Source organism: Aeromonas sp. 159, from assembly GCF_963862045.1.
GTDB classification, from domain to species: Bacteria; Pseudomonadota; Gammaproteobacteria; order Enterobacterales; family Aeromonadaceae; genus Aeromonas; species Aeromonas veronii.
This window is the reverse complement of record NZ_CAWLMI010000025.1, coordinates 1-54,869: the sequence shown is the minus strand read 5'-3', so window position 1 is coordinate 54,869 and position 54,869 is coordinate 1. Positions and strand designations below refer to the sequence as shown.

Annotated in this window: 62 protein-coding genes (1 of these 62 running past the window's edge); 30 read left to right on the top strand and 32 right to left on the bottom strand. The window is 56.0% G+C overall.

The genetic code is table 11. The annotated features are described in order from the left end of the window. A protein-coding gene (locus tag AACR14_RS05250; RefSeq protein ID WP_019445409.1) for a GPO family capsid scaffolding protein crosses the window boundary here: on the bottom strand, positions 1-319 show its 5' end (the start). 485 nt of this gene lie to the left of the window's left edge; the window shows 319 of its 804 coding nt (coding positions 1-319); the start codon lies at positions 317-319; the stop codon falls past the left edge of the window. A gap of 149 nt (positions 320-468) precedes the next feature. Here AACR14_RS05250 and AACR14_RS05245 point away from each other — a divergent pair, with 149 nt between their 5' ends. The 4 genes from AACR14_RS05245 to AACR14_RS05230 all read left to right on the top strand — a co-directional run bounded on the left by AACR14_RS05245 (position 469) and on the right by AACR14_RS05230 (position 7,478). Beyond that, positions 469-2,235 carry a terminase ATPase subunit family protein gene (locus AACR14_RS05245; protein ID WP_019445408.1) on the top strand — a complete coding sequence of 589 codons (1,767 nt, stop codon included), beginning with the start codon at positions 469-471 and terminating at the stop codon, positions 2,233-2,235. Further along, positions 2,235-3,239: a phage portal protein gene (locus tag AACR14_RS05240; RefSeq protein ID WP_019445407.1), complete on the top strand. Its 1,005-nt coding sequence runs from the start codon at positions 2,235-2,237 to the stop codon at positions 3,237-3,239. The genes AACR14_RS05245 and AACR14_RS05240 overlap by 1 nt, the downstream gene beginning before the upstream one ends. A gap of 901 nt (positions 3,240-4,140) precedes the next feature. Next, positions 4,141-5,391 carry a hypothetical protein gene (locus AACR14_RS05235; protein WP_202801608.1) on the top strand — a complete coding sequence of 417 codons (1,251 nt, stop codon included), beginning with the start codon at positions 4,141-4,143 and terminating at the stop codon, positions 5,389-5,391. A 419-nt stretch (positions 5,392-5,810) separates the two neighbouring features. Beyond that, positions 5,811-7,478 (top strand): caspase family protein, encoded by a 1,668-nt coding sequence (locus tag AACR14_RS05230; RefSeq protein ID WP_019445404.1) that lies wholly within the window; start codon positions 5,811-5,813, stop codon positions 7,476-7,478. Between the two features lie 257 nt (positions 7,479-7,735). On the opposite strand, the gene AACR14_RS05225 is transcribed toward AACR14_RS05230, so the two are convergent. The 14 genes from AACR14_RS05225 to AACR14_RS05160 all read right to left on the bottom strand — a co-directional run bounded on the left by AACR14_RS05225 (position 7,736) and on the right by AACR14_RS05160 (position 13,684). Continuing rightward, positions 7,736-7,945: a hypothetical protein gene (locus AACR14_RS05225; RefSeq protein ID WP_019445403.1), complete on the bottom strand. Its 210-nt coding sequence runs from the start codon at positions 7,943-7,945 to the stop codon at positions 7,736-7,738. A gap of 101 nt (positions 7,946-8,046) precedes the next feature. Beyond that, positions 8,047-10,314, bottom strand: a complete 2,268-nt coding sequence (locus AACR14_RS05220; RefSeq protein WP_019445401.1) for a replication endonuclease — start codon at positions 10,312-10,314, stop codon at positions 8,047-8,049. Further along, positions 10,311-10,568: a hypothetical protein gene (locus tag AACR14_RS05215; RefSeq protein ID WP_019445400.1), complete on the bottom strand. Its 258-nt coding sequence runs from the start codon at positions 10,566-10,568 to the stop codon at positions 10,311-10,313. The genes AACR14_RS05220 and AACR14_RS05215 overlap by 4 nt, the downstream gene beginning before the upstream one ends. Further along, a complete protein-coding gene (locus tag AACR14_RS05210; protein WP_019445399.1) occupies positions 10,565-10,876 on the bottom strand; it encodes a hypothetical protein in 312 nt (103 codons plus the stop codon). Before AACR14_RS05210 ends, AACR14_RS05215 begins: the two co-directional genes overlap by 4 nt. After that, complete coding sequence (locus AACR14_RS05205) at positions 10,854-11,054, bottom strand: hypothetical protein (RefSeq protein ID WP_019445398.1); 201 nt, start codon at positions 11,052-11,054, stop codon at positions 10,854-10,856. Before AACR14_RS05205 ends, AACR14_RS05210 begins: the two co-directional genes overlap by 23 nt. Next, positions 11,051-11,257 carry a hypothetical protein gene (locus AACR14_RS05200; RefSeq protein WP_019445397.1) on the bottom strand — a complete coding sequence of 69 codons (207 nt, stop codon included), beginning with the start codon at positions 11,255-11,257 and terminating at the stop codon, positions 11,051-11,053. Before AACR14_RS05200 ends, AACR14_RS05205 begins: the two co-directional genes overlap by 4 nt. After that, positions 11,254-11,454 carry a hypothetical protein gene (locus AACR14_RS05195; protein WP_019445396.1) on the bottom strand — a complete coding sequence of 67 codons (201 nt, stop codon included), beginning with the start codon at positions 11,452-11,454 and terminating at the stop codon, positions 11,254-11,256. Before AACR14_RS05195 ends, AACR14_RS05200 begins: the two co-directional genes overlap by 4 nt. Then, positions 11,451-11,711, bottom strand: a complete 261-nt coding sequence (locus AACR14_RS05190; RefSeq protein WP_019445395.1) for a helix-turn-helix domain-containing protein — start codon at positions 11,709-11,711, stop codon at positions 11,451-11,453. Before AACR14_RS05190 ends, AACR14_RS05195 begins: the two co-directional genes overlap by 4 nt. A gap of 2 nt (positions 11,712-11,713) precedes the next feature. After that, the gene (locus AACR14_RS05185; RefSeq protein WP_005352007.1) at positions 11,714-11,902 is read right to left on the bottom strand and encodes a hypothetical protein; all 189 of its coding nucleotides are present in this window, start codon (positions 11,900-11,902) and stop codon (positions 11,714-11,716) included. A gap of 65 nt (positions 11,903-11,967) precedes the next feature. Next, positions 11,968-12,420: a hypothetical protein gene (locus tag AACR14_RS05180; RefSeq protein ID WP_019445394.1), complete on the bottom strand. Its 453-nt coding sequence runs from the start codon at positions 12,418-12,420 to the stop codon at positions 11,968-11,970. A gap of 49 nt (positions 12,421-12,469) precedes the next feature. Further along, positions 12,470-12,694, bottom strand: a complete 225-nt coding sequence (locus tag AACR14_RS05175) for an ogr/Delta-like zinc finger family protein (protein ID WP_019445393.1) — start codon at positions 12,692-12,694, stop codon at positions 12,470-12,472. 8 nt (positions 12,695-12,702) lie between these two features. After that, positions 12,703-13,212, bottom strand: a complete 510-nt coding sequence (locus AACR14_RS05170) for a phage regulatory CII family protein (protein WP_019445392.1) — start codon at positions 13,210-13,212, stop codon at positions 12,703-12,705. Beyond that, entirely contained in the window at positions 13,205-13,474 is a 270-nt protein-coding gene (locus AACR14_RS05165) for a hypothetical protein (RefSeq protein WP_019445391.1), read from the bottom strand. The genes AACR14_RS05170 and AACR14_RS05165 overlap by 8 nt, the downstream gene beginning before the upstream one ends. A 21-nt stretch (positions 13,475-13,495) precedes the next feature. Continuing rightward, positions 13,496-13,684, bottom strand: a complete 189-nt coding sequence (locus AACR14_RS05160; RefSeq protein ID WP_019445390.1) for a Cro/CI family transcriptional regulator — start codon at positions 13,682-13,684, stop codon at positions 13,496-13,498. Between the two features lie 118 nt (positions 13,685-13,802). Between AACR14_RS05160 and AACR14_RS05155 the strand changes: the two genes are divergently transcribed. Continuing rightward, positions 13,803-14,498, top strand: coding sequence for a LexA family protein (locus AACR14_RS05155; protein WP_019445389.1), 696 nt, complete (start codon positions 13,803-13,805; stop codon positions 14,496-14,498). Positions 14,499-14,535: 37 nt separating this feature from the next. Then, a complete protein-coding gene (locus AACR14_RS05150) occupies positions 14,536-14,862 on the top strand; it encodes a DUF1889 family protein (RefSeq protein WP_019445388.1) in 327 nt (108 codons plus the stop codon). On the opposite strand, the gene AACR14_RS05145 is transcribed toward AACR14_RS05150, so the two are convergent. Beyond that, entirely contained in the window at positions 14,859-15,110 is a 252-nt protein-coding gene (locus AACR14_RS05145) for a hypothetical protein (RefSeq protein ID WP_019445387.1), read from the bottom strand. The genes AACR14_RS05150 and AACR14_RS05145 overlap by 4 nt on opposite strands. Before the next feature lie 81 nt (positions 15,111-15,191). Between AACR14_RS05145 and AACR14_RS05140 the strand changes: the two genes are divergently transcribed. After that, a complete protein-coding gene (locus AACR14_RS05140; protein ID WP_019445386.1) occupies positions 15,192-16,100 on the top strand; it encodes a hypothetical protein in 909 nt (302 codons plus the stop codon). A gap of 217 nt (positions 16,101-16,317) precedes the next feature. Here AACR14_RS05140 and AACR14_RS05135 read toward each other — a convergent pair whose 3' ends face one another. Beyond that, positions 16,318-16,560 (bottom strand): hypothetical protein, encoded by a 243-nt coding sequence (locus AACR14_RS05135; RefSeq protein ID WP_019445385.1) that lies wholly within the window; start codon positions 16,558-16,560, stop codon positions 16,318-16,320. Here AACR14_RS05135 and AACR14_RS05130 point away from each other — a divergent pair, their 5' ends adjacent. From AACR14_RS05130 to AACR14_RS05120, 3 genes are all read left to right on the top strand, one after another. After that, the gene (locus tag AACR14_RS05130; RefSeq protein ID WP_019445384.1) at positions 16,561-17,016 is read left to right on the top strand and encodes a hypothetical protein; all 456 of its coding nucleotides are present in this window, start codon (positions 16,561-16,563) and stop codon (positions 17,014-17,016) included. Next, a complete protein-coding gene (locus tag AACR14_RS05125) occupies positions 17,013-18,059 on the top strand; it encodes a site-specific integrase (RefSeq protein ID WP_019445383.1) in 1,047 nt (348 codons plus the stop codon). The genes AACR14_RS05130 and AACR14_RS05125 overlap by 4 nt, the downstream gene beginning before the upstream one ends. A gap of 137 nt (positions 18,060-18,196) precedes the next feature. Further along, complete coding sequence (locus tag AACR14_RS05120) at positions 18,197-19,087, top strand: HNH endonuclease (RefSeq protein WP_202801607.1); 891 nt, start codon at positions 18,197-18,199, stop codon at positions 19,085-19,087. A gap of 486 nt (positions 19,088-19,573) precedes the next feature. On the opposite strand, the gene AACR14_RS05115 is transcribed toward AACR14_RS05120, so the two are convergent. Further along, positions 19,574-20,644, bottom strand: coding sequence for a permease (locus tag AACR14_RS05115; protein ID WP_019445381.1), 1,071 nt, complete (start codon positions 20,642-20,644; stop codon positions 19,574-19,576). A gap of 106 nt (positions 20,645-20,750) precedes the next feature. Here AACR14_RS05115 and AACR14_RS05110 point away from each other — a divergent pair, with 106 nt between their 5' ends. Then, positions 20,751-21,077, top strand: coding sequence for an ArsR/SmtB family transcription factor (locus AACR14_RS05110; protein WP_019445380.1), 327 nt, complete (start codon positions 20,751-20,753; stop codon positions 21,075-21,077). Positions 21,078-21,177: 100 nt separating this feature from the next. Here AACR14_RS05110 and AACR14_RS05105 read toward each other — a convergent pair whose 3' ends face one another. Next, positions 21,178-22,560 carry an amino acid permease gene (locus tag AACR14_RS05105; RefSeq protein WP_019445379.1) on the bottom strand — a complete coding sequence of 461 codons (1,383 nt, stop codon included), beginning with the start codon at positions 22,558-22,560 and terminating at the stop codon, positions 21,178-21,180. A 343-nt stretch (positions 22,561-22,903) separates the two neighbouring features. On the opposite strand from AACR14_RS05105, the gene AACR14_RS05100 reads away from it, so the two are divergent. Beyond that, positions 22,904-23,242 carry a hypothetical protein gene (locus AACR14_RS05100; protein ID WP_236285407.1) on the top strand — a complete coding sequence of 113 codons (339 nt, stop codon included), beginning with the start codon at positions 22,904-22,906 and terminating at the stop codon, positions 23,240-23,242. 239 nt (positions 23,243-23,481) lie between these two features. Here AACR14_RS05100 and ppsR read toward each other — a convergent pair whose 3' ends face one another. Then, entirely contained in the window at positions 23,482-24,294 is an 813-nt protein-coding gene (gene ppsR / locus AACR14_RS05095) for a posphoenolpyruvate synthetase regulatory kinase/phosphorylase PpsR (protein WP_005344832.1), read from the bottom strand. 347 nt (positions 24,295-24,641) lie between these two features. On the opposite strand from ppsR, the gene ppsA reads away from it, so the two are divergent. Next, positions 24,642-27,014 carry a phosphoenolpyruvate synthase gene (gene ppsA / locus AACR14_RS05090; RefSeq protein WP_019445377.1) on the top strand — a complete coding sequence of 791 codons (2,373 nt, stop codon included), beginning with the start codon at positions 24,642-24,644 and terminating at the stop codon, positions 27,012-27,014. Between the two features lie 67 nt (positions 27,015-27,081). Here the strand turns inward: ppsA and AACR14_RS05085 are convergent, their stop codons facing one another. Further along, positions 27,082-27,540, bottom strand: a complete 459-nt coding sequence (locus tag AACR14_RS05085; protein WP_019445376.1) for a serine protease chaperone — start codon at positions 27,538-27,540, stop codon at positions 27,082-27,084. Between the two features lie 18 nt (positions 27,541-27,558). Further along, positions 27,559-29,433: a serine protease Asp gene (gene asp / locus AACR14_RS05080; RefSeq protein ID WP_019445375.1), complete on the bottom strand. Its 1,875-nt coding sequence runs from the start codon at positions 29,431-29,433 to the stop codon at positions 27,559-27,561. 604 nt (positions 29,434-30,037) lie between these two features. Here asp and AACR14_RS05075 point away from each other — a divergent pair. Beyond that, the gene (locus tag AACR14_RS05075) at positions 30,038-30,823 is read left to right on the top strand and encodes a MetQ/NlpA family ABC transporter substrate-binding protein (RefSeq protein ID WP_050547825.1); all 786 of its coding nucleotides are present in this window, start codon (positions 30,038-30,040) and stop codon (positions 30,821-30,823) included. A gap of 85 nt (positions 30,824-30,908) precedes the next feature. Here the strand turns inward: AACR14_RS05075 and AACR14_RS05070 are convergent, their stop codons facing one another. Beyond that, positions 30,909-32,759 carry a DUF3413 domain-containing protein gene (locus AACR14_RS05070; protein ID WP_019445373.1) on the bottom strand — a complete coding sequence of 617 codons (1,851 nt, stop codon included), beginning with the start codon at positions 32,757-32,759 and terminating at the stop codon, positions 30,909-30,911. Positions 32,760-32,806: 47 nt separating this feature from the next. Then, on the bottom strand, positions 32,807-33,034 hold the full coding sequence (locus AACR14_RS05065) for a YejL family protein (RefSeq protein ID WP_005333874.1): 228 nt from the start codon (positions 33,032-33,034) through the stop codon (positions 32,807-32,809). A 73-nt stretch (positions 33,035-33,107) separates the two neighbouring features. Between AACR14_RS05065 and yejK the strand changes: the two genes are divergently transcribed. The 5 genes from yejK (at position 33,108) to AACR14_RS05040 (ending at position 39,583) form a co-directional block, all read left to right on the top strand. Continuing rightward, on the top strand, positions 33,108-34,157 hold the full coding sequence (gene yejK, locus AACR14_RS05060) for a nucleoid-associated protein YejK (RefSeq protein ID WP_019445372.1): 1,050 nt from the start codon (positions 33,108-33,110) through the stop codon (positions 34,155-34,157). Positions 34,158-34,565: 408 nt separating this feature from the next. Next, positions 34,566-35,747 (top strand): maltose/maltodextrin ABC transporter substrate-binding protein MalE, encoded by a 1,182-nt coding sequence (gene malE, locus AACR14_RS05055; RefSeq protein WP_005333871.1) that lies wholly within the window; start codon positions 34,566-34,568, stop codon positions 35,745-35,747. A gap of 75 nt (positions 35,748-35,822) precedes the next feature. Next, on the top strand, positions 35,823-37,475 hold the full coding sequence (malF, locus tag AACR14_RS05050) for a maltose ABC transporter permease MalF (protein ID WP_019445371.1): 1,653 nt from the start codon (positions 35,823-35,825) through the stop codon (positions 37,473-37,475). A gap of 12 nt (positions 37,476-37,487) precedes the next feature. Continuing rightward, positions 37,488-38,378, top strand: coding sequence for a maltose ABC transporter permease MalG (malG, locus tag AACR14_RS05045; protein WP_005333868.1), 891 nt, complete (start codon positions 37,488-37,490; stop codon positions 38,376-38,378). 68 nt (positions 38,379-38,446) lie between these two features. Then, complete coding sequence (locus tag AACR14_RS05040; protein WP_019445370.1) at positions 38,447-39,583, top strand: ABC transporter ATP-binding protein; 1,137 nt, start codon at positions 38,447-38,449, stop codon at positions 39,581-39,583. 112 nt (positions 39,584-39,695) lie between these two features. Here AACR14_RS05040 and ppk2 read toward each other — a convergent pair whose 3' ends face one another. Next, on the bottom strand, positions 39,696-40,511 hold the full coding sequence (ppk2, locus tag AACR14_RS05035; protein WP_005361444.1) for a polyphosphate kinase 2: 816 nt from the start codon (positions 40,509-40,511) through the stop codon (positions 39,696-39,698). 128 nt (positions 40,512-40,639) lie between these two features. Between ppk2 and AACR14_RS05030 the strand changes: the two genes are divergently transcribed. Continuing rightward, complete coding sequence (locus AACR14_RS05030; protein WP_019445369.1) at positions 40,640-41,440, top strand: alpha/beta fold hydrolase; 801 nt, start codon at positions 40,640-40,642, stop codon at positions 41,438-41,440. 111 nt (positions 41,441-41,551) lie between these two features. Here AACR14_RS05030 and AACR14_RS05025 read toward each other — a convergent pair whose 3' ends face one another. Genes AACR14_RS05025 through AACR14_RS05015 form a run of 3 tightly spaced genes read right to left on the bottom strand, consistent with a single transcriptional unit; the run spans position 41,552 to position 43,723 of the window. Beyond that, positions 41,552-42,358: a MipA/OmpV family protein gene (locus AACR14_RS05025; RefSeq protein WP_019445368.1), complete on the bottom strand. Its 807-nt coding sequence runs from the start codon at positions 42,356-42,358 to the stop codon at positions 41,552-41,554. Positions 42,359-42,393: 35 nt separating this feature from the next. Next, positions 42,394-43,464 carry an AI-2E family transporter gene (locus AACR14_RS05020; RefSeq protein ID WP_005352935.1) on the bottom strand — a complete coding sequence of 357 codons (1,071 nt, stop codon included), beginning with the start codon at positions 43,462-43,464 and terminating at the stop codon, positions 42,394-42,396. Positions 43,465-43,489: 25 nt separating this feature from the next. Next, positions 43,490-43,723, bottom strand: coding sequence for a sulfurtransferase TusA family protein (locus AACR14_RS05015; RefSeq protein WP_019445367.1), 234 nt, complete (start codon positions 43,721-43,723; stop codon positions 43,490-43,492). A gap of 121 nt (positions 43,724-43,844) precedes the next feature. Here AACR14_RS05015 and AACR14_RS05010 point away from each other — a divergent pair, with 121 nt between their 5' ends. Next, entirely contained in the window at positions 43,845-45,299 is a 1,455-nt protein-coding gene (locus AACR14_RS05010; protein WP_005333848.1) for a beta-barrel assembly-enhancing protease, read from the top strand. A gap of 101 nt (positions 45,300-45,400) precedes the next feature. Here the strand turns inward: AACR14_RS05010 and AACR14_RS05005 are convergent, their stop codons facing one another. After that, positions 45,401-45,883, bottom strand: a complete 483-nt coding sequence (locus AACR14_RS05005) for a TlpA disulfide reductase family protein (RefSeq protein WP_019445366.1) — start codon at positions 45,881-45,883, stop codon at positions 45,401-45,403. A gap of 60 nt (positions 45,884-45,943) precedes the next feature. On the opposite strand from AACR14_RS05005, the gene arsC reads away from it, so the two are divergent. Both arsC and AACR14_RS04995 read left to right on the top strand, forming a co-directional pair. Next, on the top strand, positions 45,944-46,294 hold the full coding sequence (arsC, locus tag AACR14_RS05000) for an arsenate reductase (glutaredoxin) (RefSeq protein ID WP_019445365.1): 351 nt from the start codon (positions 45,944-45,946) through the stop codon (positions 46,292-46,294). After that, positions 46,291-46,674, top strand: coding sequence for a DUF2069 domain-containing protein (locus AACR14_RS04995; RefSeq protein WP_019445364.1), 384 nt, complete (start codon positions 46,291-46,293; stop codon positions 46,672-46,674). Before arsC ends, AACR14_RS04995 begins: the two co-directional genes overlap by 4 nt. Positions 46,675-46,731: 57 nt before the next feature. Here the strand turns inward: AACR14_RS04995 and AACR14_RS04990 are convergent, their stop codons facing one another. After that, a complete protein-coding gene (locus AACR14_RS04990; protein ID WP_019445363.1) occupies positions 46,732-47,340 on the bottom strand; it encodes an acyl carrier protein phosphodiesterase in 609 nt (202 codons plus the stop codon). 83 nt (positions 47,341-47,423) lie between these two features. Further along, complete coding sequence (locus tag AACR14_RS04985) at positions 47,424-47,729, bottom strand: hypothetical protein (RefSeq protein WP_019445362.1); 306 nt, start codon at positions 47,727-47,729, stop codon at positions 47,424-47,426. Here AACR14_RS04985 and AACR14_RS04980 point away from each other — a divergent pair. Together AACR14_RS04980 and iadA are read left to right on the top strand one after the other, a co-directional pair. Next, entirely contained in the window at positions 47,728-48,510 is a 783-nt protein-coding gene (locus AACR14_RS04980; RefSeq protein WP_019445361.1) for an ABC transporter substrate-binding protein, read from the top strand. The two genes, AACR14_RS04985 and AACR14_RS04980, sit on opposite strands and share 2 nt — an antisense overlap. Positions 48,511-48,576: 66 nt before the next feature. After that, positions 48,577-49,707 (top strand): beta-aspartyl-peptidase, encoded by a 1,131-nt coding sequence (iadA, locus tag AACR14_RS04975; protein ID WP_019445360.1) that lies wholly within the window; start codon positions 48,577-48,579, stop codon positions 49,705-49,707. Between the two features lie 103 nt (positions 49,708-49,810). Here the strand turns inward: iadA and AACR14_RS04970 are convergent, their stop codons facing one another. Then, positions 49,811-50,713 carry a lysine exporter LysO family protein gene (locus tag AACR14_RS04970; protein ID WP_019445359.1) on the bottom strand — a complete coding sequence of 301 codons (903 nt, stop codon included), beginning with the start codon at positions 50,711-50,713 and terminating at the stop codon, positions 49,811-49,813. Between the two features lie 533 nt (positions 50,714-51,246). Here AACR14_RS04970 and AACR14_RS04965 point away from each other — a divergent pair. The 5 genes from AACR14_RS04965 to AACR14_RS04945 form a co-directional block, all read left to right on the top strand. Beyond that, positions 51,247-52,017: an ABC transporter ATP-binding protein gene (locus tag AACR14_RS04965; RefSeq protein ID WP_005337310.1), complete on the top strand. Its 771-nt coding sequence runs from the start codon at positions 51,247-51,249 to the stop codon at positions 52,015-52,017. 49 nt (positions 52,018-52,066) lie between these two features. Continuing rightward, on the top strand, positions 52,067-52,840 hold the full coding sequence (locus AACR14_RS04960) for an ABC transporter substrate-binding protein (RefSeq protein ID WP_005337307.1): 774 nt from the start codon (positions 52,067-52,069) through the stop codon (positions 52,838-52,840). Between the two features lie 211 nt (positions 52,841-53,051). Further along, complete coding sequence (locus AACR14_RS04955) at positions 53,052-53,792, top strand: ABC transporter permease (RefSeq protein ID WP_005352911.1); 741 nt, start codon at positions 53,052-53,054, stop codon at positions 53,790-53,792. Positions 53,793-53,795: 3 nt separating this feature from the next. Further along, positions 53,796-54,488: an ABC transporter permease gene (locus tag AACR14_RS04950; protein WP_005337302.1), complete on the top strand. Its 693-nt coding sequence runs from the start codon at positions 53,796-53,798 to the stop codon at positions 54,486-54,488. Positions 54,489-54,664: 176 nt separating this feature from the next. Beyond that, positions 54,665-54,869: pseudouridine synthase (locus tag AACR14_RS04945; protein ID WP_237714691.1), on the top strand; the 205-nt coding region annotated here is incomplete at its 3' end.

Genomic DNA, 54,869 nt, shown 5'->3' with positions numbered 1-54,869 from the left:
GGATCTCGATGGAGGTGTAGACCTTCTGGCGCTTCTTGTTCAGCGCGATCAGCTCCGGCGTCGGGTCAATCTGGACGAACAGGGCCAGCCGCTGTTCCCCCTCGATGGTGACCTCTTCGGTCTTGGCGGCGGTGATGTCGCCGTACATCTTGAACAAGCCGTTGGGGTCGAGGCCCCGGATATGCTCCATATTGACCCGTGCGCCATAGGTGGCCTGGTTGTAGCGCTGGGCCATCTGCTCAATCCATTCGCGGGTGATGGCGCGACCGTCGGTGGTGCCCCCCTCAACCGCAACACGGAAGAATTTGGACTTAGGCATGTGCTGGGATCCCTTTGGTAATTGGGTAGTGATGTCGCGGTTATGGTCTGGGTGAGCGGCGGGATCGTGCAATCCGGGGCCAGTGTGTGGTGGCGCTACACACTGGCAGTGGGGCGTTTGGGGTAGTAGCGGCTGGGTAGACTGGTGCCATGACAACAGCACCCATCATCTTTCCCCATCTCGACCCCAGACGGCAGGCCATGTACCTGTTCTTTCAGGGGTACCCGCTGCGTGCCATTGCCGAGTTGCTGCAAACGCCGGAGGGTACCGTCTCGACCTGGAAGAAACGCGACGGCTGGGAGGACATCAAACCGATAGACCGGGTGGATAGCGCCATCGAGGCGCGCATGATCCAGTTGGTGATGAAGGAGACCAAGAGCGGCGGCGACTTCAAGGAGATTGATCTGCTGGGTCGCCAGCTTGAGCGTATCGCCCGGGTCAACAAGTACAGCAACGGCGGCAACGAGGCCGACCTCAACCCCAAGGTGGCCAACCGCAACAAGGGGCCGAAGAAGGCCCCCGAGCGCAACGTGGTGGAGCCCGAGCAGCAAGAACGGCTCATCGAGCGGTTTGAGTCGACCATGTTCGATTACCAGCGGGTCTGGTATCAGGCCGGGCAGGAGTACCGGATCCGCGACCTGCTCAAGTCGCGCCAGATCGGGGCGACTTACTTCTTTGCCTTCGAGGCGTTCATTGATGCCCTGGTGACCGGGCGCAACCAGATTTTCCTGTCAGCCAGCAAGGCGCAGGCCCATATGTTCAAGCAGTACATCATCCAGTTCGCCAAGGAGGAGGGGGTTGAACTGAAAGGTGACCCCATAGTGCTGCCGAACGGGGCACATCTCTACTTCCTCGGTACCAACGCCCGCACCGCCCAGAGCTACCACGGCAACATCTACATGGATGAGTACTTCTGGATCCACGGCTTTCTGGAGTTCCGCAAGGTGGCGTCCGGTATGGCGATGCACAAGAAGTGGCGCCAGACCTACATCTCCACCCCTTCCAGCCTTTCTCATCCCGCTTATGGATTCTGGTCTGGCGCCAACTTTAACCGCGGTAAGGCCAAGGCCGACCGGGTCGAGATTGACCTGAGCCACGCCAACCTGTCTGCCGGCAAGTTGTGCGCCGATGGGCAATGGCGGCAGATCGTCACGGTGGAAGATGCGGTGCGCGGCGGTTGCAACCTGTTCGACCTGGATCAGCTGCGCAGTGAGTATTCCGAGGATGAATACCGCAACCTGCTGATGTGCGAGTTCATAGATGACACCGAGAGCCTGTTTCCGTTGGCGACGCTGCAGCGCTGCATGGTCGACAGCTGGCTGGTGTGGGAGGACTACAAGCCCCACACCTTGCGGCCGCTGGCCAACCGGGCAGTGTGGATCGGCTATGACCCGGCCAAGGGGGGTAAAGGTGACAGCGCCGGCTGCGCGGTGCTGGCCCCGCCACTGGTGCCGGGTGGCAAGTTTCGGGTGTTGGAGCGCCACCGCTGGCAGGGGATGGACTTTGACGCCCAGGCCAAATCCATTCGTGCCATCTGCGATCGCTACAACGTGGCCTATATCGGCATCGACACCACCGGGATCGGGGAGGGGGTTTATCAGCTGGTGAAGCAGTTTTTCCCTGCAGTCACCGCCATCCAGTACAACCCCAACGTGAAGATGCGGATGGTGATGAAGGCGCAAGATGTGATGAACAAGGGGCGGCTGGAGTTTGACAGCGGCTGGACCGACTTGGCCCAGGCGTTTATGAGCATCCGCCGCGCCGTGACCCAAAGCGGCAAGCTGCCCACCTTCGAGGCCAGCAGATCTGATGAGACTAGCCACGCCGATATTGCCTGGGCAACCATGCAAGCTCTGTTACACGAGCCCCTTGAGGGGCAGACCGGCACCAATTACGGCTTTATGGAGATTTACTGATGAGTGAGCAGATCAACTCGCCTGCCGGTGTGCAGGCGTTTACGTTTGGGGAGGCTATCCCGGTGTTGTCCCAGCGGGAGGTGTTCGATTACCTCGAGTCGATGCACAACGGCCGCTGGTATGAGCATCCCCTGAGCCTGCACGGGCTGGCGCGGGTCTATCGGGCAGCGGTGCATCACGCCTCGGCCATCCAGGTGAAGCGCAATATCTTGCGCGGCTGTTTCATCCCTCATCCCAAACTGAGCCTGGCCACCTTCACCGGGCTGGTGATGGATTACGAGATCTTCGGCAACGCTCACCTGCAGCGGGTGCGCAACCGGCTGGGTGGCACGCTGCGCTATGACCAGATGCCGGCAAAGTACACCCGCCGCTCTCTCGACCTTAACCGCTACTGGTGGGTGCCAAGGCCTGGGGATGAGGTGGAGTTGCCCGCCGGTGATGTGGGGCATGTGATGGAGGCGGACGTTAACCAGGAGATTTATGGCATCCCCGACTATGTGGCCAGCCTGAACTCGGCACTGCTCAACGAGTCGGCCACCCTGTTTCGCCGTCGCTACTACGAGAACGGCAGCCATGCGGGGTTCATTCTGCACATCAGCGATGCTCTGCAGAACGAGGGCGACATCACCGCGCTCAAGACGGCGCTGCAAAACAGCAAGGGGCCGGGCAACTTCCGTAACCTGCTGCTCTACACCCCGGGTGGCAAGGCTGATTCGGTGAAGCTGATCCCGGTGGCCGAGATTGCGGCCAAGGATGATTTCCTGTCTATCAAGGGGGTGAGCCGGGATGACCAGCTGGCGGCCCACCGGGTGCCGCCGCAGCTGATGGGGGTGGTGCCGAACAATACGGGCGGGTTTGGGGATGTGACCAAAGCGGCCCAGGTGTTTGACGTCAACGAGATCGACAGCATGAAGGCGAACTTTGCGCAGTTCAACGAGTGGGCAGGGGAGGAGATCATCCGATTCACTTCTTATCGACTGTCAGATCTGACAGTGCAAAGCTGAAAACCTTGGCTATCTTCAAATTGGAATTCCTCCAAATTCCTCCATGATTTAATTCAAAGCCCCCTATCCAGGGGGCTTTGTTTTGGCTGAGCTCCCATCCTGCCAGAGCGTACCAGTCGCGCTACAGGCCAGCGTCGGCCAACCCTTCGTCCATCACACTCCCGAGATCCTTCACGCGCACCTGCGAGCATTGAGCGGAGCCTCGAAAGGCCCCTCAACACCCAGCGCGCGCAATCGGGACCCCGCCTCGCCTGCGCGCTTTATGTGTTGAAAATCATGCGGGTGAACGGCAGGTGGAGGGGAATGGCACCCTTCGCCAGCATTGGCCGCGCGCGGGATGCAGGATCCTTTATGCGATCCTTCATTATCTGTCAGATCCTTTCAGGCCCGAAGGGGGGGTATTGTTCAGTTGTGTAACTATAGTTGCCTATTGCCCATTCGAACCCGCTCACTCCAAAGGCAGCCAATGTGCCTGATGATTGTTCTATTTTCAAACAGGTAAAAGCAACACGCTAGGAACTGAAATCCCGTGCGGTAGCCCATTAATGATAGTGGGGTTCGTTAGAGTGCTTATTGATGCGTTGCGGAGCCATTAGGGTATGTAGTAATATTCGGCGCATGGATTATGCAGAATAGGTATTAAAATTCAATTAATATACGCAATAATAATTTATGCTGGATATGCACGAATAAATATAAGTTTTATATTATTTTTAACTAAAGCAGGATTATGGTAAAAATGATTACATATACACACAATAAAATTTATAAGTTAAAACACGACACGTTAACTAGAATTCAATCTTGTATGGGGGAGTTCTGTAAGGAAATTAAACATTCAAGCCTCAGTGAGGACTCGAAAATTAAAGGGCGATGTATCAGATTTTCTGTTGAAAAAGACATGTTAGGTAGTTTGACTATATTGGATGTTGAATTCAAATTTACGGATAAGGAGATGGTGTCAATAAAGGTTGATGTATTAAAGTCAGAAATTGATATAAATGAAATTCATTTGAAGTATTTTGTCTTGGAGTTTATGGATCAAGTTTTAAGAGGTCAAATAAATGAAGAGCTAAAACTTTATACGGTAAGGACATATAATAAGATTTTTAATTCACATCCTATTAGAGGTGAATTTCTTATAAATGGCAAGTATAAGTTTTTGATTAAGCCGTATATATGGACAAGCAAGGAGGAACCATTTACGGAACAAGTCGTGATGTATGATATTGAAGTGCATGCTGTTAATATAGAACATGCAAGAAGTTTGGCTTATAATTTTACATTAGATGTTAATGCTTATTTGTCTGTTTTATTAGATGTTGGCTTTGAGATGATTACATCAGAGTTTCGTATTTTCACAACCAAGAACGCTCAAGGCGGTTTTGATATAAATAGATATAGAACTGGCTATATTGACTATGAGTTAAAATTAATGGTTAAGGATAATCATTATGGGCTTAAGTCAATGTTAGATACAGAGCATGTAAACTCGTTTAGTTCTGGGAAAATGTCTCTAGAATTTGCCATGGAAAAGCCTGATGGGGGGTATGTTTTTTTTGACTCAATGATATACGATACGTACTCCAATAACGATTTTCTTGATGATTTATTTTCTAAGCATAAAATAAAGAAAAATAAAGAAACAAGTAAAGAAAGGCCCATGCACATACCTATTGATTATATGCCACATTATCCAGGTGAAGAGATCAAAATACCGAGTGATATTAGAAAATACTTCATAGGAATTGCTAGATTGGGTGAAGATGAGAGACAAGCTTTCGATGCATGTTGCAGAATGTACAATATATCTTTAACTTCTGGTAATGGTATTGCTACTCGGGATGAGTCCTACAAAGTTTGTGCCATAGAGGCGCTTGCCAAGTCTGAAAAATTAAGTTTTTCTGATTTTTTGATGAAATATTCCAACGAAGGTTTCGATAAAAAATTGTCAGATTATTTTTATACGGTCAGGTCAAGCCATTTCCACAGTGGAAAGTTTGCATTTGATGAATTCAATATCAACTTGCAACGTGAGGTCTCATTTTCATTTAAAGAAAAAAATGCGGACTACATTAACTTTAATAAATACATTAGAATTGCATTGGTTAATTGGATTGGGCGTAATTTGTTGTGTAATGAAAGTGTTTAAGAATGGTTTTTTGTGACGCAGCATTGCTAATGCTAAATAGTTATGGCTGAATAGAGGGGTACTGCTCTTGTATAGCCTCTATGAGTGTCAAAATTTCTGCGTTAGTCGTAGGTATGATTGGTAGGGGGGGGGGCTAGGCTCCCCAATCACAATGAGGCTGTTTTTTCGGCCAATCCCCAAGTTTAGGTAAATGGGATAATACAATGAAAATCAACGTGGTTTGATTTTTTTAGCTATTTATGGGTGTAACTGATGACATCTTAGTCGGCTCGAAGTGAAGTAATGTGCGAACTTCTGTACGGCGGTTTATAACTTACTGTCAGCTTGGCTCTTTCACTATGGCAACGTCCTTCGATATCGATTTTAGTAAAGAATGGCGCTAACGTGCCATAAATATATTTATAAATTGAGAGGTTCATTTGAAAAAAGCATTCGTTATTGGTAATGACTCCTACCAGGATAATAAAGATAAACTAAGCAATGCTATAAATGACGCTAAAGCTATAAAAGATATTCTATCATATAAAGGTTTTGATGTGTTTTATTATGGCGACCTGAGTGAGAATGATTTTATTCGTGCTTTTAGTGACTTTGTTGATACTGTTTGCGAGGGGGATGATATTATTTTTTTCTTCGCCGGTCACGCAATTGAAGATAGAGATACCAACTATTTGTTTTCAATCGACTACAAGGTTTCATTTAACTTGGAATCGTCATTGACAATAGACAAAATTCAGAATGATTTTTTTGAAAAAAATAAATCAGGTTTTAAGTTAATAGTGGTTGATGCATGTAGAAATAATCCTGTTTGTGCAGTGTCACCTATTCCAAAAAAAAATAAAGCAAATAACAATACATTGATTGCATTCTCTACATCATCAGGAAATACTGCCAAGGATGGGAAAGGTAATAATAGCATCTATACTTATCATTTGATTAATAACATTAAAAAATATGGGTTATCAATAAGTGATGTTTTTTCTAAAACTAGGGACAGTGTTATGAAGTTAACGGATTTTTCCCAGATCCCATGGGAATATAGCTCGTTATTAGAAAGTGATGGTGGATTTACATTTGATAACATCTCCATCCCAAACCAATTAAAGCGAATAACTAGAAATAAATTTGATGTTTCATACTCGGCAACTTACATTGATGGTGTTTTTTATATAGTGGGTGATTCGAATGAAATATATTTATTTGGCGAGGGTGGAACGATTTCAAAATCGATAAAAATACATCCTGATGAAGGTTTTAGAAGTGTTGAAAAAATTGCATCCAATAGCCACGCTCTTGCTTTTGTCAGTGACTCTGGATGCTTTGGATATATTAATCTGACTAGTAATAAATTTATTTCATATAAGTTTGAGGAAGCACTGTTTGCAGTTTCTATTAATGACGATGATGTCGCAATATTGGGGGGGGCATCTGACAAGTTAAAATTCATAGACATTAATAGGGGTCTGAATTTTGAGATGGACCTTGGTGAAGAAGTTCTCAGTCTGATGTTTAAGGATTCAGAGTCACTGAAGTATGCAGCATCAAAATTGACAATCATGACATCTTGTTTCTCGAAAAAAGATAAAAATATTTTCGCATTTGGTGGCTCTGCAAGTGTGTTTGGCATTATTGATGTAGAGCAAAAAAAATGCTTGTTTGCTAATAAAGATAACAGCTGCTTCACTTACACATATTGTGTAGATTTCTCTCATGATGGTAAATATATTGTTTCTAGCCATGAATCTGGTAAGGTTAATTTATGGTGTGCTGAGACCTATAAGATGCTTTATACATTTAAGATTAATGAATGTATAAATAAAAAAGAATTTTTTGAGTTTGAGCATGAAAAAATCTGTAATCATATGCATCATGTCCGTTTTCTACCAAACTCAAAGGCATTTGCTGTTTCAACATCGGAAAGTCAAGTTATATTCTTTGACTTTTGCAAGAAGGTAATAATAGATAAGGTTGATTTAAACATTGAGCCTCTTCATGTTTATTCTTTCGAATTTACCTCGTCTGGTAAGGAGATGGTCATTTCAATCGGTAGTAAACACTATTTACTAACCACAAAAACAGACCAGTAATGTATTATTCAATCGCATGAAATAAATGGTGGAATAGTGATTCCAAACGTCGAGCATTTAAGCTCAAGGTTGAGCTTTGTATTTACGGCACAATGGTTAGTGTAGTGATCAACCACATGCCTGGTGCAGTGCTGGATTGTACCTTGGGTTGAGCTGTTCGGCTGTCCTCGGGTTAGTGCGGTCAGTGGAACTGCCTGGCGCAATCCAGAAGGTGCGGCCGGTGATGGTGCAGCTGATGGTGCCGTTTTGGTCGATGGTCACTGGGGGAGCCCTTTCACGATATGGCTACGGCCAACAGGGCAGCCATCCGTTGAGAGCTGCGGCACGGTGGGGCGGTTGGCTCTGGCCTGATACGGGGTCGGCACCTCGTCGGCGATGGCCGGCAGGGCCAACGATGCGGGGCGCGGATGGCGGCGGCGCAGGATGGCGTAGGCCACGACCTGCTGTTTGCCCTGGAGCAGCACCACCTACTGGCTGATCTCGTTGGCTGGCCAGCGCTGTTGGAGAATACCGGTCACCCGATTATCCAAGCGGCGGTACTCTTCGCGGCTAACGGTCTTTGTGTTGTTCATACCCATTCTTCGCTGTAGTTGTCCTGCTCTTGCAACCATTGGGGTGCATCCAGCCCCTCCAGTACTCTCCACATCTCCGACTGATAGGGCTCCGGAAGCATCTCTATCCAGCGGTGTGCCCCGATGTGGCCTTGTGCCTGGTAGACCTTGCCGCAGAGCTCAACCAGCATCGGCCAGTCCTCATCCCCCTCTGGTACCGCGTATTCATCAAGCTGGTCCTGTTCGCTAGACTGTGGTCCCTCCAGTTGCCAATCCAGCTCGATTGGGAGCGATATGCACGACTGCAGCTGGCCGTTCTCAAGCCAGAGGGTGAAACCGTCTGCCCTGACACTGGCCCCAGCCTCCAAACGGTCGATGGAGAAGGGCGATAACCCCCATTGTTCCCTCATGATCTGGTCTGTGAAGGCATCAGGATCCGGTAGCGTACAGTTATTGTCAGAGCTCCAAGGTGCCGGGCTGTCGCCCGTCTTAACCCCAACCCCCCTCGCTGCAATCTCGGCGGCTCTATTGGCAACATAGGTACCTGCAGGCATCACTTCCCATCCTTGCAGGCGGGTCTTGATGCCAAGGCGAGCGGAGGTAATGCCCATCAGGCGCTTGATGTCTTCGCCATAGCTGTTGGCCTGCTCCTCAATAAGGTGGGCCAGCTTGATGGGGTGTTCGGCGCGGGTCGCCAGTGCACCGCCCATGGCGTGCAGGTAGCAGCGAAAGATGCCGTTATCTGCGGCAAAGCGAGCCGCCTCAAAGCGCGGGTCTTGCAGCACGGGCTTGGGTGGGCCCACCAGATCGGCATTCTTCTTGGCGTTGCTGATGCGGCGCAGTTCACGCCATACCCCGACTGGAGCACCTCCGATCTGCTGGAAGGTGCGAATGCCCCACCAACTGGCCCAAGCTACGGCATGCAGGGCACCCTCATCGGCGGCGGTGCCAGCCTCGTCGTCGTCGTCCAGGTAGGCGCCGTCGATGTTCTTGGCAATGTATTTGGCGAGATAGCCGGCGGCATCCCCCTTGGCCGGGTCTATCTCTTTCCAGTCAAAGCGGGGAGTAAAGTCGGTAAAGGGTGGGGTGCCCTTGATATCCCGTACCAGCTCTTCGTGGTCATCGGTCAGGGCATAGCGTTGTAGAATACCGATCACCCGGTTGCGATCTTCCGGGCGCATAAATAGCAGCAGATGCCAGTGCGGGGTGCCGTCGTGGTGAGCCTCGCAAACGCGAAATCCATAAACGGGCGCGTTCCACCGTTTGAGGGCGGCTCTGGTGCGGCTCCATAGCTTGGCCAGATAGGCGCAGGTCTCCCGCGGCGTGGCCCCTTGATATCGCTTGTTCTCTACCGCTTTGCCATTGTGCTTTTGTGTCCAGGCATGAAAGCGGCTCGGGGCTGTCCAGGTGAAGAAGACCCCCACATGACCCTGCTCCTCGGCATAGTCATTGAACCCTCGCGCCCGCACCATCATTTCGTTGCGGCGGTTCACCGGGTTGGCGTTGCTGGCCTCCCAGCAATCCTTCATCGACACGACCAGGTCATAACGCTCGTTCACCACTTCCGACTCGGCCAGCCAGCGCATCATGGCCCGCTTGCGTTCGCGTACCACCTTCATGGTGGCGTTCGATACATAAGCAGATACGCCCTTGCGCACTTTGCCGAGCAGGATATTGACGTGCTCTTGCAGCCTGTCCCAGCAGCGGTTGACGCGTTTCTCCCACCACTTGGCAGAGATCAGGCGCACCATCACGCTCAGGATCCAGTTATCCCGCACCTCGTCGGTTTTGAACTTCGGCAGCTCGCCGATAAACCCCCACTGGTCGGCAGGCTGGCGCATCAGCTCCCAGGTCTGCAGCAGATCAGGTTCGGCACCCTCTTTGATGCCTCGTTCGATGTTCTTGTAAATGGCAGCGGTCTGGTTGGCGAACTGGTGGGCAATCTGTTTGCGGCCGATGTCATCGCGCATCTGTTTTGGATCCACCGGGATGGCCTGGAGTTGCATCCGCACCCACTTGGTTCGCTCCCTCAACCAGATGTTGGCGGAGCGGCAGTGGGTGAAGCTGCAATCCTTGCGGCGGCGGATGTACTGCTTGAACAGGTTCTTGGTCAACTCGGTGGAGAGCCCATCGAGCAGTTGCATGGCCCAGATCAGATCGTACTGGCCGCGGTCACCAGCAAAAGCGGCGTCAAAGTTGACGCCGGGCAGAGAGTTGCAAAGGGTATCGATGCGCTGCCGCAGTGTTCTTTTCGACAGCGGCAGGCGTTTGGTCTTGCTGGTCATGCAGAGAGATAACCGGATAGCTGTTTGATGTGGGATTGGCAGCCACGAACGCTCATTTGGGCATGCTCTTTTAATCGGCGGGCGGCCGCACATTGGCGCAGCAACTGTTTGATGCTGGCGTGGGGGCGGGCAGGTAGCCGGCGCGCATGGGCCAGCTCTCGCTGATAAAGGCGCAGCCGTGCCTCGTCTTCCCGGTAGGTGGCTTGCCAGCGATCTTGCAGGAGCGTGAGCTCCCATTGCAGTCCATGGCTCATTTGATGATCTCCCCCTGTCCATGCAGTGGTGCGCACTCGGCCCACCACTCGGCAATTTCCCGGGCTAGTGCCAACTCTTGATTGGCAGCGGCCAACCAGTAGACGGTGCGCATTGCGCCCAGCGCCAGCAGCTCGGCCACCTGATCCCGGGTGCCTCTGGCATCGCTGCCCGCAGCGATAAACTCGGCGCGGGCGGCAAACCAGTGGGTGGTCAGCTGGCTGACCGGTGTGGTGGGTTGCATATGTGCAGGGCCGGCCTCGCACTGATGTTGTTGGGCGTCCAGCTCAAACAGTTCGAAGTTGCTCATCGCATGCCTCATCTATTGCTTGAAAGTCCGGTTCATCGATCGTGATATGGCCCGCCTCGATGCGGATTGAGATACCGAGTTCACCACCACAGCAGAGCGGGGCGGTCGGCAGCAGTTTCGATTCGTTCTGGGCCAGCCACTCTTTCAGGCTGGCCAGGGTGAACAGCGTGGTACTCATGCCTCATCCCCCATCACCAAATCGTCATCGAGCAGATCCGCAGGCTTGCTGGTCACCACCAGTTGCACCTGGATGTATTCATCCCCCGAGTAGAGTGCGCCCAGGGCGATGCGGTTATCCTCGGCGCGTGCGGCAAACATCTCGGCCAGCAGACCCTCGATCACCTTGGGCGCCTGGCTGGCAATCTTGATGGCATCACTCATGGGCGGGCCCTCCGGTTGAGGTGGTGAAACAACTGGTGCCAGCGCAATGACTGCTGCGCCTGGATTAACAGGGATTTGCCCTCTGACCCCCGATAGGTAAAAGAAGCAGGGCGAGCTTTGGCGGTCAGCCGTTGCTGAAGGCGCGGCAACTCTGCCAGCGCCTCTTGCTCTGATACGGGGTGGAATAGCTTGTTCATACCTGCACCTCTGGCGTAGCGATGCCGGTCAGCAGCCAGTCGATGTGCCGTTTCAGCTCCGGGTGGTTGGCAATCAGCAGGAACAAACCGCCGCCAATCTCGCGGTATCCCAGCTCGTAGTTCTTGAGCGTGGTGGGCGGAATACCCAGCAGATCGGCAAACTTCGGGCGGCTCAATTTCAGCTGTTCCCGCAACTGGCGCAGGCGTTTGGCGGCATGGTGGTTGAGCAGATTGATTTGGGTTGGTTGTGCGGTCATGGTCAGGCTCCTTGTTGAGGTGTGCAGGGGTTGATGCAGCTGAACAGAGAAGCCCAAGCCAGGGCGGTGGATCGCTCGAGCAGCGCTACACCGTCCGGGTGCTGGCTAAGACGGGCGCCATAGCGGCCCGTCAGCTTGCGTTGCTGGATGCGAAGGTTGCGCAGTGCGCAGGGGATCGCTAAAGTTGCCATGTCGACTTCCTCATACGTTGTTGATAAAGGCCCGCTTGGAGTTGCAGCTCCGTTAAGCGGGCTTTTTAGTGCCCGATTGCTCTCGGGCCTTTTTCGCCAATCTGGCCAGCGACATGCACCGCATGATCCAGTTGCTGGCGTTTGGCCTGTTCTCTCTTCTTCCGCTCGGCCAGTTCTGCCGGCATCACCTTCACCGATGGGTGCCACACCTTCGGATCACACCCGCTGTGAAACAGCGACTGATAATCCAGCGCAATCACCGCAAGGCGGATCGCCTCACGCTGCTGATAGGGCAGGGCAGAAAGGGTCGCCATCATCAGCGAATCCCACGGCTGGCGGGCGATGGTGCAAATGGCGACTCGTTTGGTCTTGGGCGCATTAAGCCAATCACCGTCGAGGTTTGAACCCGCCCGGTTGAGGTGCTCCCGCAACAGCGCAATACCTGCGGTATTCATCAGCACCTGCTCCTCGGCGGTCAGACCGGCGATGTTGCGGGGCTCTGGTTGGGTGTGTTGCATGCTGGTTTCTCCTTCACCTGTGCGCAGAATCTGGCGGCCAGTGAGGGGGTCACTGGGCCACCTCTTTCATCCTGCGCGGGACAATGGGCAGCACAATGGCCGGATTGGGCATGGCACTAGGGCTGATGGTTGCGATGATTTCGAACCCCGCCTTGAAGGTGTGGCCGCAATCCACATTGCTGCATTGATAAGTGGCGATGCCGCAAAGCGGGCTCATCCGGATGGATGTGCGAGTGCTGGCGCGGGCACCACAGTGGGGGCAAATCAGTCTCATGGGTTCTCCTAAGCTCCGACAGCCATGCGCGCCATATCCAGCGCACAAGACAGAGAGGGAATGGCTTGGTATTTGTGCTCGATCTCGGTGATCAGCAGGGCGAGGTTGCCCATGGCCGCTGTCGCCGCACCGACCAGTGCATTGCGCTGCCCCTTGGTGACGCGGCCGCTCTCCACCACTGTCAGCGCCTGCGCGCCGAGACCTGCCACCTTGGCTGTGGTGTCAATCACCTGATGGGCCAGGCTTGGGCCCTTCTCCCGATCGGGGATGGCAATGGCAGTCAGGCCACAGCAGAACAGGGCGCCATCGAAGAGGGTTTCATCCCCCTCACTCGCTTGGGTGATGGCAATCAGCTCGACTACGGTCAGCTCGTGGGGCTGGTCGGGGTTTAACTTGTTGCGCAGGGTCTGCGGGTTAATGCCTGCCTTGTTGGCGAGTTCGGCCACGTTGTGGTTCGCCGTAAAGCGCTGGCAGGCACTGACCCAGTGCGGATGTTTGCTGCAAGTTTGTTCAAACATGGTCTTCATCCCGCTGCTTGCGCGACACTCTGGGTGTGCGTACAGGTTTCGAGATGGGTTCCAGACCCGGCTGATTCATGGCTTGCTGGGTGTAGAGCACCAGGTTGATCAGCACTTTTTCAGCACGGCCCTGCTTGGGCATGATTGGAATGCGCCCAGCCCGCACGTAGTTCTCGATCGTGCGCTGGGTCAAACCGGTCCGTTCGGAGAAGCTCTCGACCGTGCAAACCGGGGTGTCTATGTGGATAGGGGCTATGATCATGAGTGCCTCCTGTTGCTTAAGTTACGCTCTTCCTTGCGCAGTTTGAGTCTGTTCGGCTTTCAATTTGCCGCCAGTCAGTACTTCGATTTGGTAGGCTCGGCTCTTCGGGATTTTTTCAGCCCACTTGCTGACAGCTACATGTGAAATTCCCAGTGCTTTCGCGGTTGCTGTTACCGTGCCGAAGTGCTCTATCACTTCAGATTTTTGCATTACTCACCTCTCTTTTCGTTCCATAAGTGTCGGGGTTAGGCGAATGTAACTTAAGGGTCGGCTCGAGATCAAGCGCTTTCGTTGCTTTAGTTACGGTGCGGGGTGGTAACTTAGGTTTATGGAAACTATCAATGACCGGATATCTGCACGCAGACGCGCGCAGAAAATGAGCCAAGACGAACTTGCTAAGCGAATCGGGATTACCCGCGTTTCAATCAGTAAGTGGGAATCTGGCCTGAACCAGCCTAAAGGCCGTTATCTGAACGATTTGGCCGAAGCGCTGGGGGTAACTGTTGACTGGCTTTTGACAGGGAGTGGGGATACACCTGAGCTAGCTGAAGAACAGCCTATTCCTGGTTATCACAACGTCAAACCGGCGGTAATGCTGCCTGGCAAACGGATCCCGATACTAAGCTATGTCCAAGCGGGCAACTGGCGCGAGATGTGTGAGCAGGCCACTACCTTCGATGGCAATGTTGAGTTCGTATCTGCAAGCGGTGAGATCGGCCCCTTTGGCTTTGGTCTTTGGTTGCGTGGTGACTCCATGTTGCCGCAGTTCAAAGAGGGGGATCTGATCATCGTTGATCCCGACGAAGCTCCGCAACCCGGGGATTACGTCGTCGCCAAGAACGGCAGCAACGAGGCTACGTTCAAAAAGTACCGGCCCCGTGGCATCGACGAGAACGGACAAGAGGTGTTTGAACTGGTTCCCCTCAACGACGATTACCCCACCATGCACTCCGATCGGCAGCACATCCAGATCATCGGTGTGATGGTCGAACACCGAATTTTCCGTAAACGACAAGGGCGCTGATGCGCCCTTTTTACATCTTTATTTCTCGGGAGGAGAGATGGATAGCAAGGTCAGTGATGCGGTGTTGAATCGGGAAGTCGTCAATGAGTTGACCAGATCAAATAACGCTTCGTCGCGCATTGTCAGTGCGACTGATGAGTCGAAGGCGAAAGAGTTGCTCAAGGCGTTCCAGCAACGCGGTATCACACTAATGCCTGATGTCATGCAACAACAGGCGGAAGCATTGGGATGGGAATCTCGATACGCCAAGATATTAGCCAAATTGGCAGTACAAATCGGCAACGGTGGCAGAGTCGTTATCAAGCAACCTCTCGGGTGGGGTGAGGCAAGGGCTACTGAGATTTTGGCTAAGTTCGGCCTTTAAAGAGGACCACCGCTCACCACCCGTCGGTCAAAGCGAGCGAGCATCTTGTTTTCCTCATGGTCGCACCATTTCTTGAGGATGATCATAAGGTCGTGATGGTACTCATCGGGGGTCACATTGTAGAGTGCGTTCCATTCGGGATGGTCGAGCGAGCAGAAATAGTCCGAGGCGGCACTGAACAGTTTGTGGTTCAAACCGACTCTGCATTTCTCGGCCTGCTGATTACGTACGGTTTTGAGCTGGGACATAGGCCCTCCAAATAAACATGGGTGACACGGCAATCTACAGCGCCGGTCAAAGAGACACGATAAAAATAGGTAGCATGGGATATGACAGAACGGAAAAAAACTGATGCTGATAAGGTTGAGCAACATACGCAAGAGGAAGTAGCACAGACCGATGTTGTTGAGGCCAACACACAACCTATCACCTGTGGTTTGATTATGCCGATTGCAGCCAATGAAGTTGGCTCTGTTGAACACTGGCTGCATGTCCGTAAAATAATCACTGATGCACTAATCGGCACTGACTTTAAAGTTAAAATGGTTAGTGACTCCGATGAAGTCAATGTCATTCAAAACAATATAGTGACCAATATCTATAGTAACGACATTGTTATCTGTGATGTTAGTTCTAGAAATCCCAATGTGATGTTTGAGCTTGGGATGCGCCTTACTTTTGATAAGCCAGTCGTGATTATCAAGGACAAGGATACGCCATATTCGTTTGATGTTGGTAATATCCAACATCTCGAATACCCCAGATCACTAAATTATGTTGAGATTCAGCATTTCCAACAAGCGTTAAAAGAAAAAACCTTGTCAACTTTGGCTGCATCTAAAGTTCAAGGTTACTCACCATTTCTAAGTCACTACAAGATTCAACATATAGCTAAAGTTGAGACAGAAGTTGTTGGTCGAGAAGACTATATTATGTCTGAACTCAAGGGTATAAGGACATTAATTGAAGAAAAAGATAGATATAGGAATCTAACTTGGTCAAGAGAAAGGGTTACATCCCCAGAGATGGGGTCAGCCTACTTACTAAAGGCTGCAGGCCAATACACTCTGGACTCAATTGCAAATCAAGTGCTAAAGTCTGTAAAAGTTCCGCCAGAGGGTATGAAAGTATCTGATTATAGAAAAGCATGCCTCCAATATATTAATGATAATTTCAAAGAGTTAGATGAATTAGAGGTGAATAAAATTATGAAGATACTAAATATAAAGATTGAATGACCATCTGAAAATTCTACGATAGCAAGCCGCTCTCCTAAATCGCTGATGTATGACTCTGATAGTTGAGACGGACCTCGGAACCGCAAGCGCTTCGCCACCAATTGTAAGATGTTGGCTGGAGAAATATTCTTGCTCCTAATGGAGCTGAATATCCGTAGTCTTTCCGAGTGGGTGGATACGTGGTTTCAGCTGCATGGAAAGACACTGGGGAAGCGCATCATCCGACAAGAGGGGGAGTGAGTTTGCAGCGCACCTCTTCGAGTGCCGATGCGAGCGCTTCCGCCAATTGTTCGGTCCCTTCTGCTTCGGCGAGGTTTGGTAGATGGGTGCGCCAAAAGGCACGTGCACGCACGGCGTCCACAGTGCCGTTGAGTTGCGACATGATGTGCCTCTTCATGATGTCGGTCAGTTCGTATCTGCGCTGATGATCGGCAAATGACTCTTTTAATGAAGGATTCATATGGTCTCCAATATTGAACGGTTCGATACCATTGTGGTGCTGGCACTGGCTGATCTGTATAGCCTGTTTCCGGTGCGCCAGTATCTGGCCTCCAGCAAGTTCATCGTCACCGAAGATGGTGAGCACATTGACGGTCGTTCACCCGAGGCGGAAGGGCATCTGTTTGCTGAAGACCCATACCTCAAAGACCCCTATTTTAAGCGCAAGGAATTTGCGTTCGACAGCCTGAGATGGCTGGTTGATGCTGGATATATCCACGGCACACCAGTGGCTTATGACGGTATCAACAATGCTGTGTTGACAGCCAAAGGGTTGGAGGTGCTCAAGGCCACCCCTGATAGCTTGCAAGGGAGCTTGGGAGAGCGATTGGTCGAGGCCGTCAAGGCGGACTCACGGGAAGTCGGTCGTTCGGTGTTGGGGCAAATAATTGGATTGGGTGTAGGTCTGCTCACATGACCGTTCGCAAACTGGATGACGGCAAACCCAAGCTCTGGCTTGCCGAAGTCTATCCCCAAGGCCGAGAAGGTCCCCGCAAGCGTAAGCGATTCGCTACCAAGGGCGAGGCGTTGGCGTTTGAGCGCTTTATGCTGGATCCGGACAAGGGCAAACCCTGGCTGGAAGGGCAGAGGGCTCCGACCGATGGCCGGCATCTCTCTGATTTGGTTGAGCTCTGGTTTGGTCGCCATGGTCAGAGCCTGCGTGATGGCGAGGCCCGTAAGTCCAAGCTGCTGACGGTTTGCCATTCCCTGGGAGACCCGCTGGCTGTGAACTTCACAGCTCGCGATTTTGCTGCCTACCGTGAAGCTCGTCTTTCGGGTGATATCACCGACCGACGCGCCATCAACCAAGAGAAGCAGGGTGTCACACCCAATACGGTAAACCGCGAACATGCCTACCTGCGAGCGGTCTTCAACGAACTGAAAAGGCTAGGGGAGTGGCAGGGGGAAAACCCCCTGGATGGTCTGCGGGCCTACAAGGTGGCCGAGGCCGAACTCGCCTTTCTCTATCCTGACGAACTCAAGCGCCTGTTGGCCGCTTGTGCCGAGAGTCAAAACCCTGATTTGCTGTTGGTGGTGAAACTCTGCCTGGCTACAGGCGCCCGTTGGTCGGAGGTGGAGGAGTTAACCCAGTCTCAGGTATCCCCCAACCGCATCACTTTCACCCGTACCAAGAGCAAGAAAAGCCGCAGCGTACCCATCAGCCCCGAGCTCTATGCCCAGTTGCCCAGAAGGCGCGGCCGTCTGTTCGGTGACTGTTATCGAGCCTTCGAGATGGGGGTCGAACGGGCAGGGCTGGAACTGCCACCTGGGCAGAATACCCATGTATTACGTCACACTTTCGCCAGCCACTTTATGATGAATGGCGGCAACATCCTGGTGCTGCAGAAAATCCTCGGCCACTCCACCATCGCCATGACCATGCGATACGCACATTTTGCTCCCGATTACCTAGAAGATGCGATACGATTGAACCCTCTTTCGATGCTGAATTTAATCTGAAGGATTGGCTACAAAGATAATTATTTATTTTTAAATGATCAGAGTCACCCTGTAATTCGGGTGCTTGCGTTTCCTATATGACAGGGCATTGATACAGGCTTCGGCTTGAATGTATGCCGAGGTGGGGTAATGACGTTATGACCATGATGAATGCAAAAGAACTCCAACTTCTGGGGGCCACTTCTGGGGCCTACTCAGTTGTTACTAAGCGAGAAGCAACTGGTGATAGAAGTGTTACGCTGGATGTTGATGAAATATCTGTACTGTCTCAGAAGATATCTTTGAATTCAATCGCACGACGTGGGGGAGCTAACGATCGTCGCCCCTCACAGAAATATTTTTTATTTTTTAAGTCAACTGTTCCTTTAAGCTCTTCCGTTATAAACGTCTCTATTGTTTACCCTAAGGTAGACAAGAACGAAATTCGTCTCTATATGCAAGGAGGTATAGGGTTTTTAGGGAAGGAAGATGATTATTTTGTGATATTTTGCAGGGCCAACGATACATATCCTACGGTCGGATTTATATCTTCTGCTGATTGGAATAGATTTTGGAATGAATTAAATCATGCATCTGAAATAAAATCAGTTATTTCTTCTCAGGACTCTGAAGACTCTACATATCTACAAAATCTGCTAGAATCCCAAGCTGGAATCCCTGTGCAGCAGATTCGTACTGCCTATCCGAGAGATCCTGCTCTTGCTAAACAAGCTATCGAAAAAAGTAATTTCACTTGTGAGGTAGATCCGCAACATCAAACGTTTCTTTCTCCTGTAACGGGGCGAAATTTCATGGAGGCTCATCACTTAATACCAATGTCGCAGCAATTGTCATTTCAGTTGAATTTGGATGGCCTAGTTAATATTGTTTCATTGTGCCCGTGTTGCCACAGAGCCGTTCACTTGGGAGACTCAGGTGTAAGGATGGGGTTGTTGAGGATCCTCTTTAACAAGAGGGGGGCGGCTCTGCAGCAACAATTTGGTGTTAACTTTGAGAAGCTGTGTTCGTTGTATGGGATCAGTAGCTGAGTGTTCCGTTGGCTTTGGAAGGAGATTGTTGGATGGCATCAGAATGGCGACAAAGTGGCGACAAAATTTTAAATGGGTGGTCATTTTTGGTCGTCACTGGTTCACTAACTCTTTGATTTTTATGTAAGTGCTTGTTTTTTCATAGGGCTCAATCAGATTTAAAATCCCTCGACGTTCGCGTCGTGCCGGTTCGATTCCGGCCTCGGCACCATTAAAATCAAAGAGTTACGAAAGGCCACTAGAAATAGTGGCCTTTTTATTTTTCTTCAGTATCCACATTTGATCCACACAGATTTATTCCGGCAGCTCTGCTAGTTTCACTTCGAGTTGCAGGCGGTTGGTGTAGCCCTTAATTGTGAGGTCGACCACTGAGATGAGGAGCAGACCAAAGGAACGCCGATCTGTTGATCGGCGTTTTGTCTATGGGAAGCCTGATGGTTTCACACTCGGCTGCTTTGGCATTTTGCCTGTTTAAAGATGGGCGACTTAAAACAGCAGTTGCGTCAGGTAGCCCATCAGGATCGCCATGCCGAGTATCACGGTAAGGAAGGCCGCAATCATCGGGGTTCTGAACATGGATTTGAGCAGGATCACCTCGGTCAGGCTGGCGCCGGCACTGCCGATGATCAGCGCCATGACGGCGCCCATCCCCATCCCTTTGCCCAGCAGTACCGACGCCAGCGGGATCACGGCCTCGGCACGGATGTAGAGCGGGATCCCGACGATGGCGCTGAATGGAATGGCCAGCGGGTTGTCGGCGCCGGCATGGGCGGCGATCCACTCGGCCGGAATAAAACCGTAAATAAACGAACCGATGAGCCCCCCCAGCAGCAGGAAGGGCAATACCGCTTTGAACTGCTGCCAGGCATCAATGCGAGCTTTGACCCATGCGGTGGGGAGCTGTGGTGCTCTGGTCAGGGTTGCCGTGCCATCGCCGCAGCAGGAGAGGGTGGCCTGTTCTGCCATCTCTGGTTGCGGAGCCGGGCAACACGCTGACCCGTTGAGGGGTTTGATTGCGCGAATGGCGCCGCGTTGGTTGTCACTGCAATGTGCTTGAGTGTTGGCGCGGGTCGACGGGCCACAGCCGCTACCGCAAGAGGGGGTGGCCTCTTTGGGCTCAATGACATGGCGCTCGAACCCCAATCTGTCGAGCAGCATGCTCGCCATGACGGAGACGCTGGCGGCGATCACGGCGTAGAGCAGGGTCACTTTCCAGCCAAAGGTGGCCCACATCAAGCCGACGATGATGGGGTTCAGCAGTGGCGAAATAAACAGGAAGGTGAGGGTGGGGCCAAAGCCAGCCTTGGCCGAGAGCAGCCCTCTCAGCATGGGGATGGTGGAACAACTGCAAAAGGGGGTGACGGCGCCGAGCAGGGCAGAGAGCAGATAGCCCTTGCCGTGGCGGGCCCCCAGCATCCGCTGGATCTTCTCGTCGGGGATCTTCTGGCGGATCAGGCTGACCCCGGCGCTAATGACCAGAAACAGCACCGACAGCTCGACAGCCAGAAACAGGAACATCTGGGCTGCATCGGTCAGCATGGTTAACCACTCATTCATTGTCGTATCCTCACCTGGTTTCTATATTTCCAAAATAATCGAAATGAATGGCCGGTCAAGATATTTCTGGTATTATCGAAATATCAAATTTGTGGAGGGCGCAGAGATGCAACTGGAAGAGGTCGCCAAGGCATTGAAAGAGCTGGGTCATCCGACCCGGCTGTTTATCTTCAAGCATCTGGTCAAGGCGGGAGAGCAGGGGTTGCCGGTGGGGGAGCTGCAAAAGCAGCTGGTGATCCCCGCTTCCACCCTCAGCCACCATATCGCGGCGCTGGTCTCGGTGGGGCTGGTGAAGCAAAACCGGGAGAGTCGCACCCTGCTTTGCGTCTCTCAATACGCGGTGCTGGAGGAGATCATCGCCTTTTTCCGCGATGAGTGTTGCATCAACAGCCCGGAGCATCGGCAAGATCAAAGGCAAGAGCTGCCTTCCTGAGGGCTATGGCTGCTAGTAGTGCGGTCAGTTGCGCTGCGCGCAATAAAAAAACGCCGATCATCCGATCGGCGTTTTGCATTGTTTTTCTCAGCTGCGGTTATTAACCCAGATTGGCTGCAACCTTGCTTTGGGCCTGTCCCTTGCGCTTGATGACAAAGCCAATGCCCAGTACCACCAGCCATGCCGGGATCAGTTCGACCGAGATGCGGAAATCGGGGGTCATATACATGATCACCAGGATGCCAGCCATGAACGCGAGGCAGAGATAGTTGCCGAAGGGGTACCAGAACGCCTTGAACTTGGGCTGGACACCCTCTGCGACCTTGGCCTTGCGGAACTTGAGGTGCGCGAGGCTGATCATCGCCCAGTTGATCACCAGTGCGGAGACCACCAGCGCCATCAGCAGGCCGAACGCCTTGCCCGGCATCAGGTAGTTGATCAGCACGCAGAGCAGGGTGGCGATGGCCGAGACCGAGAGGGCAACCAGCGGCACGCCGCTCTTGTTGGTCTTGAGCAGGGCTTTCGGGCCGTTGCCCTGTTTGGCCAGACCGAACAGCATCCGGCTGTTGCAGTAGACGCAGCTGTTGTAGACCGACAGGGCCGCCGTCAGCACCACGATGTTGAGTACGGTGGCGACCAGATTGCTGTCCAGAGCGTGGAAAATCATCACGAACGGGCTGCCGCCTTCCACCACTTTACCCCAGGGGTAGAGGGACATCAGGATAGCCAGGGCGCCGATGTAGAAGATGAGGATGCGGTAGATCACCTGATTGGTGGCCTTGGGAATGCTCTTCTCGGGGTTGTCCGCTTCGGCGGCGGTAATGCCCACCAGCTCCAGACCGCCAAAGGAGAACATGATCACCGCCATCGCCATCACCAGACCGCTGATGCCGTTGGGGAAGAAGCCGCCCTGAGCCCACAGGTTGGTGACGCTTGCCTCGGGGCCGCCGGCACCGGAGAGGAGCAGATAGCCGCCAAAGCCGATCATGCCGATGATGGCGACCACCTTGATGATGGCGAACCAGAACTCCATCTCGCCAAACGCTTTGACGTTGGAAAGGTTGATGGTGTTGATCAGCACGAAGAAGAAGGCTGCCGACATCCAGGTCGGGATCTCGGGCCACCAGTATTGGACGTAGATACCCACCGCGGTCAGCTCGGCCATGCTCACCAGCACGTAGAGCACCCAGTAGTTCCAACCGGACGCAAAACCGGCAAACTCGCCCCAGTATTTGTAGGCAAAGTGGCTGAATGAACCGGCTACCGGCTCTTCCACCACCATTTCACCGAGCTGGCGCATGATCAGGAAGGCGATAAAGCCGCCAATGGCATAACCCAGCAGGACCGAGGGGCCTGCCATCTTGATGGTTTGGGCAATGCCCAGAAAGAGGCCGGTGCCGATGGCGCCGCCCAAAGCAATCAACTGAATGTGGCGGTTTTTAAGGCCGCGCTTCAGCTCCTCACCGTCTTGTTTCAAATCCATGGGTCTGTCCTTACGTCTCTGTTGTCTCTGTCGGTGTTGGGCTCATCCTGAGCAGGCCGCAGTGCGTAGCCAAAACCTGACGAAAGCTGTATTTATTTCGTTACGCCATGCCATTTTCAATTTTTAGTGTTGGCTGGCAACCGAAGCAGAATAGTGATAATCCGCCATGAATGCACCTGTTTTCCATCTCTAATGGCCGTATTTTGTACCAAAGGCAGCTTTTTCATGATTTGAAGAGGCTTCTTGGTAGTTTTTGGTTGATGTTTGTGCAATCGAATTCTGTTTTATTGACATTTTGTCTTGTTGGTGTGCTTTTGTGGTGCCGAGCCACAAATGGATGCAAATGATGCCAAACAAGCGGGAGTGCAAGGAAGAGTGCAGGGAGTTGGAGCACAGGGAACGCGAAAGCGTGCTGCAACAAGGGGTTGCCCGGGGTGTGCTGGTGGCGCTCTGGTTAGGGATTGCTGCCAGTCCGCTGTTGTTGCTGGTGGCCGCGATTATGTTGCTGGGTTGGCTGTTACTAGGTGATCAGGGATTGCTGCACTACTGGCAGTCGCTGTTGCTGGTGGGTGGGGTAACGGGGGCGCTCGTTGGCGGCTGGCTGGCGGAGCGGGTTCGCCTGCGCCACGGTTTGCTGGCCTTCTATGCCCGGTTGATGAACAACCCTGAGCTCAATCGTTAGTTAACGCTGGCTGTTTGCCGAGCGCAGCAGAACGGAATCGAATAGCGGCTAATTGGCAGCAGGTGACAAGGGCACAACGCCAAGGTCGACAAGAAGAGGGATAAGCATTTGTGGTGCTTATCCCTTTTTTATCCACGCTTTTCACTGTCATCTATGTGAATCGCAGTTCGCCACAGCTGACTTTCGCCGCGACACTGTAATTTTTATCTTTTGTTGATGCCGATAGCTGTCAAGCTGGCTTAACAGAGCTGGCGGCGCAGACCGGTCGCCTCGAGGACCTTGGCGCTGATCTCCTCCACCGAGTGGGAGCTGGTATCGAGGAAGCGGATCGCCTCCTGGCGAAACAGTCGCTCCACGCAGGCCAGCTCCTGCTCGCACTGTTCGATGGAGGAGTAGCGGCTGTTGGCACGGCGCTGGTTACGGATCTCGTGCAGCCGCTGCGGCGCTATGGTGAGGCCAAACAGCTTGTGACGGTTGGCCTTGAGGGGGGCGGGCAGCTCCAGCATCCCCATGTCCTGCTCGATAAAGGGGTAGTTGGCGGCGCGAATGCCAAACTGCAGCGCCAGATAGAGGCTGGTGGGGGTCTTGCCGCAGCGGGAGACCCCGATCAGGATGATGTCCGCCTCATCGTACTCCTTGGTGGTGATGCCATCGTCGTTGGCCAGCGCAAAGTTGACCGCCTCGATGCGATCGTCATAGAGCTTGCGGTTCTCCATACCGTGGGTGCGGTGGAGGCGGGGCTCGGCTTTGACCCCCAGCTCCTGCTCCAGCGGGCTGACGAAGGTATTGAGAAAGTCGTGGCCGCACGCCTCCGATTTCAGTACCTCTTCCCGTACCAGCGGGTCGACGATGGTGTGAAACAGAATGGGGCGTACCCCGGTCTGGCGAAACTGCTCGTCGATCCGCATCCGTACCTGACGGGCTTTCTCCAGTGTCTCCACAAAGGGGATAGTGATCTGCTCGAAGGCCAGCGGAAACTGGCTCAATACCGCGTGACCAAACACTTCGGCGGTGATTGCGGTGCCGTCTGAAACATAAAATACGGTGTGCACGTAGGGCTCCTGTGATACCGCGGGTGGGGTCGCATGGGGTAAGGGGTGAGAAGTATCTCCCGAAACCATACCAGTTTTGTCAATCGGTCTGCTGTGCCCAAGTTGTGAAGTGGCTTGCAAACCTGAATCGTTATCTTTTTGTGTCGCCATTGTAGAATGTTCCGGTCATTCGACCATCCCCACCTCTTGCTCGGGGATTTTTTTGAAAACCAATAGAAAACGTTTTCATGGTCGTTGGCAACAAAAGAAACAGACAATAACGCACCTGACTTACCCATAACCTCATCGATTAAATCGGGCGCACGAGGTGCTATGGCATCGGTGCCCACCAACCTGGAGACATCCAAGTGCAACAGTACGTACTCTGGTACGAGCAACTCGGAATGCAGGACGTAGAACGAGTTGGCGGCAAGAACGCATCCCTTGGCGAGATGATCAGCAACCTCTCTGGTGCCGGTGTATCCGTGCCGGGGGGCTTTGCCACCACCGCCTACGCGTTTAACGAGTTTCTGGAGTCAAGCGGCCTCAACGGCAAGATCCACCATCTGCTCGACAGCCTGGATGTGGACGACATTGCCGCCCTCAACCGGGCCGGCCAGCAGATCCGTGACTGGGTGATTGAAGCCCCGTTCCAGAGCGAGCTGGAGCAGGCGATCCGGGTGGCCTATGAGAAGTTGAGTGCCGGTGTCGAGGCTTCGTTTGCGGTGCGCTCGTCTGCCACCGCCGAGGATATGCCGGACGCCTCCTTTGCCGGCCAGCAGGAGACCTTCCTCAACGTGCGCGGCATCGACGCCGTCATGATTGCCGTCAAGCATGTGTTTGCTTCCCTGTTCAACGATCGTGCTATTTCCTATCGGGTGCATCAGGGCTACGACCACAAGGGTGTTGCCCTCTCGGCAGGGGTGCAGCGGATGGTGCGCTCGGATCTCGCTGCCTCCGGCGTCATGTTTACTCTGGATACCGAGTCCGGTTTCAACGACGTGGTCTTTATCACCGGCGCCCATGGTCTTGGCGAGATGGTGGTGCAGGGCGCGGTCAACCCGGATGAATTCTATGTGCACAAGCCTACTCTCAAGGGGGGCCGCCCGGCGGTGGTGCGCAAGACCCTCGGCTCCAAGCTTATCAAGATGACCTATTCGGACGATGCCGGTCACGGCCGTCAGGTGAAGATTGTCGACACCAATGAGGCCGAGCGCAGCCGCTTCTGCATCAGCGATGAGGAGGTGATGGCGCTGGCGAAACAGGCCCTCATCATCGAGCAGCACTATGGCCGCCCGATGGATATCGAGTGGGCAAAGGATGGGCAGGATGGCCAGCTCTACATCGTGCAGGCGCGCCCGGAAACCGTGCGTAGCCGTCAGGAGGCCAACACCCTCGAGCGTTTTGCTCTCAAGCAAGCGGGCAAGGTGCTGATCGAGGGGCGGGCCATCGGCCACAAGATTGGCGCGGGTCCGGCGCGGGTCATCTCATCCATCAGCCAGATGGACGAAGTGCAGCCCGGCGATGTGCTGGTCACCGACATGACCGACCCGGACTGGGAGCCCATCATGAAGCGGGCCTCCGCCATCGTCACCAACCGGGGTGGCCGCACCTGTCACGCCGCCATTATCGCTCGCGAGCTGGGCATTCCGGCGGTGGTGGGCTGTGGCAACGCCACCGACCATATTCAGCCGGGCCAGCGGATCACCGTCTCCTGCGCGGAAGGGGATACCGGTTTTATCTATGACGGCGAGCTGGACTTCGATGTGGCGGTGACCGAGGTGGGCAATATGCCGCGCCTGCCCATCAAGATCATGATGAACGTCGGCAACCCGGACCGCGCTTTCGACTTTGCCCAATTGCCTAATGCAGGCGTGGGGCTGGCACGCCTTGAATTCATCATCAACCGGATGATCGGCGTGCACCCCAAGGCGCTGCTGGAGTTTGACCAGCAAACGCCAGAGCTCAAGGCCACCATCGGCAAGATGATCGCCGGTTACGACAGCCCGCGGGAGTTCTATGTGGCCAAGCTGACCGAGGGGATCGCCACTCTGGGGGCTGCGTTCTGGCCGGAGCGGGTGATCGTGCGGATGTCGGACTTCAAGTCCAACGAGTACGCCAATCTGGTGGGCGGTCGTGGCTACGAGCCCCACGAGGAGAACCCGATGATCGGTTTTCGTGGCGCATCCCGCTACATCGCCGACAGCTTCCGCCCCTGCTTTGCCCTCGAGTGCGAGGCGATCAAGCGGGTGCGCGATGTGATGGGGCTGACCAACGTCGAGGTGATGATCCCCTTCGTGCGCACCGTGGGCGAGGCGGAGCAGGTGATCGAGATCCTGGCCGAGAACGGTCTGCGCCGCGGCGAGCGGGGGCTCAAGGTGATCATGATGTGCGAGATCCCGAGCAACGCCCTCTTGGCAGACAAGTTCCTCGAGCACGTGGACGGCTTCTCCATCGGCTCCAATGACATGACCCAGCTCACCCTTGGGCTGGATCGGGACTCGGGGCTGATTGCCCACCTGTTCGACGAGCGCAACGAGGCGGTCAAGGCACTGCTGGCGATGGCGATTCAGGCCGCGCGCAAGGCGGGCAAGTACGTGGGGATCTGCGGTCAGGGGCCATCCGATCACCCGGACTTTGCCGCCTGGCTGGTGGAGCAGGGGATAGATTCGGTGTCTCTCAACCCCGATACCGTGGTCGATACCTGGCTCTATCTGGCGGAGCAGCATGGTGCCAAGTAAGTCACTGTCAAAATGAGCAGCAGAAAGGGGGCCATGATGGCCCCCTTTGTTATTTGTCTGTCGCGACCTATTTCGGCTGCTGTTCGGCCCCCGACAGCTCGATCTGCACATTCACCCCTTCGCTCTTGAGCTTGGTGGCGATGGCGTTGAGATCGCTGCCCGGTTTGGCCTCCAGCAGGGCAATGCCGCCGCTGCTCTGCTTGAAGTTCATGCCGTGGCGAGTCGCCAGCGCCTTGGCGCTGGCATCGTCAGCTTCCACCAGCAGGGTGCCGCTTACAGTCAGCTCGGGGCTGGCGGCCCCTTGCATCAACACGTCACCGCGGCGCAGGGTCTGTTGCGGGACCTTGCTGTCAAGGCTGCGGGCGACCCGCTTCTTGCTGCCGTTGTCGGGAATGAGGTAAGTCTGGCCGTTCACCTCTATGGTGCTGTATTGTTTGCCATCCATGGTGACGGACTCCTGGGCGCAGAGCTGTCCCGAGAGGGGGGCCAGCAGGGTTGCCAGAAGCAAGGTAACAGGTTTGTTCATGGTAATACTCCTAGCGTGTTAGCTGCGGTTGGCATCGTGACCCAGGACCCGCAGGGACCATGAGATCAGCTTGCCCGGTTGGCGATTGTTGCGCTCGGTCAGGGTGGTACGCTCACGGGTCTCGCGATTGAGCAGAGAGACCTGACGGGTACCGTTGGCAACGTCGGTTACTTCCAGTCGCCATGTGCCTTGCGCCGATTCGCCGTAGAACTTGTTGGATAGCATCCGCATGTCGCGCAATCCCTTGGTTCGCACAAAGCCCAGTTGCTGCTGGTCGAGAGATTGGCCGACCAGGCTGTTGAAGGGGCTCAGAAGGATGCTGCGGGTGCCAGCGGGGGAGACCAGTTCGATCAGCAGATCGGGTAGACGCTGGTGATCCAGGCTCACCATCACCTGAACCGCTTCTACCGTCAACGGTGTGGCAATGCGGGTTGTCGAGCTGGTCGGGCTGTTGCCCACATCCGCAATGGCGGCGGCACTGCCGGTGACATTGATCTTCTGCCACGGCAGTTGCACCAGCGGGGGGAGGGGGTGGTGATTGGCTGCCAGCTCAAGGGCCTTGTTGACGTCGATCAGACCAAAACCGTAAGTCGGGCTGAACCACATGCCGGCGGCATTGCGCTCCCACCCTTCCAGCCCTTTCACATCACGCACCTTGCCGGTGCTGCTGGTGTAGCTGACCATCACGGGCTGATGTTTGGCATCGACCCGGGTTGCGCTGCGCGCCAGCAGATCCCGCAGGTCACGTACCGACAGATCCGGGTAGGCGGACATCAGCAGCGCCATGGCGCCGGAGGTGCTGGGGGTGGCGGAGGAGGTGCCGTTCATCACGCCGTTGTAGTCGCAGCTGGCATCCAGTTGCGGGTTGCCGTGCAGCCGGTTGGTGCTGGGATCGTCGGTGCGGTTGTAACCCATGTCGCAGCCGGGCAGATCCGTGGTCACCATCGCCGGAGCGTCGGTACCGTACTCGCCGCCGGTTGCGCTCAGGAAGATGTTGCTGCCGACGCTGGAGTAGGAGGATCTGACGCCATCGGCGTTGAGCGCGCTCACCACCAGGTTCCAGAAGTTGCTGTTGGAGGGATCGAGGTTGCTGTTTTCAAACGGCAATTTAGGACCATTGCCGGTGCGGTTAAGCACATAGCCGCCCGCCGCTATCTTGTTGAAGCCGTTGCCGGCGGCCTTGATATAGGCCGCGCCCTGCGCCTTGAGGGTCTGCTGTTCAAACAGACGATCAAGCTGGGATTGATCCAGAGAGTTGGCTGAGCGGGGATCCACCACACTCATGCCGTAGCTCTGGTTGAACACCCGGTTGTCGCGGCTGGCATCGCTGTCGCCAAGGGCGTAGAGCCAATCTTTCTGCAACTGCTGGCTGTTGTCATCCAGCAGGTTGAACCCCTGCAGCTGGGCTCGCGGGGCAATCCCCTTGGTCCCGATGGCGTTGTCCACCGCTGCAATGATGCCGGAGACCGAGGTGCCGTGGGCCGAATCCGGATCGGTCGGTGTCGGGTCATCGCTGCCGGTCACCACGTTTTTCGAACCTGGGCGCACGTTCTCCGCCAGATCCGGGTGGGCGATAGCCAAGCCATCATCCACCACGGCCACATTGACTCCCTGGCCCAGCACACCGGTGCGATGAGCCCACCAGAGGTTGAGATCATTGCCCGCTATGCCACCACGGGCGCTGAATCCATCCTGACCGCTGTTGAGCAGATACCACTGCTGATCCTGCAGGGGATTGGCACCTGGCAGGCAGCGCTCGGTGCTGCTGCGTCCGATATCCATGCCGCTCTCCTTGCCGGTGAGCGGCGCACAACCTTCATTTGCCTGAACGAGCGCACTGGGCAGGGTCGACAGCAGTGCTGTGATCGCCAGTGCTAACGATGTTTGCTTCATTATTTTTTTAACTCCATCTTGGATCGCACTCATCCTGAGTGCGACGGAAATCTATACACGGGTGACAGGGGTTCAAAAAGAGCCATTTTCAAAAAACGCAATGAGGTTCAAAGAAATCCGATTCAGTTTGTGGTAGGTATTCCAATGACACTGGTTATGTGTTCTATTGAGAATGGTTCTCACAGCCCACTACTGATCTTTTTATCTGTAATTCACTCCTCTCGCGACTCTCCTTCGCCGCAGCCATCTCGATTCGGGGCAATCCCGAGGGGAGCTTGTGCGCTCTTCAACGTGAGCGGCATGGTTGTGTGTGCCAACGTGAGTGCAGCTATGCATTCGGGGGTGACAGCAAGGGTGATGAGGTGGAACCAGCGGTTTATTGCTTGGCGGCGGTGGATGGCTCTGTTATGGTAATTAAAATAGCCGTTTGGATGGCTAGATTGCTGCGATTTGAGGGGCCTAATCTCTGAGAGCCACCCCGCCGCAGTCCCATAGCTTGATGCGTACCTGACAGGGAGTCCCTATGCCGTTTCGTTCCTTCTTATCTTCTCCTTTGACTGCTTCCTTGCGCGCCACTGCTGGCGCCAGCACCTTTATTGCCGCGATGGCGGTCGGGAGCCTCTCTTTTTCCGCGGTTGCCGCCGATGCGCCCTTGCCGACCAAACAGGAGATTGTGATTGGTACCACGGTGGGGGATTTTGCCGACATGGTGACCGATTCCATCAAGCCGCAGCTGGAGGCCAAGGGGTACAAGGTCAAGCTGGTGGAGTTCACCGACTATGTGACTCCCAATATTGCTCTGGCTGACGGATCACTGGATGTGAACTGCTTCCAGCACAAACCCTATCTGGAGAGTTTTGCCAAAGATCGCGGCTTGTTGCTGGCGCCCATTACCCAGGTGCCAACCGGTCCGATGGGGCTCTACTCCGGCAAGCTGGCAGCACTCGACAAGGTGCAACAGGGGAGCACGGTGGCCATCCCCAACGATCCTACCAATCAGGCGCGGGCGCTGTTGATGCTGCAGGATCTTGGTTGGCTCACTCTCAAGGAGGGGATAAACCCGCTCAAGGCGAGCGAGTTTGATGTGGTGAACAATCCGCACAATCTCAAGCTGGTACTGCTGGAAGCCGCGCAGTTGCCCCGCTCGCGGGAGGATGTGGACTTTTCGGTGATCAACGGTAATTTTGCCGCCTCCAGCGGAATCCCGTTCACTGAAGGACTGTTTCTGGAGCGCAGCTACGATTTTATCAACTGGGTGGTGGTGAAAAGCGCAGATGCGGATCAGCCGTTTGCCAAAGATGTGGCGGCGGCCTACAACTCGGCGGCTTTCAAAGCCTATGCAGCCAAGCGTTTCGTCGGCTACAAGTACCCGCAAGGGTGGGGTGGCTAACAGTCGTGAACGTGGCCCGGCTATACAACGAAAAACGCCCCGAATTCGGGGCGTTTTTTATGGTATCAAGCCATCAACGGGCGCTTCACTGGTTGCGATAGAAGCGGTTCAGCTCGTTCATCACCTGGATCATGGCGCCCATATCCGGAGTGCCGTGCTTGATCGGGCGATAGCTGTTGCGCTCCAGCAGTTCGAAGTCACCCTGCTTGTTGAAGTGGGTGATGGTGTCCCCTTCATAGATGGCGAAGTCATTCTGATCCCCGGCCAGCAGCCAGTTGCGCGGGCTGGTATCAAACAGCGAGCGGCCAACGCTGTAATCGCGCGCCGGATTGCGCACGCCCAGCATCCCCTGCATCAGGGTCGGCGCCAGATCGAAATGGCTGCTTGGTTGTTCCCGAACGTCACTACCGCGCCCCGGCCAGGCCAGTACCAGCGGTACCTGCACCTGATAGGGTGAGTAGTTGCTGCCTGCGCCCCAGCTGTTGCTGCGGGTGTCGTTGAACTCCTGACCGTGGTTGGAGGTGATGACGACGATGGTGTTGCTGTCCATCCCCTGCGACTGCAATTTGGTCAGCATCTGCTCAAGCAACTGGTCGGTATAGAAGACCGAGTTCTTGTAGCGGTTTTCCAGTTTTTGCAGGTTCTCCGCCCGATAGGCGGTCGCCGGATTGAAGTTGGCAAGCTCCGGTTGGAACGGCCCCTTCATGGTGGCGGGCAACTGGTAGTCGCCGGGGCTCGAGAGATAGACCAGCGAGAACCAGGGACGCTCGGGAGAGCGCTTCTCCAGCCACTGCTGCCAGTCGGTCAGCAGCTTGCCATCGTCACTCTGCTCGGAGACAAACACCTGTTTGCGCAGACCGGCGAGGATGCTCTTGCGATACTTCTGGGCATCTTCCATCGCGCCGAACAGCCCGAACTGGTAATCCTGGCGCAGCATCTCGTCGAACAGCACCGGCGGACGCTTGTCGCTGCTGATGTCCTTGTAGTAGTGACCGGGCAACCCGTAGAAGAGGCTGAACATCCCCATCAGGTCGTCGTTGCCACCACTCAGGTGATTGCGGAACGTCAGATGCTGATCCGCATAGCGCTGCAGATTGGGCATGTTGATGTTGTTGAGCATGTCAAAACGCAATGAGTCGACCACCACAATCAGCAGATTGTTGTGAGTCAGGGGGGCGTTGACGTTGAGCGGGCGCAGCGGATAGTGCATCCGGCTGTCGCTGTTATCACCCTGGGAGGCCGCCTGCTTCTCGTACTGATCCAGATCCAGCCAGCCATGTTTGGCCAGGAAGGAGCGGGCCGTCATAGGGTAGGAGAGGGGGAAGTTGGCTCTCTGCATGGTGATGGGCTGATAGAGGGTCGCATCCGCCCAGCTGTTGACCACGTGGGTCAGAATAAAGCAGATCAGCAGGGCCAGCCCCACCTGATTGCCGTACTGGCGGCGCTTGCGCTTGTTGATCTTGCGCCAGACATAGGCCGACAGCAGCAGTTGCAGCAGGAAGATGGTGGGCACGGCAACGAAGATGATGCTCCAGATTGAGCCCTCTTCGGTCTGCGCCTGATCCAGCAGCAACTGCCATACCTGACTGTTGAGGTGGAACTTGAACAGCCGGAATACCTGGGTGTCGATCAGCAGCAGCACCAGCGCCAGGGTAGCGACGATGGCCGAGATGAACCGCAACGACTTCTCCTTGGGCAGCACGAAGCTGAGCGGGAAGATCGTCAACAGGTAGGTGACAAAACTCAAAAACGAGAAGTGGCCAATCCAGCTTACAACGAGATAGATCACGCCAAGCGTGGTCGATGGCCAGCTGATGGCACCCAGATAACGGGTGGCGATGAGCATGGCCAGAATAATGTTGAAGAAGGAGAACCAATGCCCCCAGGTGATCAGGCGAGAGACATTATCACGATAGGGGTTACCGGTTTCGACCATAGTGATCCATCTGCGTTGAGAAACGTCAAATCAACAGAGTCGGGGACTCAGTGTGCGTCGTGGCGATTATCGACCGATGCGGTCAGGGCCTGGACAAACTTTTCAGTGATGGCCTGGCGCTGGGCCGGTGCCATACCGTTGATGATATTGGTGGTCAGATTGCCAAGCACCATAAGGCTGAGATCTACCGGCGCTTTATGCTTTTCCAGCGCGGTGATCAGGTCGTTCATCAGGGCGTCAAATTGCTCGTTATTGTACTTTGATACGATAGGCATAATCTTCAGTTCATCTCGGTTCAAAGCGCCTTATAATACTTCACCCTTTCGGCTAACACTATGGCTTTGTGACATGAGTCTCGATATCGACAAGATCATTCTTCACTCCTTGCGCCAGGGCGGCGATGGTCAACCCCACGCCGATACCCGCAGCCAGACCCTGCCCCCTGATGAGGCGGTACAGGGACTGATGGCGGAACTGCATCGGATCTACAACGGCAAGGGTGGCAAGGGCTTTGGCTTCTTTGCCGACCCCGAGGCCGCCGTCGCCGAGCTGGCCGACGGTGAAGAGGCTCCCAAGCAGCCTTCACCCGCGTTTCGTATCGCCCTCGAACAGCTGCTCGCCGAGCAGACCGAATTCGTTCCCTTCTCGGTCACTGTGACCCAGATGCTGGTCAAGCAGCTGGTGGAGCACGCCCTCGATGAGCAGGGGGTGCTGCTGTTTGCAAAATATAACTACGTCGGGGTCGATTATCTGCTGATTGCCCTGCTGGAGGGCAAGGAGAGCGTCACCGTCAGCGAAGCGCTGGAATTGCGCCATATCCAGTATCTGGATATCGGCAAACTCAATCTGGTGGCCCGCATTGATTTGACCGAATGGAAAACCCAACCTGATTCGCGCCGCTATATCACCTTCAGCAAGGGGCGCATTGGTCGCAAACTGGGCGACTTCTTTATGGATCTGCTGGGTGCCCGCGAGGGCATGGATGCCAAGGTACAAAATAAAGGCTTGCTGCAGGCGGTCGAAGATTATTGCGACAGTCGTCAGCTCGAGCCGACCGAGCGCAATGACTATAAAAAGCAGGTCTTCAAATATTGCACCGAACAGGCGAGTGCCGGTGAAGAGATCGAAATCAAGGAGTTGTCTGCAGAATTGCCTGGCGACGGTGACCTCGATTTTTACAGCTTTATCGGTCAGGAGTATGAGCTGGAAGAGCGCTTCCCGGCGGATCGCTCTACCCTGCGTGGTTTGACCAAGTTTGTTGGCTCCGGCGGCGGTCTGACTCTGAGCTTTGAGCAGAAGCTGTTGAACAGCCGGATCTTTTACGATCCCCAGACCGACACCCTGACCATCAAGGGTGTGCCGCCCAATCTCAAGGATCAGCTGCTGCGCCAGTCGTAGTCATGCTCCCGAGTGTGATCAAGTCGTCATTTCTGGCAAAAAGAGACTCCGCCCCGGCGGGGTCTCTTTTTTTATTGCGCCCGGGCAGACCTCGAAACTGGCGCGGTACTTTGTTAACAAATCAAACAAAATAAACCATCTGAAAGGGTTTTCATTGAGGTGAAAACCCTTTCACTCATGAAATTTTATTTCATTTTGGTAATTATTATTCTGTGGTTGTCTGGAATTAAGCCGATAAATGGCCGTAATTCCCTGAAATAAGAAAATGTTTTCAAAACTTTCTGGAAGGAAATACGTAATTGCATTTCAAAAATGCGAGTTGCGTCATGTGAGCCGTTTGCCGCTTGGGATAATATTCATCTCGCACACAATGCTCTTACAGCGCGGAACTAATACAAGGAAAGGCTCATGAAAAAGAAATTGCTGTCATCCCTGATCGGTCTGGCCACTCTTGGCGTCGCTTGCTCTGCTACTGCTGCCATCGATGAAGGCCAGCTGACCATCTGGATCAACGGTGACAAGGGATACAACGGTCTGGCTGAAGTGGGTAAGAAGTTTGAAGCAGAAACCGGCATCAAGGTTACTGTGGCTCACCCGGATCAGGTTGAAGTGAAATTCCAGCAAGCCGCCGCCACTGGCAACGGCCCGGACATCTTCTTCTGGGCTCACGACCGTTACGGTGAGTGGGTCAAAGCCGGTTTGCTGGTTCCGGTAACGCCGAACGCTGCCACCAAAGGCAAATTTGAACAGCTGGCATGGGATGCCATGACTGTTGATGGCAAAACCTATGGCTACCCGGTTGCCATGGAAGCAGTCAGCCTGATTTATAACAAGGACCTGCTGCCCGAGCCGCCGAAAACCTTCGAAGAGATCGCCAAGATTGACGAGACTCTGAAGAAAAACGGCAAGCGCGCCATCATGTGGGCTTATGACACCCCGTACTTCAGCTATCCGCTGGTGGCTGCCAACGGTGGTTACGCCTTCAAGAAAACCGCTACCGGTTATGACGTTAAAGATACCGGCGTGAACAACGCAGGTGCCAAGATGGGCGTGGGCTACATCTCCGAGATGATCAAGTCCGGTCACCTGGAAAAAGGCATCGACTACGGTGTGATGGACGCCAAGTTCAACAAGGGCGAAGTGGCCATGATGATCAACGGTCCCTGGGCCTGGAGCAACCTGGACAAGAGCGGCATCAAGTACGGCGTAGCGCCGCTGCCGACCCTGAACGGCAAGCCGGCCAAAGCCTTCGTTGGCGTACTGGGTGCCACCATCAACGCCGCCAGCCCGAACAAGGATCTGGCTATCGAGTTCCTGGAAAACTACCTGCTGACTGATGCCGGTCTGGCGCCGGTTAACGCCGATAAGCCGCTGGGTGCCGTTGCGCTGAAATCCTTCCAGAAGACCCTGGAATCCGATCCGCACATCAAGGCCACCATGCTGAACGCCCAGGCTGGCGAGCCGATGCCATCCGTTCCCGAGATGAGCCGTTTCTGGTCTTCCTTCGAAACTGCCCTCAAGAACGTGACCTCCGGTCGTCAGGGTGTTGACGAAGCACTGGATACCGCTGCCAAGCGTATCGTTCAGTAAGCACGCACTACCCGGGAGGCCGTCATGGCCTCCCACTCTCTCAAATCTCTCTTGGCGTTATAAAGGTTAATTGGCATGGAAGTAGTACCTTCTGTTGAGTCCTATGCCGGTCCGAAGGATAAGCACACCTGGCTTAAGTGGACCATAGCGGCCCTGGTTGCCATCCTCAACGGCTACGCAGCCGTGATGATGTACGCCAGTGGCGAGTGGGTATTCGCGCTGCTGGATCTGGTGGTGGTTTCCGTCGGTCTGTATGTCTTCATGAACAAGAAGACCTATGCCCATCGCTACATCTTTCCGGGTGTTGCGGGCATGGTTGTGTTTATCATCTTCCCTCTTGCCTACACCATTGGCATTGCCTTCACCAACTATTCGGGGTCCAACTTGCTCTCCGTGGAGCAGGCGCGGGACTACCACCTGAAGAAAACCTACAAGGTGGCGGGCGGTGAATTCGATTTTACCCTGCTGGGTGGCGACAACGGCCAGTTCCAGCTGCTGCTGACACAGGATGATCAATCCTTTATCAGCCAACCTGTTTCCCTGATGACCAACAAGGTCCGTGAGCTGGCGTCCCGCGAGGGCCGTGTGCAGAACACCCAGCAAGTGGTCGAGCTGCAGCCCTTCACCGGCGAAGCGGCCAGCAAGGCCGCACCGATCCGCGCCATTGTTGAGCATCGTACTCACCTGAGTGACCTTGATCTGGTGCTGCCGGATGGCGGTACCCACCTGACCCTGAGCGGCTTGCGCAAGTTTGCCGCCCAGAAGCAGCACTACACCCGTCTGATGGATGGTGCCGTGCTCAAGTCCGGCGTGGTGATCAAAGACAGCAACCTGCTGCGTGATACCCAGAATGGCGAGCTGATGCTGCCCAATGGCGAGACCGGCTTCTATCAGTACATCGACGAACAGGGTCAGTTTGTCGGCAAGGGTATTGCTCCGGGCTTTGTGGTGAGCGTCGGTTGGAAGAACTTCGCGCGCATCGTCACCGATCCGGGTATCCAGTCACCCTTCCTGCAGATCTTCATCTGGACCGTGATCTTCTCAACCTGCTCCGTCGCTTTCACCCTGGCTATCGGCATGGTGCTGGCCTGTCTGGTGCAGTGGGAAGAGCTCAAGGGGCGCGGTTTCTATCGGGTCATGTTGATCCTGCCCTATGCGATCCCGGCGTTTATCTCCATCCTGGTGTTCAAGGGGTTGTTCAACCAGAACTTCGGTGAGATCAACATGTTCCTGGAAGCGGCGTTTGGCATCAAGCCGGACTGGTATACCAACCCCTTCCTGGCCAAGGTGATGATCCTGATTGTCAACACCTGGCTCGGCTACCCCTACATGATGATCCTCTGCATGGGCCTGCTCAAAGCCATTCCGGAAGATCTCTATGAAGCGTCAGCCATGGACGGTGCCGGTCCGGTGCAGAACTTCTTCAAGATCACCGTGCCGCTGCTGATGAAGCCGCTGACACCGCTGTTGATTGCATCGTTCGCCTTCAACTTCAACAACTTCGTGCTTATCCAGTTGTTGACCAATGGTGCGCCCGACATCATCGGCGCCAGCACCCCGGCCGGTACCACCGACTTGCTGGTGAGTTATACCTACCGGATTGCGTTCCAGGGATCGGGTGGTCAGGACTACGGTCTGGCCAGTGCCATCGCCACCGCTATCTTCCTCATCGTGGGTGCGCTGGCGCTGCTCAACCTGAAATTGTCCAAAGCCGACAAGCAGCTGTAAGGAGGCTTCAACATGGCAATCGTACAACCCAAATCAGTCAAATACCGGGTGTGGGCAACCCACCTGGTCATGTGGGGCTTCCTGGCGCTGATCATCTTCCCGTTGATCATGGTTATCGCCATCTCGTTCCGTAACGGTAACTTCGCGGTAGGGGAGATCATCCCCTCCAATCCAACGCTGGATCACTGGAAGCTGGCGCTGGGCATGTCCATCACCAACGCTGACGGCAGCATCACGCCGCCGCCGTTCCCGGTGCTGACCTGGTTGTGGAACTCCATCAAGATCGCCGGCATCACTGCCCTGATGATCGTGACGCTCTCCACCACCTGTGCTTACGCCTTTGCCCGCCTGCGTTTTCGTGGCAAGTCCACCATCCTGCAGGGCATGCTGATTTTCCAGATGTTCCCGGCTGTGCTGGCACTCGTAGCCATCTACGCGCTATTTAACAAGATTGGTGACTACATCCCCTGGCTCGGTCTCAACACCCACGGTGGCCTGATCCTGGCGTACATGGGGGGGATTGCCCTGCACGTCTGGACCATCAAGGGCTACTTCGAGACCATCGACTCCTCCCTGGAGGAGGCTGCGGCCATCGACGGTGCGACCCCGTGGCAGGCATTCCGTCTGATCCTGTTGCCCCTGTCGGTGCCCATCCTGGCGGTAGTGTTTATTCTGGCCTTTATCGGTTCCATTACCGAGGTGCCCATGGCCTCCATCCTGCTGCAGGATGTGAACAATCTGACCCTGGCGGTCGGGGCCCAGCAGTACCTCTATCCGCAGAACTATCTGTGGGGTGATTTCGCGGCGGCCGCAGTGCTCTCCGGTTTCCCCATCACAGTGGTCTTCCTGCTGGCACAGCGCTGGTTGGTTGGCGGTCTGACTGCTGGTGGTGTGAAAGGTTAAGTTTATGGCCGGGGGAGCTGACTCCCCCCGCTATCACGATTTGCAAAGATTCAAGAGCGGAGCTCGTCATGGCTGAAGTAGTACTCAACAACGTTCGCAAAAATTACGATCCGGCTGTTCACAAGGACACCCTGCGCAATATCAATCTCTCCATCAAGGAGGGCGAGTTCATCGTCTTCGTCGGCCCGTCCGGCTGTGGTAAATCCACCCTGCTGCGGATGATCGCGGGTCTGGAAGACATCACCAGCGGTGAGCTGACCATCGGTGGTCGCTACATGAACGACGTGCCGCCGGTAGAGCGCAACGTCGGCATGGTGTTCCAGTCCTACGCCCTTTATCCGCACATGAACATCTACGAGAACATGGCCTTTGGTCTGAAGCTCAAGAAGATGGACAAAGAGAACATCCACAAGCGGGTGATGCGCGCCGCCGAGATCCTGGGTCTCGAGCCGCTGCTGGACAGAAAGCCCAAGGCGCTCTCCGGTGGTCAGCGTCAGCGGGTCGCCATCGGTCGCTCCATCGTGCAGCAGCCGCAGGTGTTCCTGTTTGACGAACCGCTCTCCAACCTGGATGCCGCGCTGCGGGTCAAGATGCGGATCGAGATCGCCAAGCTGCACAAAGAGCTTAACTCCACCATCATCTACGTGACCCACGATCAGGTGGAAGCGATGACCCTGGCCGACAAGATTGTGGTGCTGAGCCCGCTCAAGGCCGAAGCTGCCACCAACCTGGAACAGTTCGGTTCACCGCTGGATCTCTACCACAACCCGGACAACAAGTTCGTGGCGGGCTTTATCGGCTCTCCCAAGATGAACTTCCTGGCGGGCGAGTTGCTGAAGATTGGCGAGCAGGAGTGCCTGGTCAAGCTGACCTCTGGCGATACCGTGCGTGCCCGGGTCGATGCCCGCAGTGGCGCTGTGGGTGACAAGGTGGAGCTGGGTATTCGCCCCGAGCACCTGATGCCGCTGGATCACCCCCATGCGCACAGCAAGGTGAGCGGGATCGTGCAGGTGGCCGAGCACCTGGGGGCCGAGTCCTTCGTTTATATGGATGTGGATGGTCACGACTTTACCGTCAAGGCTACCTCGGATGTGGATGTGGCGACCGGTCAGACCTACAGCGTGGGTATCCCGGCCGAAGCCTGCTACCTGTTCGATGCCAAGGAGCAGGCGTTCCCCCGTACCGCCAAATATATCCGTACCTGATTTTTTGTTGTGCCGGTTTTCCTTTCTTAATAATCAATGCCTTTTTGCCGGTCGTCAGACCGGCTTTTTATTGCCTGCGATTTGAACTCGCAGATAGGCAAGGTAACCCGGTTCAAGCCTCGAGTTCGGCGGTAATATCGGGCACAAAGGTCTGGCTGGCCAGCGGCGGGCGCTCATACCCTTCGGTCTTGATGGGGGGGAGCTTGATGGGCTCGTAGTGGATCGCCTCGTAGGGCACCTTGCTCAGCAGATGGGCGATGCAGTTGAGGCGGGCACGGCGTTTATCATCTGCCTCCACCACGAACCAGGGGCAATCCTCGGTGTCGGTGTAGGTGAACATGTCATCCTTGGCGCGGGAGTACTCCACCCAGCGTGACCGGGATTGCAAATCCATCGGGCTGAACTTCCAGCGCTTGATAGGGGTGTTGATCCGCTCCTTAAAGCGCTTCTCCTGCTCCTCGTCGCTGACCGAGAACCAGTATTTGATCAAGGTGATGCCGGAGCGGATCAGCATCCGCTCAAACTCGGGGCAGGCGCGCAGAAACTCGCGATACTCGGCGTCGCTGCAAAATCCCATCACCCGCTCGACTCCGGCCCGGTTGTACCAAGAGCGGTCAAACAGCACCATCTCGCCAGCGGCGGGCAGGTGGGCCACATAACGCTGAAAGTACCACTGGGAGCGCTCTCGATCGGAGGGGGCGGGCAGCGCCGTGACCCGGCAGACCCGGGGGTTGAGCGGTTCGGTAATCGCCTTGATGACGCCCCCTTTACCGGCGGCGTCCCGTCCTTCGAACAGTACCACTACCTTTAACCCCTCCTGCTTGACCCACTCCTGCAGCTTGACCAGCTCCTCCTGCAGATGGGCAAGGTGGTGCTCGTAGCACTTCTTGTCCAGACGCGGCCGCTTCTTGCTCTTCTCCTTCGCCATGGGCTTCTCCTTTTGGCATCCTTTCATGGGTGACTTCTTTGAGTCACTGCCAGCTTGCACCAGGGAGGCGTCACCTGCCAAGGGGGACGTGATACACTGCCCGCCCATCGCTGGCAACAGGAGATAACATGAAGCATTTTATGGAGATAGCGGGCCGTCGGATGGCCTATCTGGACGAAGGGCAAGGGCCGGTACTGCTGTTTGGTCACAGCTATCTGTGGGACAGCGCCATGTGGGCGCCGCAAATCGAGGCGCTCAAGGGCAGCTATCGCTGCATCGTCCCCGAGCTGTGGGGCCACGGTGATTCCGACCTGCTCCCCGAAGGTAGCTGCACCTTGGCGACTCTGGCGCGGGATCACCTGGCGCTGCTCGATGCCCTCGGGGTTGACGAGTTCCTACTGGTGGGCCTCTCCATCGGCGGCATGTGGGGTGTGGAGCTGGCGCGCATGGTGCCAAACCGCCTTAAGGGGCTGGTGCTGATGGATAGTTTTGTCGGCCTGGAACCGCAGATCACCTGCGAGCGCTACCTCGGCATGCTGGCGATGATCGAGCAGCTCGGCACCGTGCCGGCGCCCATCATCGAACAGGTGGCGCCGCTCTTTTTTGCCAATCAGCCTGATGAGGCGCTGATGAGTGGTTTCAAGGCGCGTCTGGCCGCTTGGCCAAACGAGAAGATTGCCGCCATGGTGGCGGTGGGCCGCAGCTTTGTGACCCGCGAAGATCGTATCGAGTGGCTGGAGGAGATCACCACTCCCGCACTGGTGATGACCGGCTGCGAGGACAAGGCCCGTCCGGTGCTGGAGGGCTATCTGATGGCTGAGGTGCTGGGTTGCCCGTTCAGGGAGATCCCGATGGCTGGCCACATCTCGTCGCTAGAAAATCCGGCCTTCGTCAATCAGCAGCTGATCGATTTTCTGGCGGCGCTATAAGCCTGAATTGGCAGCTTGAGCAGGCTGTACGACCAGCCTGATGGTCGTGAAAAAGGGAGCCGAGGGCTCCCTTTTGTTTGGTCGTGTCTCACGGTTCAAGACTCATAACCGTTACCAGATATAGCCCAGCGCAAAACCCGCATAGAGCTCGCCATCGTGCTGGACGATGGGGCTGTTTTTGATGTCCCGATCATACCATTCGTAGTTCATGGCAAACATGCCAATCCAGTTGGGGCTGAAGCGGTAACTGGTGATGAGGGCCGTCATCGGGGAGAGGGTGGTGCCGGTATCCCAAGCGGGCCGCTGGGCAGTCGCCTCGCTCTCGGAGATGCCGCCGAAGTAGTAGTTGGCCATCTTGTCGCTGCGCAGCATCAGCCCCATCCCCGGCATGATCAGCAGGTTGTCGCGCAGGATGGGGAAGTCGGCCCACAGCAGCAGCTCCTGTCCCTTGCTGCGGCCGGTGACATCGCTGTTGGCACGCACGGTCAGCAGGGCGTAGGGGGTGATGATGTTGCCACCGATCCCGCCTTCCAGCTGCCATTTTCGCTGCTCCATGCCAGTAAAGGCTGGAGAATCCTCGGGATCCAGATTGCCAAAACGGACCCGGCCATAGCCGTAGAGGGCGACGTTCTCATCCTTGTGGAAGTAGTAGCGGGCCCGATCGCCCAGAAACATGAACTGGTCGCCAAAATAGATAAAGCCGGGGATGGCGTAGAGGGCATTGTCCTGCGCTTCATAACGGGCCTGTCCCCCGATGAGCGCCGCTCCGGCGACAAAGCCCTGTGGCACCGGGCTGGTAGGGCTGTCGCTGGTGAGCAGATCCATGGCGCCAAGATCGATATCGGCACGCGCTGGCATAGCGGCAGCGAGGAGCAGGGCCGTCAGCCCTGCCGCTCTGATTTGACGAAAAAAGGTCATGGACACTCCGTTGTCACGATTGCAGAAGAAGCAGGTTATTTTGCGGCACTGGGCATCTCTTCACGTTTTGGCCAGGCATTGATCACCGCCTTGACCAGGGTGGCGAGGGGAATGGCGAAGAAGACTCCCCAGAATCCCCACAAGCCGCCAAAGACCAGCACGGCGATGATGATGGCCACCGGATGGAGGTTGACCGCTTCCGAGAAAAGCACCGGCACCAGCAGGTTGCCATCGAGGGCCTGAATGACCAGATAGGCCACCATCAGCCAGGCAAACTCCGGGGTGAGCCCCCACTGGAACAGGGCGACCATGGCTACCGGAACCGTCACCACGGCGGCGCCGATATAGGGGATCAGCACCGAGAAGCCGACCGCGACCGCCAGCAGCACCGAGTAGCGCAATCCCATCAGGGCGAAGGGGACATAGGTGGCGATGCCGACGATGAGGATCTCGATCACCTTGCCGCGGATGTAGTTGATGATCTGGTTGTTCATCTCCACCCACACCCGGTTGACCAGGGTGCGGTTGCGCGGCAGGAAGCGGCGCAGGCTGCCCATCAGTACCCGCTTGTCTTTGAGCATAAAGAAGACCATCAGCGGTACCAGAATGAGGTAGATCATGATGGCGACCACGTTGACCAGCGAACTGAGGGAGGCGCTCACCAGATGCTCGCCGCCACTGAGGATGCGCTGGCGAATATTGTCGATGACGGTCTCCACCAGACTGACGTCGATGAGCTCGGGGTATTTGTCCGGCAGGGTGCGCACATAATCCTGAGCGTGGGTCAGCATGGCCGGCGCCTCTTTGGCCAGATTGATCCCCTGACTGACCAACGTCGGGATAAGACCCAGCAAGGAGGCGACTGCTACCGCAATAAAGAGGATCAGAATGACGCTGGTGGCCAGGGTGCGCGACAGCCCCGCTTTTTGCAGCCGGGCGACCGGCCACTCCAGCAGATAGGCCATTACCAGCGCCACCAGCAGGGGGGCCAGCAGATCGCCAAACAGCCAGATGATGGTGAAGCAGAACACCAGCAACAGAAAAAGGGTAACGGCATCGGGATCGGAAAAACGGGTCTGATACCAGCGCTTCAATACTTCTAACATGACGGCATCCTTACATCACTGGGGCTCAAGATGGTTGTTTCGCCCCGACAACCAACTGCAAAGAGAGGGTATTGTCCGGTTGTTGCTGCATCTCGACATGGTGGCCCTGACGGTGCAGATAGGCCGGAATATCCTGCCGGGAACCCGCATCGGCCAGCCGGATGGTGACGGTTTGACCGCTTTGGGCCTCCCTTAACCAGAGCTTGAGCCGGATCAGCGGCTCGGGGCAACGCCAGGGGGTCAGGTCGAGAACTTCCATGGGGGCTCCATCAGGCAGGTGGCCGCTATTATGGCCGTGATAAGAGCGTGAAACAACGCTTGTAGCCCTTGATGGGCAAGGGTATTCTGCCGAGGCCCTTTCTGATGGAGATAGAGATAACGTGGCACGTTTTTCCCCCCTGATGGCATCGCTTCCCCTGCTGGCTTCCCTGATGGGCGCCACGTTTCATGCCGAGGCCAACAATCAGCTTCCTGACATCGGCACGGCCGGGGTTGCTGCCCTGCCCATCGAGCAGGAAGTGCGTTACGGCAACGCTTTTATGCGCTTTGCCCGTGCGGGTCTGCCGATCATCGATGATCCGGTGCTGAGCCAGTACATTGACGATCTGGGTCAGCGACTGCTGACCAACGCCGATGGGGTGCGTTTCCCGTTTACCTTCTTCCTCATCAATGATCCCAGCATCAACGCGGCCGCCTTCCTCGGCGGGCGAGTCAAGGTGCACACCGGCCTCTTCCTCTATGCCGACAGCGAGAGCGAGCTGGCCTCGGTACTGGCCCACGAAATCACCCACGTGACCCAGCGCCATATCGCCCGTTATATGGAGGCGCAGGCGAGCAGCTCGGCGGTGACCCTGGCCGGTCTGGTGGGCTCCATCGCGCTGGCGGTGATCAACCCGACTGCCGGTATCGCCGCGCTGCAGACCACGTTGGGCCTCTCCATGCAGTCGGCCATCAACTACACCCGCGACAACGAATATGAAGCGGATCGCATCGGCATGAAGACCCTCTATGATGCCGGTTTCGACCCCATGGGGATGGCCAACTTCTTCCAGAAACTGGCTGCCGAATACCGTTACGCCAGCAAGCCGCCGGAAATGCTGCTCACTCACCCGCTGCCGGAGACCCGGATCAGCGAGGCCCGCGCTCGGGCGGGCAGCTATGGCCGCCGCGACTTGCCGCCCAGCCTCGACTTCTGGCTGGCCAAGGTGCGGATTCAGGTGCGTTTTGGTACCGATACCCCGCAGGGGCTGCTGAGCTACTTCGATAGCCGGATCCAGAAGGGGGATTACCCGCTCAAGGATGCCGCCATTTATGGCAAGGCGCTGGCGCTGATCCAGCTCAAGCGCACCGACGAGGCTGATACCCTGATGCAGGAGCTGGCGGCCCGTCATCCGGAAGATCTCTTTATCGTCGATGCCCAGACCGACATCGATCTGGCCAAGGGGCGCAGTGCCCAGGCCATTGCGCGCCTCGAGAAGTTCCGCAGCCGGATGCCGGATAACGAAGTGGTGGTGGTCAACCTCGGCAATGCCTACCTCGAGAGCGGCAACTACAAGAAGTCCATCGCCATCCTCGACCCTTATGCCCGCGCCCATGAGGAGAACAATCTGGCCTGGAACCTGTTGGCCGATGCCTATCGCAAGGCGGGCAGAATGACCGAGCTGCATATGGCGCGGGCCGAGATGCTCGCACTGCGCGGGGATTATCAGGCGGCCATCGACGAGCTGATCGTGGCACGCGGTACCACCAGCGACCGGATGACCCTGGCTCGTCTGGAGGCGCGCATCACCGAGCTGGAGCGTGCCAAGAAGGATCTCGACAGCCTCAAGGGCTAACGAAACCTGGCATTGACCTATCAAACAAGGGCGCACCACGGTGCGCCCTTGTTGTTTATGGCGGTGGCGTTGATGTGGGGGACGGTGATAGCAGCGATGGGCTAGTGACTCATGCTGCTGGCGGTCGCCTTGAGCATCTCGATCTGCTGCTGGTCGAGCTCGCCGACCAGCGTTTGCTTGAGCTTGCCCTCGCTATCGAGCAGATAGCTGGTAGGCAGGCCGCTTGGGCGAGGGAAGGGGAGCCTGGCATCTTCATTGGCAATAAGGAGGGGCACCTTGATGTGGTACTGCGCAGCCAGCTTGTCCAGCTCTGCTGGTGTGGTCGGGTCGTAGTTGATGGCCACCACTGTGATCTGGCCCTCCGCTGCCAGCCGGTTGAGGCGCGGCATCTCCCGCAGGCAGGGAGCGCACCAGGGGGCGAAGTAGTTGACCAGCAGCGGCTTGCCAACCCAGTGGCTCAAGCTGATCGGCTGTCCTTTGGCATCGGTAAATTCAGGGGCGGGCGTGCAGGCGCCCAGCAGGCCAGCCACAATCAGCCAACAAATTCGTTTCAATTCCTTTCCACTGCTGCTTACCCTGACCATCACTTTCCCCTACAATAGCGCCGTTTCTAGTCCCATCTTGCGATTAATCAGGGAGTTACCATGAGCGAGACCCAAATCTACCACAATCCGCGCTGCTCCAAGAGTCGCGAAACCCTGGCCCTGCTGGAACAGCACGGGATCGCCCCTGATGTGGTGCTCTATCTGGAGCAGGCCCCGAGCGAAGATGAGATCCGCAACCTGCTCTCTCTGCTCGGTTTTAGCGATCCCCGCCAGCTGATGCGCACCAAGGAGGATCTCTACAAGGAGCTGGGATTGGCCGGTGTCAGCGGCGATGCCCTCGTCCGCGCCATGCATCAGCATCCCAAGCTGATCGAGCGTCCCATCGTCATCAAGAACGGTCAGGCCCGTATTGGTCGGCCGCCGGAGCAGGTGCTGGAGATCCTCAAGTGAGCACCCGCTTTGCCCGTCTGCTGACTCTGGTCGGCTTCTTCGGCCTGCTTGGCTGGGTCATCCTCTGGCATCTGTGGCTGTCACCCCATCCGGACCTCAATCCCTGGTTGCTGCCGGTGATCTGGACGGTACCGCTGCTCTTCCCCCTCAAGGGAATCGTGCAGGGCAACCCCTACACCCACGCCTGGGGCAACTTCGTGTTGATGCCCTATTTCCTCCACGCCCTCACCCTGATCACCACGGATGAGGGGGAGCGGTGGCTGGCGGTGGTGGAGCTGGTCTTCACCACTCTCGCTTTTGTCGGCACCATCTATTACGCCCGACTGCGTGGTCGGGAGCTGGGCTTAAGCATTCGCAAAAAGAAAGACGAAGCCAACTGATGACAAACGCCCCGCAAGGGGCGTTTTTTTATGGGGAAGCAGCTCTATCCAGAGGGATCACTGTGCCCCTTGCGCTGCCCGATATTGGGCCAGCTGTTGCTGGCTAAAGTCCATCAGCTGGGGATAGAAGCGCAGAAATCCCGCCTCGCATGTTTGCCACTGCGACTCATCGAGGGTCAGCAGCGCCTCTCCCAGTTGTACCGGGCGGCGCAGTCGGCGGCCGATGCCATTCAGCGCTTGCCCCAGCCCCTCCCTGTGGCGGTAGGAGGCGATCCAGTTCTGCTCGGCCATCCGTTTGAGGGGGAGTGGCAGTCCGTCCGGCAGGCGTGGGTGATCCGCCAATAGCTGCTCATAACTGCGTTGCAGGAAGCGGGGCAGGGGCTCGGTGCTGAACAGTCCCCAGTGCAGGCTCAGCCAGTGGTCGTAGATCATATCCACCACTATGCCGCCAAAGCGGCGCCAGGGGGCCTCGAAACAGGCGACGGCCGCCTTGTGCTCGGGGTGGCCATCGGTGAAAGCGTCAATTTTGCGGTGCAACCAGATCCCCTCATCGAAGTGGGCGGCAAGCCCCGTGGGCAGCGTGCCTTTGACGAAATCGCCGAGCAGGTTGCCGGTGAGGGAGCTTCGGGTGTGGGCAGCCAGATGGAGATGGGCCAGAAAATTCATCGGTTGCTGTGGGTCTTTTATGGGATGGCAAGGTGCTTCGAGCCTAACGGATCCCGCCCGCCTTGACCATGATCGGGATTTTGCTACTGCCTGGCGGCTGCCTCTTGCCGGGCAAAATTCGGGCGTGCTAAGGTGATTGCCATCTTTGTCACAGGACGCGACAAACCACCATGATGCGCAAAGCCAGAGGCTTTTTTCTGGCCTTCTACTTCAAGCCTTTCTATCTCTCCGAGTGGTTCGACGAATAGATCGAACCTCTGGAGCAGTTCACTGACGCCCGCTCGGGCGTGATCTCGCTCATCCAGATTTTGCCGCTTTTGGTCATCGCATGCTTTCGCCTGCGGTGCCTTGTCCGCGCCTGTGCGCTTTTTATGTAATGGAGTACTCATGATGAAGATCAGACTGACCCTCTCAGCCCTGTTTGTTGCCAGCCTGCTGGCCACCCCCGCCATGGCCAAGGAGTGGAAAACCGTGCGCTTCGGGGTGGAGGGGGCCTACCCGCCCTTCTCCTGGACCGATGCGTCGGGCGAGATCAAGGGGTTTGATATCGATCTCGCCAACGCCCTGTGTCAGCAGATGGCGGTCAAGTGCGAGCTGGTGGCGCAGGATTGGGACGGCATGATCCCGGCCCTGTTGTCGCGCAAATACGATGCCATCATCGCCGCCATGTCGATCACCGACGAGCGGCGCCAGAAGGTCGATTTCACCGAGAAATATGCCCATATTCCCAATCGCTTTGTGGCGGCCAAGGGGACCGAGCTGACGCTGACCCCGGAAGGCATGGCGGGCAAGCGCATCGGGGTGCAGCGGGCCACCACCCACGACAAGTACCTGACCGACAATTTTGGCTCGAATGTCACCATTGTCCGTTACGGCAATGCCGATGAGGCCTATCTCGATCTGAAAGCGGGTCGGGTGCTGGCCCTGCTGGCCGATGCCTCTGCCATTGAGCAGGGGCTGCTTGGCAAAGAGGGGGGCGACAAGTTCGACTATGTGGGGCCCGCCCTGACCGATCGCCAGTGGTTTGGTGATGGCATGGGGATCGCCGTGCGCAAGAGTGATAAGGAGCTCAAGGGCAAGCTGGACGAGGCGATCAAGGCCCTGCGTGCCAATGGCACCTATCAGCAGATCAACCAGAAGTACTTCAAGTACGATATATATGGTGGTTGACAGTGGGAGGGAGCTTGCTCCCTCTCTTTTCATTGGGCAAGCGACAATCGTGCAAGGAGGATCGCCATGTTGACCCTGATCGAGGGGGCCGAGATCTTCAGCCCCTCCCACCTTGGCCAGCAGGATCTGCTGGTGGCCGATGGCCGCATTGCCTGGATGGGCCAGGGGCTGACTGTGCCTGAAAACTGGCCGCTGCACAGGGTCGATGGTCGTGGCCACTATCTGGTGCCCGGGTTGGTAGATCCGCTGGCCCATATCACCGGCGGCGGCGGTGAAGGTGGCTTTGCCTTTCGCACCCCTGAGCTGGCGGCGAGCGAGGCGCTCAGGGCCGGTGTCACTACGCTGGTGGCGGCGCTTGGCACCGACAGCCTGACCCGCACTCCCGCGCAGGTGCTCGGCAAGGTGCGCGAGTTTCGCGCCGCCGGGGTGAGCGCGTTTATGTATAGCGGCTCTTACCATCTGCCGGTCAAGACCCTGACCGGCACGGTGGAGTCGGACATCATCCTGATCCCCGAGGTATTGGGGGTGGGGGAGGTGGCCATCAGTGACCACAGATCCAGTGCGCCGACCCACGATGAGCTGGCCAGGCTTGCCAGCGAGGCGCGAGTAGCCGGGCTGCTTGCGGGCAAGAGCGGGGTCAGCTTCTTCCATGTCGGGGATGGCAAGGGGGCATTGGCCCCCCTGCGGGCCCAGCGCGATAAGACCGACATTCCGCTGCGCCAGCTCTATCCGACTCACTGCAACCGCAACCCCTGGCTCTTTGCCGAGGCCATCGAGTGGGGCAAGGCGGGAGGTTGGGTCGACCTCACCACCTCGAGCTTTCCCGATCTGCTGGAGGATGGCGAGCGGCTTGCCGCCGATGCGTTTCTCGAGCTGCTGGCCGCCAATGTGCCTGCCGATCGCATCACCTTCAGCTCGGATGCCAACGCCAGCCTGCCGCGCTTTGATGGCGAAGGGCGGCTAATCGAGATGCGCTGCGGCCAGATTTCCAGCCTGTGGCAGCAGTGCGTGCGCGCGACACGGCTCGGTGTCTCGCTGGAGAGGGCGTTGGCCGTGGTGACGAGCAATCCGGCGCAGGCGCTGGGGCTTGGTAGCAAGGGGCGTATCGGGGTCGGGCAGGATGCGGATCTGCTGCTGGTGCACGACCGGACGTTTGCTATCGAACGGGTGATGAGTGGCGGCCAGTGGCGCGAATAAGGCTGCGGGCAATATCGCAGCCAGTGCGAGTGCGTGGTTGCTCCAAACAGCAAAAGCCCGACAACAAGGTCGGGCTTTTTTATCTGCAATGTGGGAATCAGGCTTAGAGCGCCAGAAACCCGAGGATCAGGATGGGGCCGAGCAGGCTCAGGATAAAGCCGGAGACAATGGCCACCGGCACCACCTGAATGCCCCCTGATTTCTGGATGACCGGCAGGGTGAAGTCCAGCGCCGTGGCACCGCCGTAACCGATGGCCGCCGAGGGGTGGCGTCGCATCAGGACCGGGATGATCAGAATAGCGATAAGCTCGCGCCCAAGATCGTTGATAAAGGCAGCAGAACCGAGCACCGGCCCCAGTTTGTCGGCCACCAGAATGCCGGAGAGCGAATACCAGCCGAAGCTCGAGCTCATCGCCAGACCATGGGCAAAGGGCATCCCCAGCAATTGGGCCGCCAGCAGGCTGCCCAGCCAGCTGCTGAGGATGACGGTGGCGGCTATCTTCATCCCCCAGGGGTTGAGCAGGATCTGGCGCAGCCGCATGCCGGAGTTGCGCATCTGCACCCCGATGAGAAACAGCAGCAGCATCAGGGCCCACTCGCTCCACTTGTCGATGGGCAGGGCGCGCAGATCTACCAGTAGACCCAGCAGCACACCGCCGAGCACCACAAAGCAGAGCTGCAGGGATTCCCACAGCAGGTGCAACTTGCCCGGCATCTTGGCATCGCTCGCCTCATGGGTCGGCGGTGTGCGCTTGTCGAGCCACCAGAGGGCCAGCAGGTTGCAGACCGTGATCGCGGTCAGCATCACCCCGGCGACCTTGAAGATCACCGCCAGATTGCTGCCCAGGTTCTCCACATAGGCAAGCCCGAGCCCCATCAGAAACAGAATGAGGTAGACCATCTTGCCCAGACTCTGGTTGACCAGCTTGATCAGCCGTGCAGAGGAGAGGGGAATCAGATAGCCGATTGCCAGTGGCAACAAGATCAGCAACACATTGAGCAGCATCGAGGCCTCGATCACAAAAACTGATAAAAATACCACCTTATCATTACTTATTGGCTCTGTGTCACATATCTATCGCTTTCATGGTCGAAAACAGCCCTTTTGGGGACAGATTGTTACTTTTTTGCCACAACCTCTCTGTTTGATAAGGTTCTGTGCGAGCCCGAGTGCACCAATGAAATCAAGTTGATCCAATCGGGGGGGCGATATTTCGCTCGGCAAGGGGGTGCATAAAGCCATTTTGGTGCCGGTTTGGCACACATCACGCTTTTCTCTTGCCACTGATATGATTGGGGTATAAAAAGGCGTTATCGGAATAGCCATTGAAACGGCTGTTTATGCAAATAAAGTGCTGAAAAATACGCAAAGAGCGAATAAAAATAGAGCGAATCCCCTGAAGACCCTCGTTCTGTATTGTTTTTTCACTATCCGGGTGATATTTTCGCTGAAGGTTGCCATCGGTTAACTTTTTGTTAAATGGACGATGGTTGAGTCACGCCCCCTGCGGCGTCTAGGGACAGACAAGGTTGTAATGGATGAGCGACGTTGCCGCACTGGAAGTACGTGATCTGCACAAATATTTTGGCACCCACGAAGTGCTCAAGGGCATCGACATGACCGCCCACAAGGGGGATGTGATCTCCCTTATCGGCTCCTCCGGCTCGGGGAAGTCGACTTTTCTTCGCTGTATCAATCTGCTCGAAACCCCCTCATCCGGCACCGTCTCGCTCCATGGCGAACTGATCCGGATGAAAACCAGCCGCGCCGGCGAGCGGTTGCCCGAGGATATGCGTCAGGTGGAGCGGATCCGCAGCCGGCTGGCCATGGTGTTTCAAAGTTTCAATCTCTGGTCACACATGACCATCATGCAGAACATCATCGAAGTGCCGATCCAGGTGCTCAAGGTGCCTCGCGCCGAAGCACTGGCCAAGGCAGAGCAACTGCTCAACCGGGTTGGACTCTGGGAGCGGCGTGACTACTATCCTGGCCACCTCTCCGGTGGTCAGCAGCAGCGGGCCGCCATTGCCCGTGCGCTGGCGGTAGAGCCCGAGGTGATGCTGTTTGACGAACCCACCTCGGCGCTGGATCCCGAGCTGGTAGGGGAGGTGCTCGGCCTGATGCGCGAGCTGGCCGAAGAGGGGCGCACTATGCTGGTGGTGACCCACGAGATGTCGTTTGCCCGGGATGTATCGAACAAGGTGATGTTTCTGCATCAGGGGCGGGTGGAAGAGGAGGGCAACCCCAAGGAGATTTTCGCCCATCCCAAATCCGAGCGGTTCAAGCAATTCATCTCCTCCATCTACTGATGGCGGGATGCCTGGTTACCCAATCAACTGTTTTATCAAGGAGAGATACATGAACAAGCTGATGCTGGCGACAGCCGTAGTTACTGCCCTTGCGTCCGGTAGCCTGATGGCCAAGGAGTGGAAAGAGGTCCGGATCGGGGTTGAGGGTGCCTATCCCCCCTTCTCCTGGACCGAGCCCAGTGGCGAGGTGAAAGGCTTTGATATCGACATCGCCAACGCCCTGTGCGAAGAGATGAAAGTGAAGTGCACCCTGGTCAAGCAGGACTGGGACGGCATCATTCCGGCGCTGTTGTCGCGCAAGTTTGACGCCATCATCGCCACCATGGACATCACGGAAGAGCGCAAGAAGAAGGTGGACTTCACCCAGAAGTACCAGCACATTCCGGCCCGCTTTGCCGCCAAGAAGGGCACTGATGTGCAGCTCGACAAAGCCTTTATGGAAGGCAAGTCCGTCGCAGTGCAGCGTGCAACCTCCATGGATACCTTTATTACCGACAACTTCCCCAATGCCACCATCAAGCGTTACGGCACCGCCGATGAAGCCTATCTCGATCTGAAATCCGGTCGTGTGGACTATGTGCTGGCCGACTCTGCCGCCATCACCGACGGTCTGTTGAAGAAAGAGGGCGGTGATGCCTTTGAATTCGTCGGCCCGAAACTGACCGATCCCAAGTGGTTTGGCGAGGGTGCCGGTATTGCGGTGCGCAAGGCTGACAAGGATCTGAAAGAGAAATTCAATGCCGCTATTCTGGCGCTGCGTGCCAACGGCAAGTACAAGGAAATCAACGACAAGTACTTCGAGTTCGACGTTTACGGAGAGTAAAACAAAGAGACGTTTACGGCGAGTAAGTCCAAAAACGTCTACGGCAAATAACGACAGGTTGATCCCGTCAGTAGTCATCGGGCCCGTCACCTCCCTGAGGGAGTTTACGGGCCCGCATTGATTGCAATGGAGCTGCACATATTTCATTCGGACTGCTATGGAGCCTTCTGGTTAGCAGGTGCGTGAAGATTCAGTGGCGATGGAGCTGCATATGTTTGATTTGAAAGGATACGAAGCCTCGCTGCTGGAGGGCGCCTGGGTCACCCTGGAAGTGGCGCTGGCCTCCCTGCTGCTGGCGTTGCTGCTGGGGATGCTGGGGGCGCTGGCCAAACTCTCTCCCTACAAGTGGGCCAGGGCCATCGCCACCGGCTACACCACCATCATTCGCGGCATCCCCGATCTGGTGCTGATGATGCTGCTCTTCTTTGGCGGCCAGGTGCTGATCAACGGTATCTGCACCTGGGTCAACGAGACTTACAACAGCTGGTTACTGGAGAGTAATCCCAATCAGGAGTGGGTCTCCCTGCTTCCGGACTATATCGACATCAGCCCCTTTGTGGCCGGTGTCGCGACCATCGGTTTTATCTTCGGCGCCTACATGACCGAGACCTTTCGCGGCGCCATTCTGGCGGTGGACAAAGGCGAGCTGGAGGCAGCACGGGCCTTTGGCATGCGGGCAACCCAGGTGTTTGTGCGGATCCTCTTCCCCCAGATGATGCGCCACGCTTTGCCGGGGTTTGGCAACAACTGGCTGGTGCTGCTGAAAACCACCGCGCTGGTCTCCATTATCGGCCTTGATGACATGGTGCGCAAAGCCTCGCTGGCGGCGGGCTCGACCCAGCAACCCTTCACCTTCTACATGGCGGTGGCGTTGATCTTCCTGATCTTCACCGCAGTCTCCACCTCGGCGCTCAAGTGGGCCGAGCGTCACTATGCCATCAAGACGAGGTAAGCCATGGATTTCTCAATCATTCTCAAAGAGTGGCCCACCTACTGGGAGGGGCTCTATACCACCGTCTGGCTGGTGGCCCTCTCTCTGATCCTTGGGTTGATGCTGGCGGTGCCCATGGGCATCCTGCGTAATAGCCGCAACTGGCTGATCAAGGGGCCGATCTGGGCCTATATCTACTTCTTTCGCGGCACCCCGCTGCTGGTGCAGCTCTTTATCATCTACTACGGCGCCGCCCAGTGGGAGTGGCTGAAGAACAGTGCCGCCTGGTCGCTCTTCTCCGAAGCCTGGTTCTGTGCGCTGCTGGCCTTTACCCTCAATACCGCCGCCTATACCGCCGAGATCGTGCGCGGGGCGGTGCACAATATGCCGCGCGGCCAGATTGAGGCTGCCAACGCCTTTGGCATGACCCGCTGGCAGACCCTGACCCGGATCATTTTGCCCAACTCGTTTCGTCGGGCACTGCCGGCTTACAGCAACGAGGTGATCTTCATGCTGCAGGGTTCGGCGGTGGCGGGCATCATCACCATCGTCGATCTGACCGGTGCGGCGCGGATCATCAACTCTCGCTACTACAGTCCGTTCGAGGCGTTTTTGACCGCAGGGCTGCTCTATATGCTGCTCACCTTTGTCATCGTCTGGCTGTTCAAGAAGTGGGAAGCGCGCTGGCACGCCCACCTGCGCCCGCGCAATGTGTAAGGTGTGATCTGCCAAGATGAGCGAAAATGGCCCCGCCTGCTGCAGGCGGGGCCATTTTTTATCTTTATCCTCTGCCCGCCCGGTTTGCCAAATGGCGGATGAGCAGGGAGAATGCAGCACTCCCGAGCGCAGTCAGTCGTTGGCTGCATGCCTTATTCCCCAGTTCCCGAGGTTTTATGTACCGGATATTGTTTGAGCATCCCGCTTTCCTGGTTATCGACAAGCAGCCCGGCATCGGCATGCACGACGAGAAGGACGACGGTGAGGCGGTCAATCCGGGACTGGTCAATCGCGTGAAGGCCGATACCGGGCTCACTCTCTATCCGGTACACCGGCTCGACAAGATGACCTCCGGCCTGGTGCTGCTGGCCCGCACCACAG

Bases quoted from the DNA above. Each gene is read 5' to 3' on its own strand.
- AACR14_RS04980 (WP_019445361.1), top strand. From the start codon at position 47,728: ATGATGAAGATCAGACTGACCCTCTCAGCCCTGTTTGTTGCCAGCCTG.
- AACR14_RS05185 (WP_005352007.1), bottom strand. From the start codon at position 11,902: ATGGCAACTTTAGCGATCCCCTGCGCACTGCGCAACCTTCGCATCCAG.
- AACR14_RS05190 (WP_019445395.1), bottom strand. From the start codon at position 11,711: ATGACCGCACAACCAACCCAAATCAATCTGCTCAACCACCATGCCGCC.
- AACR14_RS05120 (WP_202801607.1), top strand. From the start codon at position 18,197: ATGACCATGATGAATGCAAAAGAACTCCAACTTCTGGGGGCCACTTCT.
- AACR14_RS05040 (WP_019445370.1), top strand. From the start codon at position 38,447: ATGGCTGAAGTAGTACTCAACAACGTTCGCAAAAATTACGATCCGGCT.
- malE (WP_005333871.1), top strand. From the start codon at position 34,566: ATGAAAAAGAAATTGCTGTCATCCCTGATCGGTCTGGCCACTCTTGGC.
- malG (WP_005333868.1), top strand. From the start codon at position 37,488: ATGGCAATCGTACAACCCAAATCAGTCAAATACCGGGTGTGGGCAACC.
- AACR14_RS05025 (WP_019445368.1), bottom strand. From the start codon at position 42,358: ATGACCTTTTTTCGTCAAATCAGAGCGGCAGGGCTGACGGCCCTGCTC.
- AACR14_RS04970 (WP_019445359.1), bottom strand. From the start codon at position 50,713: ATGCTGCTCAATGTGTTGCTGATCTTGTTGCCACTGGCAATCGGCTAT.
- AACR14_RS05215 (WP_019445400.1), bottom strand. From the start codon at position 10,568: ATGAGCCATGGACTGCAATGGGAGCTCACGCTCCTGCAAGATCGCTGG.
- AACR14_RS04990 (WP_019445363.1), bottom strand. From the start codon at position 47,340: ATGAATTTTCTGGCCCATCTCCATCTGGCTGCCCACACCCGAAGCTCC.
- AACR14_RS05110 (WP_019445380.1), top strand. From the start codon at position 20,751: ATGCAACTGGAAGAGGTCGCCAAGGCATTGAAAGAGCTGGGTCATCCG.
- AACR14_RS04950 (WP_005337302.1), top strand. From the start codon at position 53,796: ATGGATTTCTCAATCATTCTCAAAGAGTGGCCCACCTACTGGGAGGGG.
- AACR14_RS05155 (WP_019445389.1), top strand. From the start codon at position 13,803: ATGGAAACTATCAATGACCGGATATCTGCACGCAGACGCGCGCAGAAA.
- AACR14_RS05170 (WP_019445392.1), bottom strand. From the start codon at position 13,212: ATGTTTGAACAAACTTGCAGCAAACATCCGCACTGGGTCAGTGCCTGC.
- ppk2 (WP_005361444.1), bottom strand. From the start codon at position 40,511: ATGGCGAAGGAGAAGAGCAAGAAGCGGCCGCGTCTGGACAAGAAGTGC.
- iadA (WP_019445360.1), top strand. From the start codon at position 48,577: ATGTTGACCCTGATCGAGGGGGCCGAGATCTTCAGCCCCTCCCACCTT.
- AACR14_RS05235 (WP_202801608.1), top strand. From the start codon at position 4,141: ATGTTAGGTAGTTTGACTATATTGGATGTTGAATTCAAATTTACGGAT.
- malF (WP_019445371.1), top strand. From the start codon at position 35,823: ATGGAAGTAGTACCTTCTGTTGAGTCCTATGCCGGTCCGAAGGATAAG.
- AACR14_RS05020 (WP_005352935.1), bottom strand. From the start codon at position 43,464: ATGTTAGAAGTATTGAAGCGCTGGTATCAGACCCGTTTTTCCGATCCC.
- AACR14_RS05175 (WP_019445393.1), bottom strand. From the start codon at position 12,694: ATGAGACTGATTTGCCCCCACTGTGGTGCCCGCGCCAGCACTCGCACA.
- AACR14_RS05015 (WP_019445367.1), bottom strand. From the start codon at position 43,723: ATGGAAGTTCTCGACCTGACCCCCTGGCGTTGCCCCGAGCCGCTGATC.
- AACR14_RS04965 (WP_005337310.1), top strand. From the start codon at position 51,247: ATGAGCGACGTTGCCGCACTGGAAGTACGTGATCTGCACAAATATTTT.
- yejK (WP_019445372.1), top strand. From the start codon at position 33,108: ATGAGTCTCGATATCGACAAGATCATTCTTCACTCCTTGCGCCAGGGC.
- AACR14_RS05135 (WP_019445385.1), bottom strand. From the start codon at position 16,560: ATGAATCCTTCATTAAAAGAGTCATTTGCCGATCATCAGCGCAGATAC.
- AACR14_RS05210 (WP_019445399.1), bottom strand. From the start codon at position 10,876: ATGAGCAACTTCGAACTGTTTGAGCTGGACGCCCAACAACATCAGTGC.
- AACR14_RS04955 (WP_005352911.1), top strand. From the start codon at position 53,052: ATGTTTGATTTGAAAGGATACGAAGCCTCGCTGCTGGAGGGCGCCTGG.
- AACR14_RS05125 (WP_019445383.1), top strand. From the start codon at position 17,013: ATGACCGTTCGCAAACTGGATGACGGCAAACCCAAGCTCTGGCTTGCC.
- AACR14_RS05180 (WP_019445394.1), bottom strand. From the start codon at position 12,420: ATGCAACACACCCAACCAGAGCCCCGCAACATCGCCGGTCTGACCGCC.
- AACR14_RS05115 (WP_019445381.1), bottom strand. From the start codon at position 20,644: ATGAATGAGTGGTTAACCATGCTGACCGATGCAGCCCAGATGTTCCTG.
- AACR14_RS05245 (WP_019445408.1), top strand. From the start codon at position 469: ATGACAACAGCACCCATCATCTTTCCCCATCTCGACCCCAGACGGCAG.
- arsC (WP_019445365.1), top strand. From the start codon at position 45,944: ATGAGCGAGACCCAAATCTACCACAATCCGCGCTGCTCCAAGAGTCGC.
- AACR14_RS05075 (WP_050547825.1), top strand. From the start codon at position 30,038: ATGGCGGTCGGGAGCCTCTCTTTTTCCGCGGTTGCCGCCGATGCGCCC.
- AACR14_RS05065 (WP_005333874.1), bottom strand. From the start codon at position 33,034: ATGCCTATCGTATCAAAGTACAATAACGAGCAATTTGACGCCCTGATG.
- AACR14_RS05150 (WP_019445388.1), top strand. From the start codon at position 14,536: ATGGATAGCAAGGTCAGTGATGCGGTGTTGAATCGGGAAGTCGTCAAT.
- AACR14_RS05100 (WP_236285407.1), top strand. From the start codon at position 22,904: ATGATGCCAAACAAGCGGGAGTGCAAGGAAGAGTGCAGGGAGTTGGAG.
- AACR14_RS05130 (WP_019445384.1), top strand. From the start codon at position 16,561: ATGGTCTCCAATATTGAACGGTTCGATACCATTGTGGTGCTGGCACTG.
- AACR14_RS05200 (WP_019445397.1), bottom strand. From the start codon at position 11,257: ATGAGTGATGCCATCAAGATTGCCAGCCAGGCGCCCAAGGTGATCGAG.
- AACR14_RS05195 (WP_019445396.1), bottom strand. From the start codon at position 11,454: ATGAACAAGCTATTCCACCCCGTATCAGAGCAAGAGGCGCTGGCAGAG.
- AACR14_RS05030 (WP_019445369.1), top strand. From the start codon at position 40,640: ATGAAGCATTTTATGGAGATAGCGGGCCGTCGGATGGCCTATCTGGAC.
- AACR14_RS05160 (WP_019445390.1), bottom strand. From the start codon at position 13,684: ATGCAAAAATCTGAAGTGATAGAGCACTTCGGCACGGTAACAGCAACC.
- asp (WP_019445375.1), bottom strand. From the start codon at position 29,433: ATGAAGCAAACATCGTTAGCACTGGCGATCACAGCACTGCTGTCGACC.
- AACR14_RS05140 (WP_019445386.1), top strand. From the start codon at position 15,192: ATGACAGAACGGAAAAAAACTGATGCTGATAAGGTTGAGCAACATACG.
- AACR14_RS05085 (WP_019445376.1), bottom strand. From the start codon at position 27,540: ATGAACAAACCTGTTACCTTGCTTCTGGCAACCCTGCTGGCCCCCCTC.
- AACR14_RS05070 (WP_019445373.1), bottom strand. From the start codon at position 32,759: ATGGTCGAAACCGGTAACCCCTATCGTGATAATGTCTCTCGCCTGATC.
- AACR14_RS05005 (WP_019445366.1), bottom strand. From the start codon at position 45,883: ATGGTCAGGGTAAGCAGCAGTGGAAAGGAATTGAAACGAATTTGTTGG.
- AACR14_RS05105 (WP_019445379.1), bottom strand. From the start codon at position 22,560: ATGGATTTGAAACAAGACGGTGAGGAGCTGAAGCGCGGCCTTAAAAAC.
- AACR14_RS05205 (WP_019445398.1), bottom strand. From the start codon at position 11,054: ATGAGTACCACGCTGTTCACCCTGGCCAGCCTGAAAGAGTGGCTGGCC.
- AACR14_RS04985 (WP_019445362.1), bottom strand. From the start codon at position 47,729: ATGAGTACTCCATTACATAAAAAGCGCACAGGCGCGGACAAGGCACCG.
- AACR14_RS04960 (WP_005337307.1), top strand. From the start codon at position 52,067: ATGAACAAGCTGATGCTGGCGACAGCCGTAGTTACTGCCCTTGCGTCC.
- AACR14_RS05240 (WP_019445407.1), top strand. From the start codon at position 2,235: ATGAGTGAGCAGATCAACTCGCCTGCCGGTGTGCAGGCGTTTACGTTT.
- AACR14_RS05145 (WP_019445387.1), bottom strand. From the start codon at position 15,110: ATGTCCCAGCTCAAAACCGTACGTAATCAGCAGGCCGAGAAATGCAGA.
- AACR14_RS05165 (WP_019445391.1), bottom strand. From the start codon at position 13,474: ATGATCATAGCCCCTATCCACATAGACACCCCGGTTTGCACGGTCGAG.
- AACR14_RS05220 (WP_019445401.1), bottom strand. From the start codon at position 10,314: ATGACCAGCAAGACCAAACGCCTGCCGCTGTCGAAAAGAACACTGCGG.